The sequence below is a fragment of the Streptomyces sp. LUP30 genome, from assembly GCF_001746365.1.
Taxonomy (GTDB): domain Bacteria; phylum Actinomycetota; class Actinomycetes; order Streptomycetales; family Streptomycetaceae; genus Streptomyces.
In genome coordinates this window covers 1-57,671 of sequence record NZ_MJAJ01000081.1, presented here as the reverse complement: position 1 = coordinate 57,671, position 57,671 = coordinate 1, and the positions used below count along the sequence as shown (strand labels likewise).

At 70.8% G+C, this 57,671-nt stretch carries 31 protein-coding genes and 11 pseudogenes (1 of these 42 running past the window's edge); 24 read left to right on the top strand and 18 right to left on the bottom strand.

Features of this window, described 5'->3' with window-relative positions; translation table 11 throughout:
* From BG482_RS38125 to BG482_RS45685, 3 genes are all read left to right on the top strand, one after another.
* Positions 1–625: part of a type I polyketide synthase coding region (locus BG482_RS38125; RefSeq protein WP_069773798.1), annotated on the top strand (this coding region is incomplete at its 5' end). Its footprint begins 4,350 nt before the window's first position; the window shows 625 of its 4,975 annotated nt.
* Complete coding sequence (locus BG482_RS38120; protein ID WP_069773797.1) at positions 615–1,649, top strand: ketoacyl-ACP synthase III family protein; 1,035 nt, start codon at positions 615–617, stop codon at positions 1,647–1,649. The genes BG482_RS38125 and BG482_RS38120, both read left to right, overlap by 11 nt.
* 275 nt (positions 1,650–1,924) lie before the next feature.
* Positions 1,925–2,056 (top strand): hypothetical protein, encoded by a 132-nt coding sequence (locus BG482_RS45685; protein WP_256096606.1) that lies wholly within the window; start codon positions 1,925–1,927, stop codon positions 2,054–2,056.
* 428 nt (positions 2,057–2,484) lie between these two features.
* Here the strand turns inward: BG482_RS45685 and BG482_RS38115 are convergent, their stop codons facing one another.
* The 8 genes from BG482_RS38115 to mqnE form a co-directional block, all read right to left on the bottom strand.
* Positions 2,485–5,064 (bottom strand): AMP-binding protein, encoded by a 2,580-nt coding sequence (locus BG482_RS38115; protein ID WP_069773796.1) that lies wholly within the window; start codon positions 5,062–5,064, stop codon positions 2,485–2,487.
* Between the two features lie 10 nt (positions 5,065–5,074).
* Entirely contained in the window at positions 5,075–5,926 is an 852-nt protein-coding gene (locus tag BG482_RS38110) for an ABC transporter permease (protein WP_069773795.1), read from the bottom strand.
* Positions 5,926–6,915, bottom strand: coding sequence for an ATP-binding cassette domain-containing protein (locus BG482_RS38105; protein WP_069773794.1), 990 nt, complete (start codon positions 6,913–6,915; stop codon positions 5,926–5,928). The genes BG482_RS38110 and BG482_RS38105 overlap by 1 nt, the downstream gene beginning before the upstream one ends.
* Before the next feature lie 99 nt (positions 6,916–7,014).
* Complete coding sequence (gene mqnC, locus BG482_RS38100) at positions 7,015–8,220, bottom strand: cyclic dehypoxanthinyl futalosine synthase (RefSeq protein WP_069773793.1); 1,206 nt, start codon at positions 8,218–8,220, stop codon at positions 7,015–7,017.
* Between the two features lie 35 nt (positions 8,221–8,255).
* Positions 8,256–9,155, bottom strand: coding sequence for a menaquinone biosynthetic enzyme MqnA/MqnD family protein (locus tag BG482_RS38095; protein ID WP_069773792.1), 900 nt, complete (start codon positions 9,153–9,155; stop codon positions 8,256–8,258).
* Positions 9,156–9,205: 50 nt separating this feature from the next.
* Positions 9,206–9,967 (bottom strand): thioesterase II family protein, encoded by a 762-nt coding sequence (locus BG482_RS38090; protein ID WP_069773791.1) that lies wholly within the window; start codon positions 9,965–9,967, stop codon positions 9,206–9,208.
* Between the two features lie 125 nt (positions 9,968–10,092).
* Complete coding sequence (locus BG482_RS38085; RefSeq protein WP_069773790.1) at positions 10,093–10,410, bottom strand: ferredoxin; 318 nt, start codon at positions 10,408–10,410, stop codon at positions 10,093–10,095.
* Between the two features lie 124 nt (positions 10,411–10,534).
* On the bottom strand, positions 10,535–11,698 hold the full coding sequence (gene mqnE / locus BG482_RS38080; protein WP_069773789.1) for an aminofutalosine synthase MqnE: 1,164 nt from the start codon (positions 11,696–11,698) through the stop codon (positions 10,535–10,537).
* Between the two features lie 388 nt (positions 11,699–12,086).
* Between mqnE and BG482_RS38075 the strand changes: the two genes are divergently transcribed.
* The 14 genes and pseudogenes from BG482_RS38075 to BG482_RS43575 all read left to right on the top strand — a co-directional run.
* Positions 12,087–12,947, top strand: coding sequence for a 1,4-dihydroxy-6-naphthoate synthase (locus tag BG482_RS38075; protein WP_069773788.1), 861 nt, complete (start codon positions 12,087–12,089; stop codon positions 12,945–12,947).
* Positions 12,948–13,177: 230 nt separating this feature from the next.
* A pseudogene (locus BG482_RS44415) lies at positions 13,178–15,613 on the top strand (type I polyketide synthase); the annotation flags it as partial.
* Between the two features lie 198 nt (positions 15,614–15,811).
* Positions 15,812–16,096, top strand: a pseudogene (locus BG482_RS46365) (hypothetical protein); the annotation flags it as partial.
* Positions 16,085–18,640 (top strand): annotated as a pseudogene (locus BG482_RS46360) (type I polyketide synthase); the annotation flags it as partial. The pseudogenes BG482_RS46365 and BG482_RS46360, both read left to right, overlap by 12 nt.
* Positions 18,641–18,772: 132 nt before the next feature.
* Positions 18,773–19,863 (top strand): annotated as a pseudogene (locus tag BG482_RS46355) (beta-ketoacyl synthase N-terminal-like domain-containing protein); the annotation flags it as partial.
* 1 nt (position 19,864) lies between these two features.
* Positions 19,865–21,686: pseudogene (locus BG482_RS46350) on the top strand (type I polyketide synthase); the annotation flags it as partial.
* A 522-nt stretch (positions 21,687–22,208) separates the two neighbouring features.
* Positions 22,209–23,089 (top strand): annotated as a pseudogene (locus BG482_RS46345) (beta-ketoacyl reductase); the annotation flags it as partial.
* 1 nt (position 23,090) lies between these two features.
* A partial coding sequence (locus BG482_RS44615; RefSeq protein WP_218108811.1) for a beta-ketoacyl reductase occupies positions 23,091–24,083 on the top strand: 993 nt, incomplete at its 5' end.
* A gap of 67 nt (positions 24,084–24,150) precedes the next feature.
* A pseudogene (locus tag BG482_RS45670) lies at positions 24,151–26,182 on the top strand (type I polyketide synthase); the annotation flags it as partial.
* Position 26,183: 1 nt separating this feature from the next.
* A pseudogene (locus BG482_RS46340) lies at positions 26,184–27,013 on the top strand (acyltransferase domain-containing protein); the annotation flags it as partial.
* A 93-nt stretch (positions 27,014–27,106) separates the two neighbouring features.
* A pseudogene (locus BG482_RS45665) lies at positions 27,107–29,251 on the top strand (type I polyketide synthase); the annotation flags it as partial.
* A 53-nt stretch (positions 29,252–29,304) separates the two neighbouring features.
* Positions 29,305–31,877, top strand: a pseudogene (locus BG482_RS46335) (type I polyketide synthase); the annotation flags it as partial.
* Positions 31,878–33,250, top strand: a pseudogene (locus tag BG482_RS46330) (beta-ketoacyl reductase); the annotation flags it as partial.
* Between the two features lies 1 nt (position 33,251).
* On the top strand, positions 33,252–34,196 hold a 945-nt coding region (locus BG482_RS43575; RefSeq protein ID WP_218108810.1), incomplete at its 5' end, for a beta-ketoacyl reductase.
* Positions 34,197–34,418: 222 nt separating this feature from the next.
* Here BG482_RS43575 and BG482_RS38035 read toward each other — a convergent pair.
* From BG482_RS38035 to BG482_RS38005, 7 genes are all read right to left on the bottom strand, one after another.
* On the bottom strand, positions 34,419–34,985 hold the full coding sequence (locus BG482_RS38035) for a LuxR C-terminal-related transcriptional regulator (protein WP_069773780.1): 567 nt from the start codon (positions 34,983–34,985) through the stop codon (positions 34,419–34,421).
* Positions 34,986–35,536: 551 nt separating this feature from the next.
* Complete coding sequence (locus tag BG482_RS38030; protein ID WP_069773779.1) at positions 35,537–38,437, bottom strand: LuxR family transcriptional regulator; 2,901 nt, start codon at positions 38,435–38,437, stop codon at positions 35,537–35,539.
* 1,248 nt (positions 38,438–39,685) lie between these two features.
* Positions 39,686–40,060, bottom strand: a complete 375-nt coding sequence (locus BG482_RS38025; protein WP_069773778.1) for a nuclear transport factor 2 family protein — start codon at positions 40,058–40,060, stop codon at positions 39,686–39,688.
* A gap of 341 nt (positions 40,061–40,401) precedes the next feature.
* A complete protein-coding gene (locus BG482_RS38020; protein ID WP_079142638.1) occupies positions 40,402–43,293 on the bottom strand; it encodes a LuxR family transcriptional regulator in 2,892 nt (963 codons plus the stop codon).
* 251 nt (positions 43,294–43,544) lie between these two features.
* Positions 43,545–44,954 carry an acyltransferase gene (locus BG482_RS38015; protein WP_176741568.1) on the bottom strand — a complete coding sequence of 470 codons (1,410 nt, stop codon included), beginning with the start codon at positions 44,952–44,954 and terminating at the stop codon, positions 43,545–43,547.
* A gap of 5 nt (positions 44,955–44,959) precedes the next feature.
* Positions 44,960–46,180 carry a cytochrome P450 gene (locus BG482_RS38010; RefSeq protein WP_069773775.1) on the bottom strand — a complete coding sequence of 407 codons (1,221 nt, stop codon included), beginning with the start codon at positions 46,178–46,180 and terminating at the stop codon, positions 44,960–44,962.
* 63 nt (positions 46,181–46,243) lie between these two features.
* Positions 46,244–47,467, bottom strand: coding sequence for a cytochrome P450 (locus BG482_RS38005; RefSeq protein ID WP_256096605.1), 1,224 nt, complete (start codon positions 47,465–47,467; stop codon positions 46,244–46,246).
* Between the two features lie 313 nt (positions 47,468–47,780).
* On the opposite strand from BG482_RS38005, the gene BG482_RS38000 reads away from it, so the two are divergent.
* The 4 genes from BG482_RS38000 (at position 47,781) to BG482_RS37985 (ending at position 51,155) form a co-directional block, all read left to right on the top strand.
* Positions 47,781–47,990: a ferredoxin gene (locus BG482_RS38000; protein ID WP_069773774.1), complete on the top strand. Its 210-nt coding sequence runs from the start codon at positions 47,781–47,783 to the stop codon at positions 47,988–47,990.
* Positions 47,991–48,036: 46 nt separating this feature from the next.
* Positions 48,037–49,284 carry an activator-dependent family glycosyltransferase gene (locus BG482_RS37995; protein WP_069773773.1) on the top strand — a complete coding sequence of 416 codons (1,248 nt, stop codon included), beginning with the start codon at positions 48,037–48,039 and terminating at the stop codon, positions 49,282–49,284.
* Between the two features lie 81 nt (positions 49,285–49,365).
* A complete protein-coding gene (rfbB, locus tag BG482_RS37990; protein WP_069773800.1) occupies positions 49,366–50,370 on the top strand; it encodes a dTDP-glucose 4,6-dehydratase in 1,005 nt (334 codons plus the stop codon).
* Positions 50,364–51,155 (top strand): AfsR/SARP family transcriptional regulator, encoded by a 792-nt coding sequence (locus tag BG482_RS37985; protein ID WP_069773799.1) that lies wholly within the window; start codon positions 50,364–50,366, stop codon positions 51,153–51,155. The genes rfbB and BG482_RS37985 overlap by 7 nt, the downstream gene beginning before the upstream one ends.
* 30 nt (positions 51,156–51,185) lie before the next feature.
* Here BG482_RS37985 and BG482_RS37980 read toward each other — a convergent pair whose 3' ends face one another.
* Entirely contained in the window at positions 51,186–52,190 is a 1,005-nt protein-coding gene (locus BG482_RS37980) for an NAD(P)-dependent oxidoreductase (RefSeq protein ID WP_069773772.1), read from the bottom strand.
* A gap of 202 nt (positions 52,191–52,392) precedes the next feature.
* On the opposite strand from BG482_RS37980, the gene BG482_RS37975 reads away from it, so the two are divergent.
* Positions 52,393–52,986 (top strand): dTDP-4-dehydrorhamnose 3,5-epimerase family protein, encoded by a 594-nt coding sequence (locus BG482_RS37975; protein WP_107450890.1) that lies wholly within the window; start codon positions 52,393–52,395, stop codon positions 52,984–52,986.
* Between the two features lie 51 nt (positions 52,987–53,037).
* Positions 53,038–54,261 carry a macrolide family glycosyltransferase gene (locus tag BG482_RS37970; protein ID WP_069773770.1) on the top strand — a complete coding sequence of 408 codons (1,224 nt, stop codon included), beginning with the start codon at positions 53,038–53,040 and terminating at the stop codon, positions 54,259–54,261.
* Positions 54,262–54,339: 78 nt separating this feature from the next.
* On the opposite strand, the gene rfbH is transcribed toward BG482_RS37970, so the two are convergent.
* Entirely contained in the window at positions 54,340–55,641 is a 1,302-nt protein-coding gene (gene rfbH, locus BG482_RS37965; RefSeq protein ID WP_069773769.1) for a lipopolysaccharide biosynthesis protein RfbH, read from the bottom strand.
* A gap of 255 nt (positions 55,642–55,896) precedes the next feature.
* On the opposite strand from rfbH, the gene BG482_RS37960 reads away from it, so the two are divergent.
* A complete protein-coding gene (locus BG482_RS37960) occupies positions 55,897–57,261 on the top strand; it encodes an acyltransferase (RefSeq protein WP_069773768.1) in 1,365 nt (454 codons plus the stop codon).
* Positions 57,262–57,376: 115 nt separating this feature from the next.
* On the opposite strand, the gene BG482_RS37955 is transcribed toward BG482_RS37960, so the two are convergent.
* On the bottom strand, positions 57,377–57,671 hold a 295-nt coding region (locus tag BG482_RS37955; protein WP_176741567.1), incomplete at its 5' end, for a methionine adenosyltransferase domain-containing protein.

Genomic DNA, 57,671 nt, shown 5'->3' with positions numbered 1-57,671 from the left:
GCGGTCCCGGGGTGTCGTCGCCACCTCGATCGCATGGGGCCTGTGGTCCGGGGAGAGCAACCTGTCGGGCCGGTCCGGGACGGAGCGACACCCGGTGGCGCTGCGCGGAACGCATCCGCTCAGCAGGGAGCAGGGTCTCGGGCTCTTCGACGCGGCATGGGCGACCGGGCGCGGTCTCGTGATCGCGTCCCGGCTGGACTTCGCCCGGCTGACCGGCGAAGCGGCCTCCGTCCTGCGGGCTCTCGCGCCCGCCGGGATCCGCCGCACGGCCCGGGACACCCCGGCGGAGAAGACGGACCTCCGGCACCGGTTGGCGGCGATGAGCAAGGGGGAGCGGGAGACGCTGGTGACCGGCCTCGTGCGGGACCGCGCGGGTGCCGTCCTCGGCCACACCTCACCGGGCAGCGTGGCCGCGGACGCCCCGCTGAAGAGTCTCGGATTCGACTCGCTCACCGCCCTGCAACTCCGCACGGCACTCGTCGAGGCGACTGGACTCCGGCTGCCGGCGAGTGTGGCGTTCGAGTTCGACACCCCGGCGGACCTCGCCGAACACCTGATCGAGCGGATCCTTGCCCCTGCATCTTCACATTTCGGCGGAAACGAGAGGCCTTCGGATGAGAATTGACAACGTGTTCCTCGACTCGCTCGGTGTCGTGCTGCACGAGTTCGAGCCCGTAGAGCGGGCTGTGGCACAGGGGCTGATCAGCCAGGAGACCGTGGATGCGAACGGGCTGACCGGGACCCATCTGGCGCACGACATTCCGGCCGTGGAGCTCGCGATCTCCGCCGCACGCGTTGCCATGGACCGGTCGAAGCTGCAACGGGAGGACATCACGGATCATGTGCACAGCGGCGTGTACTACCAGGGCCCGCAAGGTTCCTATCCGCCGGGCTACATCCTGCGCGAACTGGAGATGGAGCCGGCCTCGTCTCTGTACCTGCGCCAGGGGTGCAACGGCATGCTGGGCGCCCTGGAGGTGGCGGTCGGCCAGATGACGGGTGCCGCTCAGGCGGAGACCGTACTGCTGACGTCGGGTGAGAACTTCACCGCCACCGGCCTGAACCGTTACACGGGACTCGGCCAGGCGTACTTCCTCGCCGACGGCGGCGCCGCGGCCCTGCTCAGCGTGGAAGAGGGTTTCGCACAGATCAGGTCGCTGAGTTCGGGCATCCTGCCGGAGCTCGAGCGGTGGCATCGTGGTGACGGCTCACTGCTGCCGGACGAGGGCCGGCAGAACGACGGAGACATGGCTGAGCGGGCCACTCGCTTCAGCGAGACCGAGACCCCGCTCTCCGAGACCCTCGAGAAGCTCACCCTCTTCAACCTCGGTGTCATTCGCCGGGCACTCGTCGACGCCGACCTCAATGCCGACGACATCGCCAAGGTCGTACCGATCAACATGGACGGCCGGATGATCGAGTACTCGGTCATGCTGCCTCTCGGCCTGACCATGGACCGCTCCACGTGGCACTTCGGCCGGGGCATCGGGCATGTGGGCGGCGCCGACGTGATCATCACCCTGGAGCATCTGGTCCGGACGCGCGAGGTGGCTCCCGGCGATCACGTGCTGCTGATCTCCCAGGGGCCGGGCTGGATGTGCACGGCCGCTGTCGTCACCCTCGTCGATCTTCCCACCTGGGCGCTGTGAGGTTGCCTCTGCCACCGGGCGTCCTCGATGCGTCGGGGGCGGCCGGTGGCAGCGGTATGACCACACGGAACGCGGTCGGCGCACGCACCACCCCGAAGCCGCCGTAAGAACCGCCGGCCGCCAGGCGGAGCAGGGTCCCCTCCTGCTCGGCAGCGGTCGGCGCCGACGGCCGGTGGCGCAGCCCTCCGAGACCGGCGGCTGTGTCCCGTGCCGTTCGGCGTACGACGTCGCCCCCCCCCGAGTCCGCGGCAGCGTCGCCGTCGCCGCGTACGGCCGTGGTGAACACCGACTTCGCGAACGGTCCCGCGAGCAGCGGCCCGGCCGTCGTCGGCCGGGTGTCGTCCCAGGTCCTGGCCGGCAGCGTCTCGGCCGTCCTCGCCGTCTCGACGCCCGCGAACGGGGCCTGACGGCCGGCAGGGAGTTATGGCGCGGGACCGTCGGGCACCCGTGCCGTACGCGGCGCGAGAGCCGCACCGGGACGACGAACGGATGCCGGACGGGGGCGGGGCGGCCGCCCGGGCTTCATCGGTGCGGCGCAGGACCGGGCCCCGGGGCGCTTCGTCCTCGTTCGCATGACGACCGCACCCCGGGTCACGACGACCGGCCGGGTCTGCGCCGGCCGGGGGTCGGCGAGGTGGCATACCCGCAGGAGGGCTTCACCGCTCGCGGCACGCGCCGCGTCTGCCGGGTCCGCGTGGACCTGCGGCGAGGGGGATACCACCACGATGTGCGGGACGGGCGTTCGCTCGTCGACGGCTCGCGGCACGGACGACAGGCCGGGGCGGCTCTCGCTCTTGCGGCCCGCCGACGTCAGGGCGCACGGAACCGCGGCGCGTCAGGGCCGACCGCCGCCCACAGGTGCGGGCCCCCCGACCGCTGCAGTTCGTACGGGGTCCCAGCAGTGGTCGAGCAGGGCGTCCTGGTGTGCCGCCGACGCGGCTCGTACGGCGTCGCCCCGCAGCGGCGCACAGGTCACCGAGCGCGCGGTCAGGACGGGGTCCCCGGCGCCGTCGGCCGCGTCCAGGTCCCAGGAGCCGTCCGTCGTCCGCAGAAGCCGCACACGGAGCGCGGACGCGCCGGAGGCGTACAGGGACACGTCTCGCCAGCGCACCGCAGCCGTCGGCCTCGCGCCCTGCGGCGCCGCCTCCCGGACCGGACGTACGGCGGCGGCCAGCGCAGCGTCCAACAGCACCGGATGGAGCGCGTGGCGGTCCTGGCCCGTCACCCAGTCGGGCAGCGCCACCTCGACGAAGACCTCGTCACCGCGCCGCCACACGGCGCTGGGCGTCCGCGCGGCGTCCGGCCGGTCGGCGCCGTGGTCCCCGATGACCCTGCGGGCGCCCCGCGGAGGCCACTCGGACAAACCCGTGTCGGCTCCCGCGGGGGAGCCGGGCGCCACCGTCGCCGTCGCGTACCGGGTCCACGGTCTTCGTGACGCACCGCGTGGGTCCGGCCGCCCGTGCACCGTCACCCGCCTTGTCCCGTCGGCCTCCGGCGCACCGACCGTCACCCGAAGTTGCACGCCGCCGTCGCGCGGCAGCACCAGCGGCTCGTCCGCCGTCACGTCCAGCGCCCGGGCGCAGCCGACGCGGCCCGCCGCGTGCAGCACCAGGTCCAGCAGGGCCGCTCCGGCGAACACCGCTCTGCCGTCAACGCGTTGCGGCAGCGTCGGGTCGCCGGCGGCCGCGGTGATCCGGCCCGTGCACACCAGTTCGTCGCGCCCGGGCAGTTCGACCACGGCCGAGAGCAGGGGATGGCCCGCGTCGTCCAGTCCCAGCTCGACGGCGTCAGAAGAACAGAGCGGTTCCTGCGACCGCTTCCGGGACCGTCGCCACAGCGGCCGTGTCGGCAGCCCCGCCAACAGTCCGCGGGCGATCTCGCCCGCCGGATCGCGAGGAACCTCGGTGACCTCGTGGATCACCTCCGGGAGTTGGTACGCGGACAGCCTCTGCCGGCAGGCGGTCAGCACCGCCGCCACGTCGAGGTCCCCGGCCGTCGGGACCACGTAGGCGACCGGCACCTCGCCGAGTGTTCCGTGGGCGACGCCCGCGACGGCGGCGTCCGCGACCCCGGGCGCCTGCACGAGGGCATGTTCCACCTCTCGCGGGTGGATGTGCTCCCCGCCCCGGACGATCAGCTCCTCGAGCCGGCCGGTGATCGTCAGATATCCGGTCGCGTCCTGGCGGGCCAGGTCACCGGTGCGGTACCAGCCTTCGGAAAGCACCCTTGCGGTTTCCTCCGGCCGCCGGTGATAGCCGGGCATCAGCGCCGGACCGGACACCCACACCTCACCTTCGGCGCCGCGCTCCACCTCGGCGCCGGTGCGCGGGTCCGTGAGCCGCAGCGTCAGTCCCGGCAGCGGCACACCGCGCGAACCGGGCACGTACGGGCCCTGCGGCAGGTGTGTGGTCATCGCGCCGCCGGTCTCCGTCGTGCCGTAGCCGTCCAGCAGCGCGATGCCGAACGCGGAACGGAACGCCTCGTGCAGGGACGGCGGACACGGTGAATCCGCCACCGTGCACACCCTCAGCGGCGGAACGCCGACCGTGCCCGACCGGGCGAGCTCCACCATCTCGTGGTACATCGTCGGCACACCCACCAGGAAGGTGGCGTCCTCTTCGACGGCCCGGCGCAGCACCTCGTCGGCGGCCGGACCGTCCGTGATGCAGACCGTGGCGCCGACCGCCACGAGACCGAGCACGCACACGGTGTGCGCCACCGCGTGGAAGAGCGGCACCGGCCACACGACCCGGTCCTGAGGGGACAGCCCCAGCAGCGGTGCGCTGCAGGCGGCCGTCGTCCACAGCGACGTCCGCTGCGTGGACACGACCCCGAGGGGCCGGCCGGCCGTCCCGGAGGTGTAGAGCACCCAGGCCGGCTCGTCCAGGCCCAGGTCGTCGCGGGGCGGATCGCGCAGCGACCACGTCGACGCCAGTTCCTCCCAGCGCGGCAGTTCGTCGTCGGCCGCCTCCGCGAACCCCGGCTCGGAGTCCCGTCCCACGAGGACGACGACGACGTCCGGCCGGTCCGCCAGCACGCGGCGCAGCCGGGGCAGCTGCGCCGCGCCGGTGATGACCAGCCTCGCCGCGCAGTCGTCCAGCAGGTACGCCAGTTCCGTGTCGCTCGACTCCGGGTCGAGCGGCACGCCGACGGCGCTCGCCCGGGTGACGGCGAGGCAACTCTCCACCGCTTCCACCCGGTTGGGCAGGCAGATCACCGCCGAAGCGCCTCGCGTCAGGCCCAGCCCCACCAGATGACCGGCCGCCCGGGCGGTACGCCGGTCCAGTTCGGCCCAGGTCACCGCACGACCGGCGTCCTTGAACGCGATCCGGTCGGGCTGCCGGGCCGCGTGGCCGGCGAGCAGTTCGTGCACCGGGCGGATGAGTTCCGCCTGGAACGTGGCGTCCGCGGTCACGACTTCCTCCTCACGTACCGGCCGAACGGTAGCGGCGCACCGCCAGCGTCCGGCCCGCCACCGCGATCAGCACCGACCAGGAAAACGACACCAGCACGGGATGCTGAGCGGGCCAGGCGCCCGTGGCCGCGAGCCCCGGGTTGCCGAACAGCTGCCGGGTCGCCTGAACCGTCGCGCTCAGCGGGTTCCACTCGGCGGCCCAGCGCAGCACCGTCGGGAGCGTGGAGGGCGCCACGAACGCGTTGGAGAGGAACGTCAGGGGGAACAGCCACAGGAAGTTGCTGGTGGCCGCCGCCTCCGGGGCGCGCACGGACAGGCCGATGACGACACCCACCCACGACAGCGCGTACCCCATCATCAGCAGCAGAGCGAAGGCGGCGGCGGCTCGCAGCGCCCCGTGGTGGATGCGCCAGCCGACCAGCAGCGCGCACAGCACCATCACCGTCATCACCAGGGCGTTCTGCACGAGATCCGCCAGGGTGCGTCCGGTGAGCAACGCCCCCCGCGCCATCGGCAGGGAGCGGAACCGGTCGACCATGCCGCTCTGCATGTCGTTGGCCATGCTGACACTGCTGTTGCCGGCGGTGGCGAAGGCGATGGTCTGCGCGAAGAACCCGGGCATCATGTACTCGCGGTAGGCGGCGGCGTTCGCGGCGCCGGGCAGGCTGAACGACCCGGCGAAGATGTAGGCGAAGAGCAGCACGAAGACGATCGGCTGCACCAGACTGAGGATGACCACCTCGGGGATGCGGATCGTCCGGATCACGTTGCGCCGCGTCACGACGAGTACGTCGCGCAGCGCTTTGGCGGCCGATCCGGGCCTCAGCCCGGGTACGGACGATGCCGTGGCCGACACGTTCATCACTCCTTCTTGCTCGCCGCGCCGGCACCGACCGCCGTGCGCGATGTGTCCCGCGGGACGACCTCGGTGAGGGCCAGGAAGACCTCGTCGAGAGTGGGGCGGCGCATTCCGATGTCGGTGATCTCGATGCCCGCGTCGTCCAGTGCGGCGATCACCTGGGTCATCAGCCGCACCCCGCCGTCGACGGGGACCGAGACCATGCTGCGGGGACCGTCGACGTCCGGTGCGCGAATGCCGTACCGGGCCAGCAGGGTTGCCGCGGAGTCGAGTTGCTCGCGCCGGGCGACGACCGCCTCGACGCGCTGGCCGCCCGCCTGCGCCTTCAGTTCGCGGGGTGTGCCACGGGCGATGATCCGTCCGTGGTCGACGACCGCGATGTCCCGCGCCAGGCGGTCGGCCTCCTCGAGGTACTGGGTGGTGAGCAGGATCGTGGTGCCCTGCGATACGAGGTCCTCGATGATGTCCCACAGCATCAGCCGGCTGGTCGGATCCAGGCCGGTCGACGGCTCGTCGAGGAACATCACCGAAGGGCGCACGACGAGCGCGCAGGCCAGGTCCAGGCGTCGCCGCATGCCGCCCGAGTACGTGCTGGACATCCGGTCGGCGGCCCCGGTCAGGTCGAACCGGTCCAGCAGTTCGTCCGCGCGCCCGCGGGCGGCCCGGGAGCGAAGCCCGTACAGCTCACCGATCATCCGTAGGTTCTCCCGGCCCGTGAGCCGGTCGTCGACGGCGGCGAACTGGCCCGAGAGGCCGATGCACAGCCGGACCCGGTCAGGGTGGCGGACCACGTCGTGACCCGCCACGACGGCGGTGCCCGCGTCGGGCCGCAGCAGGGTGGCGAGCAGGCGCACCGTCGTGGTCTTGCCCGCTCCGTTGGGGCCGAGCAGTCCCAGCACGCTGCCTTCCGGCACGTCAAGGTCCACTCCGTCCAGGGCCCGGGTGTCGCCGAAGGTCTTGACCAGACCCGTGGCGTGAATGGCACCCGCCATGGGGTTCTCCGTCCTCGTGTGCAGGGATGGGGCGGGGTGAGGCACGAGGGCGGGCGCCCCGGGCCGGATGCCCGCGCCCCGAACACCCGGCCCGGCGGCTCAGGTGGCGGCGATGAGTTTCAGCTCGGGGTGGGCCGTGCCGCCCTCGATGGCCGTGGACGAGACGTGGGAGACGACGCGCTCGTCGACAGGGTCGTTCGCCGGGTCGTCGTGCACCACGACGTGCTCGTACGTCGTCACGCGCTGGGCCGGGACGCGGTCGGCCGACCGGATGAGTTGGATCAGTTCGAGCAGGTTGGAGCGGTGCTTGGCGCCCGCCGAGGAGACGACGTTCTCCTCCAGCATGATCGAGCCGAGGTCGTCGGCGCCGTAGTGCAGGGAGAGCTGGCCGATCTCCTTGCCCGTGGTCAGCCAGGAGCCCTGGATGTGACGGACGTTGTCGAGGAAGAGCCGGGCGATCGCGATCATCCGCAGGTACTCGAACTGCGTGGCCTGCGTCTGGCCTTTGAGGTGGTTGTTCTCGGGCTGGTACGTGTACGGGATGAAGGCGCGGAAGCCGCCCGTGCGGTCCTGCACGTCACGGATCATCCGCAGGTGCTCGATGCGCTCGGCGTTGGTCTCGCCGGTGCCCATCAGCATCGTGGACGTCGACTCGACGCCCAGCCCGTGTGCGATCTCCATGATCTCCAGCCAGCGCTCGCCGGACTCCTTGAGCGGGGCGATGGCCTTGCGCGGACGTGCGGGGAGCAGCTCGGCGCCGGCGCCCGCGAAGGAGTCCAGGCCGGCGGCGTGGATACGGGTGATGGCCTCCTCGACCGTCACCTTCGAGATCCGCGCCATGTGCTCGACCTCGGACGCGCCCAGCGAGTGGATCACCAGCTGCGGGAACGCCTCCTTGATGGCCGCGAAGTGCTTCTCGTAGTACTCGACGCCGTAGTCCGGGTGGTGTCCGCCCTGGAACATGATCTGGGTGCCGCCCAGTTCGACGGTCTCGGCGCAGCGGCGCAGGATGTCGTCGAGGTCGCGCGTCCAGCCCTTGGCCGTGTCCTTGGGGGCCGCGTAGAAGGCGCAGAACTTGCACGCCGTGACGCACACGTTCGTGTAGTTGATGTTCCGCTCGATGATGTACGTCGCGATGTGCTCGGTCCCCGCGTAGAGACGACGGCGTACGGCGTCGGCGGCGGCGCCGAGCGCGTGCAGGGGCGCGTCACGGTAGAGGTCGAGAGCCTCTTCGGGGGTGATCCGCCCGCCGGCGGCGGCACGGTCGAGGACGGGCTGAAGACGGTGTTGCGGAGGTCGGGGCATGGTGGTGGCCGGGCCTTTCCGGTGGCGTGGGGCGTTCAGGGGGCGATGGGATCGAGCAGCCGGACGGCGACGTCGGGCGGGAAGCCCTCGTCGCCGCCGCCGACCTGGCGCGCGAATTCGGCGATGCCCGCGAGCTGTTCCGCGCCGAGACTGAAGTCGAGGGCCGTGGTGTAGTAGCGCTCGAGCGTCGCGGCGTCGAACTCCTCCCACTGCGCGGCCTGTTCGCAGACCTTCGCCACCTCCGCCAGGGACAGGTCCCGCGAGGCCAGCAGGTCGGCGTGGACCTGGCGCACCAGTTCCGGTTCGCGGGCCAGGAAGTCGCGGCGCGCGGCGAACACGGCGAACACGAAGGGCAGTCCCGTCCAGTCCTTCCACATCCGGCCCAGATCGTGCACCTCCAGGCCCATCCGGGGCGCCTCGTACAGGGCCGCGCGCAGGGCGGCGTCGCCGATGACCACCGCGGCCTTCGCCTCGGACATCATGGTGCGCAGGTCCGGCGGGCACACGAAGTACTCGGGATTCACCCCGACGCGCTCCGCCAGCAGCAGCTGCGCCAGACGGACCGACGTGCGGCTCGTCGAGCCCAGTGCCACCGGCTGCCCGTCCAGTTCCTCCAGCGGTACCTGGCTGACGATCAGGCAGGACATGACGTCTCCGTCGCTGCCGACCGCGATGTCCGGCAGGGCGACCAGGTCGTCCGCGTGCCGCAGGAACTCCAGGAGGCTGATCGGGCCCATGTCCAGATCGCCCGCGGCGAGCGCGTCGTTGAGGCCGTCCGGCGTGTCGGTGTGCAGATCCATGTCGAGGAGGGTCCCGGTGCGGGCGAGTCCCCAGAACAGCGGCAGGCAGTTGAGGAACTGTATGTGGCCCACACGGGGCCGGCGCCGGCGCACAGGCGTCGACCGCACTGTGTCGGGCGCGAGTTGCTGGGTCATGGTGCACAACTCCCGGAAACGGGTCGAGGGGGAGGAACAGAGAAACGCCGTCAGGCTCGGGGGACCGCGGCGGTGAAGTGCTCGTTCAGCACGGCCAGGACCTCGGCCGGCCGTTCCGAGAGGAAGAAGTGCCCGCCGGAGAAGATCCGCACGTCCGACGCGGCCTCGGTGTGCTCACCCCACGCGCGCGCTTCCTCCAACGACGTACGCGGGTCGGCGTCGCCGGTGAGGACGGTCACGGGACAGCGCACAGCGGCGCCGGGCTCACAGCGGTACGTCTCGACGGCCCGGTAGTCGCTGCGGATCGCGGGCAGCACCATGCGCAGCAGCTCCTCGTCCTGGAGGACCTGGGCGTCGGTGCCGGCCAGAGCGCGCAGTTCGGCGATCACACCGTCGTCGTCACGCATGTGCACACTCTCGTTCCGCACCCGCGAAGGGGCGCGGCGCCCGGAGGCGAAGAGCCGGACGGGGCCCGCGCCGGTGCGCTCCATGCGGCGCGCGACCTCGAAGGCCACCAGGGCGCCCATGCTGTGACCGAAGAAGGTCATGGGTCGGTCGTCGTCCCACTCCGCGAGGGCCGCGCAGACCTCGTCGGCGAGTGCGGCGATCGAGGCGGGGCCCGGTTCGTGCCGGCGGTCCTGACGACCGGGGTACTGGATGGCGGCGACATCGACACCGGGGCTGAGCGCGGCGGCGACCGGCAGGTAGAAGCTGGCCGAACCGCCCGCGTGCGGGAAGCAGACCAGCCGCTCGGTCGCGTCGGAGGAGGGCCGGAACCTGCGGACCCACAGGTTGTCGGTGGTGGAACTCATCGGACGTGTGTCCTTCCCGTGCGTCGATGTAGCGGCCCGGCGGTGCGGTGGCCGGGGCGGTCCGGCGGCCCGGCCCGCCGGGCGGTGGATCCGGCCGCTCCGGGGCCGGGTGCGAGAACGAGGGCCTAGTCGGCGGCCTCGGGGCCGTACACCTCGACCCCGTCGGAGACTCGGCGCACGTGAATGCATTCGCCGGGGCACTCCTTGACCGAGTCGACCACGTCGGTGAGCAGATCCAGGGCGAAGCGCGTCGTCGCTCCCGGAGCCTGGAGCAGTTCGTCCTGCTCGCTCTTGACGTAGGCGAGCCCGTCGATGTCCAGTTCGAACACCTCGGGGACGTACTGGGCACAGATCCCGTCGCCGGTGCACAGGTCCTGGTCGATCCAGACTTCCAGGTCCTCGTCATTCGTCGTCCGTGGGGACATAAACACCTGCCTGGCCATGTCGTCGTGGTGTGAACACGGTGCGCGGACATCTGCTCGAGACCGAGCGGCGTACGCACCGCACACATGGGAAGTCGTGCTCGCGGTACACGAAACGCCCGGCCGCTGCGGCCGGGCCGGCGGGTCACACCCGCATGGGCTGCGGCGACTCCCGGCGGGCCGGGTCCGGCCCGTCGTACTCGCGGATGATCTCGTACCGCGTGTTGCGCTCCACCGGGCGGAAGCCGGCGTCCCGGATCAGGTCCAGCAGGTCCTCGCGGGTGAGCTTGTTCGGCGTGCCGTAGTTGTCGGCGTCGTGCGTGATCTTGTACTCGACGACCGAGCCGTCCATGTCGTCCGCGCCGTGCTGCAGGGCCAGCTGCGCGGTCTGCACGCCGTGCATCACCCAGAAGACCTTCACATGCGGGACGTTGTCGAAGAGCAGCCGCGAGACCGCGAACGTCTTCAGCGCCTCCGCGCCGGTCGCCATCGTCGTGCGCGCCTGGAGCCGGTTACGGACCTTGCCGTCCTTCATGTCCACGAAGTCGTGCTGGTAGCGCAGCGGGATGAAGACCTGGAAGCCGTTCGTCTCGTCCTGCAGCTCACGCAGCCGCAGGACGTGGTCGACGCGGTGGCGGGGCTCCTCGATGTGGCCGTACAGCATGGTCGACGGGGTCTTGAGCCCCTTCTCGTGCGCCAGGCGGTGGATCCGCGACCAGTCCTCCCAGTGGGTGCGGTGGTCCACGATGTGCTGGCGGACCTCCCAGTCGAAGATCTCCGCGCCGCCGCCGGTCAGCGACTCCAGACCCGCGTCGATCAGCTCGTCCAGGATCTCCGAGGCCGTGAGCCCGCTGATCGTCTCGAAGTGGTGGATCTCCGTCGCCGTGAACGCCTTCAGACCGACGTTGGGCAGCGCCTTCTTCAGCTCGCGCAGCGAGCGCGGGTAGTAGCGCCACGGCAGGTTCGGATGCAGCCCGTTGACGATGTGCAGCTCCGACAGGTGCTCGTTCTCCATCGCCTTGGCCAGACGCACGGCCTCCTCGATGCGCATCGTGTACGCGTCCTGCTCGCCCGGCTTGCGCTGGAAGGAGCAGTAGGCGCAGGACGCGGTGCACACGTTCGTCATGTTGAGGTGACGGTTGACGTTGAAGTGGACCACGTCACCGTTCTTGCGGGTCCGTACCTCGTGCGCCAGTCCGCCCAGCCACGCCAGGTCGTCCGACTCGTACAGGGCGATGCCGTCCTCGCGGGACAGCCGCTCACCGGAGAGGACCTTCTCCTCCAGCTCGCGCTTGAGCCCAGCGTCCATGGCCGGGAACCTCCTCGTTCAGTGCCAGGCGGCCCGCATGGTGACGGTGCGCACGTGGCGTGGGCGTGGTCTGCCGCGTCGACGGTCCCGAGGGCGCGCGACCGCGACGCCCCGCGGAACCGACCGTTCCGTCCGGTGGTGGCCGGGCGGCACAGTACGGATCCGCACCACACGGCGACTTGTCGATCCGACCGGCCTCGGCGACCCGCGCAACCGGCCGACGATCGGGCAGCCGCGGGTCCCCGGCCGGACGGCGGGCATCGACGCCGCGTCGGGTGGGGCCCGCTCATCCTCGCGGAGGGCAGTCTGGGGAAAACCCCACATACGCAACGGCTTTGCTGAGGGCATCACCGCGATACCCGCCACGGACAAGAAGGAAGGACCGGCCATGACGGCGCCCCTGACGCTCGCGCACTCGCCCTGCCCCAACGACACGTTCGTCTTCCACGCCTGGACCGAGGGGCTGCTCCCCGACGCGCCGGACACCCGGCTCACCCTCGCCGACATCGACATCACCAACGGGCTCGCCGAACGCGGCGAACTGGACGTCCTGAAGGTCTCCTACGGCGTGCTGCCGCACATCCTCCCCGACTACGTGCTGCTGCCCTGCGGCGGCGCCCTGGGCCACGGCTGCGGTCCCCTCGTCCTGGCGGCAGAGCCCGGTGAGCCCGCCGCCCTGGCTGGCGCCCGCGTCGCGGTGCCCAGCACCACGTCGACGGCCTACCTGCTGTTCCAGCTCTGGGCGGCCGACGCGATACCGGGCGGTGTCGGCGAGATCGTCGTCCTGCCGTTCCACGAGATCATGCCCGCCGTCCGGGACGGCGCCGTCGACGCCGGACTCGTCATCCACGAAGCCCGTTTCACCTACGGGCGCTACGGTCTGCACTGCACGGCCGACATGGGCGAGGAGTGGGAGAAGCGCACCGGACTGCCCATCCCGCTGGGCGCGATCGTCGCCCGCCGCTCCCTGGGGGAACCCGTGCTGCGCCGGATCACCGACACGATCCGTGCTTCCCTCAGCGCGGCACGGGAAAATCCCGACGCGTCCCGCGCCCACGTCCTCCGGCACGCCCAGGAGATGGAACCGGACGTCGTCGACCAGCACATCGGCCTGTACGTCAACGAGTTCACCGCCGCGCTCGGCCAGGACGGACTGTACGCCGTGCGCACCCTCCTGGACCGCTCGGCCGAGCTCGGCCTCCTGCCGCGCGTCGCCGAGAACGCACTGGACACGACCCTCCGTCTGTGAGCGCAGGGTCATGGTCCCGAAGCCCGGCCGGTCTCGGGCCTGCGCGGCAACGCTAGAAGTTCTCTTAGAGCCGCCCGGACCACAGCCCGAAACGGGCGCAACCCTCCCCATAATCGGCCCGAAGGACAGGCCCGGCACCGGGAGCGCCTCGGGCCCGTCCCGCGAGGGCATCGGACGGCACGCCGGCCCTCACCAGGCCCCGGCGCCCGCGAGGCGCCGGGGCCGACCCGATGCCCGTGCCCCACCGCGAGCCTGCGTGCCCGCCGCCGAAGGGAGACCGATCCGTGAGCGAGGACAGGCTGCGCGAGTTCCTGACCCGAGTCTCCAGCGACCTCCAGCGCACCCGCGCCCGGCTGCGCCAGGTCGAGGGCAGGGCAACGGAACCGATCGCCGTCGTCTCCATGAGCTGCCGCTACCCCGGTGGGGTGCGCACGCCGGAAGACCTCTGGCGCCTCGTCGACACGGGCACTGACGGCATCTCCGCCTTCCCGGACAACCGCGGCTGGGACCTCGGCGCACTGTACGACCCCGATCCCGCCAACCCCGGCACCTGCTACACCCGGGAAGGCGGCTTCCTCCACGACGCCGCCGACTTCGATCCCGCCTTCTTCGGCATGTCCCCGCGCGAGGCCCTCGCCACCGACCCGCAGCAGCGGATGCTGCTCGAGATCGTCTGGGAATCCCTCGAACGGGCCGGCCTGCGCCCGGCCGACCTGCGCGGAAGCGCCACCGGAGTGTTCGCCGGAGTCATGTACAACGACTACGCCACCCGGTTCCCCGAGCCGCCCCCCGGCGTCGAGGGCCACCTCGGCAACGGCAGTGCCGCGAGCATCGCCTCGGGGCGCGTCTCCTACACCTTCGGTTTCGAGGGGCCCGCCGTCACGGTGGACACCGCGTGCTCCTCCTCCCTCGTCGCCCTCCACCTCGCGGTGCAGTCACTGCGACAGGGCGAGTGCGACCTCGCCCTCGCGGGCGGTGTCGCGTTCATGTCGACTCCGGTCACCTTCCTGGAGTTCAGCCGACAGCGCGGACTCGCACCGGACGGCCGCTGCAAGTCCTTCGCCGACGCCACCGACGGCACCGGCTGGAGCGAGGGCGCGGGCGTCCTCCTGCTCGAGCGTCTCTCCGACGCGCGTCGCAACGGCCACGAGGTGCTCGCCGTCGTCCGCGGTTCCGCCGTCAACCAGGACGGCGCGAGCAGCGGACTCACCGCTCCCAACGGACCGTCCCAACAACGCGTCATCCGCCAGGCGTTGACCTCCGCCGGGCTTTCGCCGCTGGACGTCGACGCCGTCGAGGCGCACGGCACCGGAACCACCCTCGGCGACCCCATCGAGGCGCAGGCACTCCTGGCAGCCTACGGACAGGACCGCGCCGAGGACCGTCCGCTCTGGCTCGGCTCCCTGAAGTCCAACATCGGTCACACCCAGGCCGCCGCCGGCGTCGGCGGTGTCATCAAGATGGTCATGGCGCTGCGCCATGCCCGCCTGCCCCGCACTCTGCACGTCGACGCGCCCACGACCAAGGTCGACTGGACCGAGGGCCACGTGCGTCTCCTCACCGAGCCCGTCGTGTGGCCGCCCGGCGACCGGCCGCGGCGGGCCGGAGTGTCCGCATTCGGGGTCTCCGGCACCAACGCCCACGTCATCCTGGAGGAGACCCCGCCGAACGAGACCGAGGCCACGGAACCGGAAGACGGCGACACGACACCCGAACCCACGGCTCCGCCGGTCATCCCCTGGGTTCTCTCCGCCCGGACCGCCGACGCCCTGAGAGCTCAGGCCGCCGCCCTGCTCGACCACCTCGACACGCACCCGGGGACCGACGACCTGGCCGTCGCCCACACGCTGACGCTTCGACGCTCCCTCTTCGAACAACGCGCCGTCGTCCTCGGCACCGATCGCGAGACCCTCACCGCGGGCCTCGACGTCCTCGCCGCCGGCGGCACCTCACCCGACGTCATCACCGCGACCGCCCGCCGCGGTGGTCGGACGGCGTTCTTGTTCGCTGGTCAGGGTGCGCAGCGGGTGGGGATGGGTCGTGGGTTGTATGAGGCGTTCCCGGTGTTCGCGGAGGCTTTCGATGCGGTGTGTGCGCAGGTGGGGGGTGGGTTGCGGGATGTGATCTTCGGTGAGGACGCAGCTCTGCTGGAGCGTACGGAGTGGGCGCAGCCTGCGTTGTTCGCGGTCGAGGTGGCGTTGTTCCGTCTGGTGGAGTCGTTCGGGGTGCGCCCGGATTTCCTGATGGGTCATTCGGTCGGTGAGATCGCGGCTGCGCATGTGGCGGGTGTGTTCTCGCTGGAGGATGCGTGTGCGTTGGTGGTGGCGCGGGGTCGGCTGATGCAGGCGTTGCCGTCGGGTGGGGTGATGRTCGCKSTSSAGGCGGCCGAGGRCGAGGTGCTGCCGCTGYTGGAGGGYCGTGGGGCGGAGGTGTCGGTCGCTGCGGTGAACGGTCCGCGTGCGGTGGTGATCGCGGGCGTCGAGGCGGCCGTCACGGAGATCGCCGGTCAGCTCAAGGCGCGGGGACGTCGGACGTCTCGTCTGCGGGTCTCGCACGCCTTCCACTCACCCTTGATGGAGCCGATGCTGGAGGCTTTCCGTGAGGTCGCGGAGGGCATCTCCTATGGCTCTGCGTCGGTTGCGTTGGTGTCGAATGTGTCGGGGCGGNCTGCGGTGAACGGTCCGCGTGCGGTGGTGATCGCGGGCGTCGAGGCGGCCGTCACGGAGATCGCCGGTCAGCTCAAGGCGCGGGGACGTCGGACGTCTCGTCTGCGGGTCTCGCACGCCTTCCACTCACCCTTGATGGAGCCGATGCTGGAGGCTTTCCGTGAGGTCGCGGAGGGCATCTCCTATGGCTCTGCGTCGGTTGCGTTGGTGTCGAATGTGTCGGGGCGGCTCGCTGGGGAGGGCGAGTTGGCGTCGGCGGAGTATTGGGTGCGGCATGTGCGGGAGGCGGTGCGGTTCGCCGACGGGATCGCTGTGCTGGCCGGCGAGGGTGTGACGCGGTTCCTGGAGATCGGCCCCGACGGCACCCTCACCGCACTCGCCCGTGCCGTTGCCGAAGAAGGCGGCGACGAAGCCCTTTTCGTCGCGACACTCCGTAAGGCCCGGGACGAGTCCCGGGCCACGGTGGCGGCGATGGCGGCCCTGCACGCCTCCGGCAGGCCCGTGGACTGGACGGCGCTCCTGAACGACACGTACGAGTCGGTTCAGTTGCCCACCTACCCCTTCCAGCGGACACGCTACTGGCTCGATCCCGTCGCGAACCACGCCGGACGTCGGGGTGAACACCCGTTGCTCTCGGACGGAATCGGCCTCGCCGACTCCACCACCGTGGTGGCCACGGGACGTCTCTCCCCGCGCACGCAGCCCTGGCTCGGCGAGCTCGCCACCGGCGGCGGCTCACTCGTGGCCGCCTCCGTCCTGACCGACCTGGCTCTTCACGCCGGACGCGGCGTCGGCGCCCATCACCTTGCCGAACTGCACGTCGACGCCTCCCTGCCGCTCTCCGCGACCGGCGAGACCGAGGTGCAGACGGTTACGGAGGCAGTCCAGGGCGAGCGGCGTTGGACCTTCGCTCTGTACGCACGACCGTACGACCCCGACGCCGGCCCGTCGGACGAGGACCGGCCCTGGACCCGCCACGCCCACGGAACCCTGCTCGGCGGCCCCGAAGATCCGAAGGGCCCGAGCCCCGACACCTTTGAAGCCACTGCGGCCTGGCCCCCGCCGGGCGCGGTGCCCGTCCACCTGGACGAGGTGTATACGGACCTCGACCTGCCTCGCTCGCAGGCCCTGACAGCAGTCTGGCGTCTGGGAGACGAGGTCTTCGCGGAGGCCTCTCTGCCGGAGACGGCGGAAGCCGAGGCGGCCAGGTTCGCCGTCCACCCCGCCCTCCTGGACTCCGCCCTGCTCGTCCTGACGGCAGCCGGACAACCGGTGCCGCACCTCGTGGCCTGGTCCGGCGTCACCCTCCACGCGCGTGCGGCGGCGAGCATACGGGTGCACGTCGTTCCGCGCTCGACGACGGAAAGCGAGCTCCGGCTGCTGGACGTCACGGGGGCCCCCGTCCTGACCGCCGCGACCGCAACTGTCCTGCCCTTCGACCCCGACGAACGTCCCGACGCCGTCCGGCACCGCGGCAGCGACCTCTACACCGTCACGTGGACCGCGGCCGAGGCCGCCACGGAACGGGACGACGTCGGGGCCGTGGCCCGGAAAAGCCCGGACGAGCTCCTGACCGCCCTGTCGGACGCCTCGGACGACACCCCCTTCGCCGACCTCGTCGCCCTCCCGTGGCACACCGCGGACGCCGGCAGCGACGCCGGGCTCGTACCCGACGTGCACACAGCCGCGGAACAAGCGTTGCGCTTGCTCCAGCACTGGCTCACTGAGGCGCGCGCCGACCGCTCACGTCTGCTGCTGCTCACTCGCGGTGCGGTCGCCGCGCGTCCCGGCGAGACCGTGACCGACCTGCCCGCAGCCGCGGTGCGAGGACTGTTCAGGTCGGCCGCGTCGGAGAACCCCGGGCGGATCCTGCTCCTCGACACCGACGCAACTCCCACCGACGCCCAGCTCAAGGACGCGGCCAGGCGAGAAGAAGGCGAACTCGCGCTGCGCGAAGCGCAGTTGCTCGCTCCTGTGCTCACACGGATCGCGGCCCCCGCCCAGGGACCGGCGGCACCGGCCTTCCCCGCGGACCGGACGGTGCTCGTCACCGGTGGCACCGGCACGGTGGGATCCGCCACCGTCCGCCACCTCGTGCACCGCCACGGTGTGCGTCACCTGCTCCTCGTCACCCGGCGGGGCCCCCAGACCCCGGGCGCTTCCGGACTGATCGCCGAACTCGCCGCCGTCGACGCCCGAGTCACCGTCGTGAGCTGCGACGCGGCCGACCGCGACGCTCTCGCCGACGTCATCCGGGACATCTCGCCCGCACACCCGCTCGGCGCCGTGGTGCACATCGCCGGAACGCTCGACGACCGCGTCGTCACCTCCCTCACCCCGGAGCGGCTCACCTCGGTGCTGCGGCCCAAGGTCGACGCGGCGGTCCATCTCCACGAGCTGACAAGACACCTCGACCTGTCGGCGTTCGTGCTGTTCTCTTCGGCCGCCGCCACGTTCGCCGGTCCTGGTCAGGGCAACTACGTCGCCGCGAACTCCTTCCTCGACGCCCTCGCCGTCAGTCTGCGCGCCGACGGACGTCCCGCGATGTCCGTCGCCTGGGGCCTGTGGGAAGCCGACAGCGCCATGACCAGCGGTCTCACCGATGCCGCGCAGAGCCGTGCAGCCCGCAACGGCATCGGCGCGCTGCCCACCGAAGACGCCCTCGCCCTCTTCGACCGCGCCCTGACCCGCACCGACGTCACCCCGATCCCGCTCCGCCTGGACCGTGCCGCACTACGCCGGACCGCCGACAAGCTGCCCCCGTTGCTGCGGGCCCTGGCGGGCCGCCCCGCCCTGCGTGAGGCTGCGTCAGCGGTGCGATCCGCCGCCCCGCAGCTCGACCTCCTCGACCTGTCCGAGTCCCGCCGCCGCGACGCGTTGGCCGCACTCGTGCGGAGCACGCTGGCCGACGTGCTCGGGCACGCCCCCGAAACGCACATCGGCCCGGACACGCCGTTCACGCAGCTGGGACTCGATTCCCTCACTGCGCTGGAGCTGCGGAACTCCCTCAGCCGAGCGACCGGAATACGGCTGCCGGCGACTCTCGTCTTCGACCACCCCACGCCCGAAGCGGTCACCGAACTCCTCCAGACCGAACTGGCGCCGCCCTCCCACACGAACGCCTCCGCGGTCGGCCTCTCCGAGCCCGCCGCGCTCGCCGACGATCCGGTCGCGATCATCGGCATGGGCTGTCGATTCCCGGGAGGCGTCGAGACACCCGAACAGTTCTGGGATCTGCTCCTGCAAGGGGAGGACTCCATAGGCGGCTTCCCCACGGACCGTGGCTGGGACAACCTCACCGCATTCGACGACCTGGGCGGCGCCGGTGGCGACACGCCGGCGTACCCCCGTCGCGGTGGTTTTCTGTCCGATGTCGGTCAGTTCGATGCGGAGTTCTTCGGGGTGTCGCCGCGTGAGGCGTTGGCGATGGATCCGCAGCAGCGGTTGTTGTTGGAGGCGTCGTGGGAGGCGGTGGAGCGGGCGGGGTTGGATCCTCGGTCGTTGCGGGGGAGTCGTACGGGTGTGTTCGTGGGGACGAACGGTCAGGACTATCCGGCGTTGTTGAGTGTGTCGGAGGGTGACTTCGGCGGGTACGTGGGGACGGGTAACGCGGCGAGTGTGGCGTCGGGTCGTTGGCGATGGATCCGCAGCAGCGGTTGTTGTTGGAGGCGTCGTGGGAGGCGGTGGAGCGGGCGGGGTTGGATCCTCGGTCGTTGCGGGGGAGTCGTACGGGTGTGTTCGTGGGGACGAACGGTCAGGACTATCCGGCGTTGTTGAGTGTGTCGGAGGGTGACTTCGGCGGGTACGTGGGGACGGGTAACGCGGCGAGTGTGGCGTCGGGTCGGGTGTCGTATGTGCTGGGTCTGGAGGGTCCGGCGGTCACGGTCGACACGGCGTGCTCCTCCTCTCTCGTCGCCCTGCATCTGGCCGCTCAGTCGCTCCGCTCCGGCGAGTGCTCGAAGGCCCTCGTCGCAGGCGTCACCGTGATGTCCACCCCCGCTGCGTTCGTGGAGTTCGGTCGTCAGGGTGGTTTGGCGGGGGATGGTCGGTGCAGGGCGTTCGGTGAGGGTGCGGATGGTACGGGGTGGGGTGAGGGTGTGGGTGTGTTGTTGGTGGAGCGGTTGTCGGATGCGGTGCGGTTGGGGCATCGGGTGTTGGCGGTGGTGCGGGGTTCGGCGGTGAATCAGGATGGTGCGTCGAACGGGTTGACGGCTCCGAACGGTCCGTCGCAGCAGCGGGTGATTCGGGCGNGGTGGAGCGGTTGTCGGATGCGGTGCGGTTGGGGCATCGGGTGTTGGCGGTGGTGCGGGGTTCGGCGGTGAATCAGGATGGTGCGTCGAACGGGTTGACGGCTCCGAACGGTCCGTCGCAGCAGCGGGTGATTCGGGCGGCGTTGGGGTCGGCGGGTTTGTCTGCGGTGGATGTGGATGTGGTGGAGGCGCACGGTACGGGGACGCGGTTGGGTGATCCGATCGAGGCGCAGGCGTTGTTGGCGACGTATGGGCAGGGTCGCGACGGGGGGCGGCCGTTGTGGTTGGGGTCGGTGAAGTCGAATGTGGGTCATACGCAGGCGGCTGCGGGTGTGGCTGGTGTGATCAAGATGGTGCAGGCGTTGCGTCATGGGGTGTTGCCGGCGACGTTGCATGTGGGTGAGCCGTCGTCGCATGTGGACTGGTCGTCGGGTGCGGTGGAGTTGTTGACGGAGGCGCAGCCGTGGCCCGAGGTCGGTGGGCGGGTGCGGCGTGCGGGGGTGTCCTCGTTCGGTCTGTCGGGCACCAACGCGCACGTGATTCTCGAACAGGCCCCGGCCGAGCCGGTGGACGAGGTTGAGGGCGCGGGCGCGGGTGCGGGTGTGCCGGTGGTTCCTTGGGTGCTGTCCGGGCGCAGCTCCGTCGCCCTGCGCTCACAAGCCACCAGGCTGCATGCCTACGCGCAGACGAGGGCAGACCTCAACCCCGTTGCTGTGGCTGGTGCTCTGATCGCCACGCGCACTCCTTTCGAGAACCGCGCCGTCATCTACGGCCGCGATTACGCGGAACTGCTGACCGGCCTCCACTGCCTCGCCGTCGGAGACCCCGCGGCCAACCTTGTTCAGGGCACAGTGGCGGATCCTGGTCGGACGGCGTTCTTGTTCGCTGGTCAGGGTGCGCAGCGGGTGGGGATGGGTCGTGGGTTGTATGAGGCGTTCCCGGTGTTCGCGGAGGCTTTCGATGCGGTGTGCGCGCAGGTGGGGGGTGGGTTGCGGGATGTGATCTTCGGTGAGGACGCAGCTCTGCTGGAGCGTACGGAGTGGGCGCAGCCTGCGTTGTTCGCGGTCGAGGTGGCGTTGTTCCGTCTGGTGGAGTCGTTCGGGGTGCGTCCGGATTTCCTGATGGGTCATTCGGTCGGTGAGATCGCTGCTGCGCATGTGGCGGGTGTGTTCTCTTTGGAGGATGCGTGTGCGTTGGTGGTGGCGCGGGGTCGGTTGATGCAGGCGTTGCCGTCGGGTGGGGTGATGGTCGCGGTGGAGGCGGCCGAGGACGAGGTGCTGCCGCTGTTGGAGGGTCGTGGGGCGGAGGTGTCGGTCGCTGCGGTGAACGGTCCGCGTGCGGTGGTGATCGCGGGCGTCGAGGCGGCCGTCACGGAGATCGCCGGTCAGCTCAAGGCGCGAGGCCGGCGGACATCGCGTCTGCGGGTGTCGCACGCGTTCCACTCACCGTTGATGGAGCCGATGCTGGAGGCTTTCCGTGAGGTCGCGGAGGGCGTCTCCTATGGCTCTGCGTCGGTTGCGTTGGTGTCGAATGTGTCGGGGCGGCTCGCTGTGGAGGGCGAGTTGGGGTCGGCGGAGTATTGGGTGCGGCATGTGCGTGAGGCGGTGCGGTTCGCCGACGGGATCGGTGTGCTGGCCGGCGAGGGTGTGACGCGGTTCCTGGAGATCGGCCCGGACGGCACCCTCACCGCACTCGCGCAGAACAGCCTCCCCGAAGACACCGGCGACGCACTGTTCGTGTCGATGCTCCGAAAGGACCGGAGCGAGGTGGATACCGTTGTCGCGTGCGTTGCCGCTGGATACACGGCGGGGCTCTTCGTCGACTGGACCGCCGTGATCGGTGAGGTCTCCACGGCCGGCGTCGACCTGCCGACGTACTCCTTCCAGCGCGAGCGGTTCTGGCCGCAGACCAAGCGCAGTGAAGTCGTGCACGACGCGGAACTCTCGCAACCCACCGAACCGGAGGAAGCGCGCCAGCTGGCGCACACGTTGAACATCGGCGAGGACGTCGTCCAGGAGGTCCTCGCGGGACTGTCGGCCCGGCATCGGGATCGCAGGGTTCGGGCCGAGGTGGACGGCTGGCAGTACCGCGTCGACTGGCAGGAGGTCGCGCTCCCGCCCGGTGACGGCCCTTCCGGGCAGTGGCTGGTGCTCCACTCGGCGCGGCACTCGGCTCACCTGGAGACGGTGACCGCTGCTCTGCCCGAGCACCTGCTCCTGCCGCTCGCCGACGAGCCCGACCGTGCGGAGCTGGCCCGCGCCGTCGCCGCCCTTCCGGACCGGCGGATCGCCGGAGCCGTCGTCCTGTGCGACACGCTCGTGCAGGCACTCATCGCCACACAGGCAATGGGGGACGCGAAGGTGGCAGGGCCCACCTGGCTGGTGACCCGAGGAGCGGTCTCCGTGGGCGACCTCGACGACGGTCCACCGCAGGCCGAGCAGGCCGCCGTCTGGGGACTGGGGCGTGTCGCGGCACTGGAGCACCCTGACCGCTGGGGCGGACTCGTCGACCTGCCGGAGGCGCCTGACGCGGACACCGCCGTGCTCCTCGCATCGGTCCTCTCATCCTCCTCGGAGGATCAACTCGCGCTGCGCATGGGCCGGATCCATGCCCGCAGGCTTCGGCCGGCGTCCGCTCGGCGGCCCACCGGAGCGGGGTGGAAACCGGAAGGAAGGATGCTGGTCACCGGCGGAACCGGTGCTCTCGGCGCGCACGTCGCGCGCTGGCTCGTCCGGCGGGGAGCCACCGACCTGCTTCTCACCGGTCGTCAGGGTCCCGAAGCCGACGGAGCCGACCGGCTCGTCGCCGAGCTCCGCGACTCGGGCGCGCAGCGGGTGAGCGTCGAAGCGTGCGACGTGTCCGACCGGGCAGCGGTCGCCGACCTGCTCTCCCGGCACCGGGTCAGCGCCGTCTTCCACGTCGCCGGCGTCCCGGACCACATGCCCTTCGACGACATCGACTCCGCTCATGTGCGTCGGGTGGTGGGGGCGAAGGCGTGGGGTGCGGTGTATTTGGATGAGTTGACGCGTGGTTGGGATCTGTCGGCGTTCGTGGTGTTCTCGTCGATTGCGGGTGTGTGGGGGAGTGGTGGGCAGGGGGCGTATGCGGCGGCGAATGCGTGGGCTGATGCGGTGGTGGAGTCGCGTCGTGGTCGTGGTCTGGTGGGTGTGTCGGTGGGGTGGGGTCCGTGGGCGGGTGGGGGGATGGTGTCGGGTGAGGGTGCGGTNGCGTTCGTGGTGTTCTCGTCGATTGCGGGTGTGTGGGGGAGTGGTGGGCAGGGGGCGTATGCGGCGGCGAATGCGTGGGCTGATGCGGTGGTGGAGTCGCGTCGTGGTCGTGGTCTGGTGGGTGTGTCGGTGGGGTGGGGTCCGTGGGCGGGTGGGGGGATGGTGTCGGGTGAGGGTGCGGTGGAGTTGGGTCGTCGTGGGTTGCGGGTGATGGATCCTGGGCGTGCTCTGGTGGGGTTGGGGTCGGTGGTGGTGGCTGATGTGGAGTGGGACCGTTTCGTTCCGGCGTTCACCAGCCGCCGTCCCAGCCCCCTGCTCACCACCCTCCCGCTCCTCACCGGCCCCGACGTCGTCGAAGAGCACACGACCGAAGACGCACGAGCCGTGCTGACAGCCCGATTGGCGCACCGCCCTGTGAAGGAACGTCTGCGTGCGTTGCGGGAACTGGTCCGCAAGCGGGCCGCGGTGGTGCTCGGTCGATCCGAAGGCTCCGCCCTGGACCTCGACCGGCCCTTCAAAGACGTGGGATTCGACTCCCTCACCGCCGTCGAACTCCGCAATCAGCTCCACACCGAGACCGGGCTGCGGCTGCCGTCGACGCTGGTCTTCGACCATCCGAGCCCCCGCCACCTCGCCGATCACCTGCATGACGAGTTGTTCGGCCGACCGGACCACAGGGATGCGGAGTCGGGAGCGCCGCTGCGGTCAGGACGAGGTGACGAGTCGTCGTTCCGTGCCGCACTCGCCACGATCCCCTTCTCGCGTTGGGAGGAGAGCGGCCTGCTGGCAGCCGTGCTGTCGTTGGCGGACAGCGGTCCGAACGGACGGGCCACCGACGAGGCCGTCCCGTCCGGGCCCACGGCGCACGGCACAGCCCGCCTCACGGGCACATTCGAGCAGTCGCAGAACGACGACGAGTCCGTGCCCGGCGCGATCGACGACATGGACGTCGACGCACTCGTTCAACTGGCCCTGGGCGACTCCACCTCCTGAAGCACCACCCCACCGCCACGTCTTCCCGTCCGCCCGCGAACGGGCCACGAACCAGTGGAGTTTGAGCATGCCCACCTCCGAAGAGCGCGTCGTCGCCGCGCTGCGCGCCTCCCTGACCGAGAACGAGCGACTGCGTCAGCGCAACGACGAACTCAGCCGGGCAGCCGGCGAACCCATCGCCATCGTCGGCATGGCGTGCCGCTATCCCGGTGACGTCACCACCCCGGAACAGCTGTGGGAGCTGGTCGCGGCGGGCGTCGACGCCGTGACTCCGTTTCCCGCGGACCGTGGCTGGGAGCTGACCGCCGGCGCCTCCTCGGCGGCCCAGGGGCAGGGCGGATTCGTCGCCACGGCCACGGAATTCGATGCGGGCTTCTTCGGGGTGTCCCCCCGCGAGGCCCTTGCGATGGACCCCCAGCAGCGTCTCGTTCTGGAGGCGTCCTGGGAGGCGCTGGAGCGCGCAGGCCTCAAGCCCGCCTCCGTGCGCGGCAGTCGTACCGGCGTCTTCGTCGGATGCAGCAACCAGAACTACGGGGCCGTATCGGGAGACGACCTGCCGGAGGGCGTCGAGGGCCACTTGCTCACCGGCAACGCCGCGAGCGTCGTTTCGGGTCGGGTGTCGTATGTGCTGGGTCTGGAGGGTCCGGCGGTGACGGTCGACACGGCGTGCTCCTCGTCGTTGGTCGCTCTGCACTTGGCGGCGCAGTCACTGCGGTCGGGGGAGTGCGACCTGGCCCTGGCAGGCGGCGTCACCGTGATGTCCACCCCCGATGTCTTCGTGGAGTTCGGTCGGCAGGGTGGTTTGGCGGGGGATGGTCGGTGCAGGGCGTTCGGTGAGGGTGCGGATGGTACGGGGTGGGGTGAGGGTGTGGGTGTGTTGTTGGTGGAGCGGTTGTCGGATGCGGTGCGGTTGGGGCATCGGGTGTTGGCGGTGGTGCGGGGTTCGGCGGTGAATCAGGATGGTGCGTCGAACGGGTTGACGGCTCCGAACGGTCCGTCGCAGCAGCGGGTGATTCGGGCTGCGTTGGGGTCGGCGGGTCTGTCGGCGGTGGATGTGGATGTGGTGGAGGCGCACGGTACGGGGACGCGGTTGGGTGATCCGATCGAGGCGCAGGCGTTGTTGGCGACGTACGGGCAGGGTCGCGACGGGGGGCGGCCGTTGTGGTTGGGGTCGGTGAAGTCGAATGTGGGTCATACGCAGGCGGCTGCGGGTGTGGCTGGTGTGATCAAGATGGTGCAGGCGTTGCGGCATGGGGTGTTGCCGGCGACGTTGCATGTGGATGAGCCGTCGTCGCATGTGGACTGGTCGGCGGGAGAGGTGCGGCTGCTGACGGAGGCGCAGCCGTGGCCCCGCACCGGTCGCCCCAGGGCGGCCGGCGTCTCCGCCTTCGGGGTCAGCGGCACCAACGCCCATGTCATCCTCGAACAGGCCCCGACGGTGGACCCCGAGGTCGACTCCGCCCTTGCCACCTCGCAACCCGCACCGGCTGTCTGGCCGCTATCAGGCCGGACCGAGGAGGCCCTGCGTTCCCAAGCGCGCTCTCTCGCGACGTTCGCCGACAGGCGATCCGACATCGCACCCGGCCGTGCCGGCCTGAGCCTGGCGACGACGCGGACGCACTTCGAGCATCGGGCCGTGGTCGTCACCGAGGACGGCACCGGGCTCGTCGAGGCTCTCAACGCCCTGGCACGCGGCACTGTTTCGGCGGACGCCATCGTCGGCCAGGACCACGGTGACGCACGACAGGCGTTCTTGTTCTCGGGTCAGGGTGCGCAGCGGGTGGGGATGGGTCGTGGGTTGTATGAGGCGTTCCCGGTGTTCGCGGAGGCTTTCGATGCGGTGTGTGCGCAGGTGGGGGGTGGGTTGCGGGATGTGATCTTCGGTGAGGACGCGGCTCTGCTGGAGCGTACGGAGTGGGCGCAGCCTGCGTTGTTCGCGGTCGAGGTGGCGTTGTTCCGTCTGGTGGAGTCGTTCGGGGTGCGTCCGGATTTCCTGATGGGTCATTCGGTCGGTGAGATCGCGGCTGCGCATGTGGCGGGTGTGTTCTCGCTGGAGGATGCGTGTGCGTTGGTGGTGGCGCGGGGTCGGTTGATGCAGGNCTGCGGTGAACGGTCCGCGTGCGGTGGTGATCGCGGGCGTCGAGGCGGCCGTCACGGAGATCGCCGGTCAGCTCAAGGCGCGGGGACGTCGGACGTCTCGTCTGCGGGTCTCGCACGCCTTCCACTCACCCTTGATGGAGCCGATGCTGGAGGCTTTCCGTGAGGTCGCGGAGGGCATCTCCTATGGCTCTGCGTCGGTTGCGTTGGTGTCGAATGTGTCGGGGCGGCTCGCTGGGGAGGGCGAGTTGGGGTCGGCGGAGTATTGGGTGCGGCATGTGCGTGAGGCGGTGCGGTTCGCCGACGGGATCGGTGTGCTGGCCGGCGAGGGTGTGACGCGGTTCCTGGAGATCGGCCCGGACGGCACCCTCACCGCACTCGCGCAGACCAGCCTCCCCGAAGACACCGGCGACGCACTGTTCGTGTCGATGCTGCGCAAGGACGGTTCCGAGCACGTGGCGGCCCTGCGGGCGATGGCGAAGTTCCACGTCGACGGCGCGGACATCGACTGGCCGGCCGTGTTGGGTGGCGGCACGGGAGGCGAACCCGTCGACCTGCCGACGTACCCGTTCCAGCGGCAGCGCTATTGGCTCACCCCGAGCCAACCGCCGCCCGGCGGCCCGTCGGGTCCGACGCGAGCTTCCGTTGTGGTCGACGCGGAGTTCTGGGCTTCCGTGGCGAGCGAGGACGTGCCGACCCTCGCGGCAGGCCTCGACCTCGCGCCCGACGCGCTCGCTCCGGTCGTCCCCGCCCTCGCGAAGTGGTACCACCGACGGCAGGAGCAGGCCGCGATCGACGCCCTGCGGTACGAGGTGTCCTGGCGGCCGCTGACCCGCGACGACGAGACCCGGCCGGGGGCGCTAGCGTCCGGCACCGGGAACTGGACGGTCCTGGTCCCGTCCGACGCCGACGGCGACTCTCGGGAGATGATGAACAGCCTCGTCTCCGGACTCCGGAGGGAGGGGCTCACCCCGCACGTCGTCGAAGTGGACGCGGCCGACCCCAGAGCCTGCGCCGAGGCCCTCAGCCTTCCCGCAGACCGGACCGGCACGTCCGACGCCCCCCGAAGCCCCGACGGCGTCCTCTCGCTCCTCGCCTTCGCCACGTCCGTAGGACCGGCCGTGGGGGCGCTGAACGCGCTGCGCGCGCTGGCCGACTCGCGCAGTCCGGGCGTACGGCTCTGGGCCCTCACCCAGGGCGCCGTCGCAGTCGGCGGGACCGAACGCGTTACTCGTGTCCCGCACAACGCCGTATGGGGGCTGGGACGCGTCGCGGCGCTCGAGCACCCGGATGTCTGGGGCGGATCGATCGACCTGCCCGAGCGCGTCGACGACCGGGCGTGCAGCCGTCTCACGCGCGCGCTGACGCGTTTGAAGGGCGGCGAGGACCAGATCGCCGTCCGCTCGCACGGTGTCTTCGGCCGTCGGCTCGAGCAGTCCGCGCCGTTGCCACAGCCCGCCGTCCCCTGGAAGCCGAACGGAACGGTGCTGATCACGGGGGGCACCGGAGCCCTGGGGGCACACGTGGCCCGCTGGGCCGTGGCGCGCGGGGCCCGCGATCTCGTCCTGGTGAGCCGTAGCGGCGAAACCGCGCCCGGCGCCGCCGAGTTGCGCGCCGAGCTGGAGCAGGCGGGTGCGCGGGTGACCCTGCGCGGCCTGGACGTCTCCGTGCGCGCGGACCTCGCCGCTCTTCTCGCCGAGCACTCCTTCGATGCCGTCTTCCACACGGCCGGGGTGCTGGACGACGCCACGCTGCTGTCGACCGACGCCGAACGCGTCGATCGGATCATGCGTCCCAAGACGTCGGCCGCGCACCTGCTCGACCAGCTGACCCGCGACCGGGTTCTCTCCGCGTTCGTCCTCTTCTCCTCACTGGCAGGAACACTGGGAAGCCCGGGCCAGGGCGCCTACGCAGCAGCCAACGCGGTCCTTGACGCTCTCGCCGAGCGTCGGCGTGCCGACGGCCTGCCGGCCACATCCATCGCCTGGGGGCCGTGGGCGGGAGACGGGATGGCCGTCGCGTCCGGCGACCGGCGTCGCGGTCAAGGCGCCGTGACCGCACTCGCACCTCAGCTCGCGCTGTCCGCCCTCGGGGCGGTACTGGACGCGGGCATCGCCACGCAGCTCGTCGTGGACGCAGACTGGAAGCGCTTCGTCCCCGCGTTCACCACCACCCGCCCCAGCGCCTTCCTCTCCCGCCTCGCAGTTCCCGTCGCCACTTCCGGACCGGGCGGCGCCGCGAGATCCGGCGAGGCCGACGGCAGCCTGCGGTCGCGGGCGGCCGGGCTGTCGCGTGAGACTGGGCTGCGCCTCGTACTCGAGGAGGTGCGGAAGCTGGCGGCCGCCATGCTCGGATACGAGGGCGCCGAACAGGTCGGTGCGGAGCGGGCCTTCCGCGATCTGGGCGTGGACTCGTTGATCGCGGTGGAGCTGCGCAACGTCCTGGCCTCCGTGTCGGGGGTGGCTCTCCCGGCGACGGCGGTCTTCGACCATCCGACCCCGCAGGCGCTGGCCGCGTTCGTCCACGCCGAGCTGTTCGGGGACGGGGACGGGACGGTAGCGGCCGCCACGCCGTACGGGAGCGCTTCGATCGCGGTGGACGAGCCGATGGCGATCGTGGGCATGGCCTGTCGTTTCCCCGGTGGCGTCGAGACCCCGGAGCAGTTCTGGGAGCTGCTCGCGGACGGCCGCGAGGGCATCGGGGACTTCCCCACCGACCGCGGTTGGGCTGCGCTGGAACCCGTGTACGACCGGTACGCCAACGGCGACGGCAAGGCCGGCGAGTACCCGCGTCGCGGTGGTTTTCTGTCGGGTGTGGGTGGTTTCGATGCGGAGTTCTTCGGGGTGTCGCCGCGTGAGGCGTTGGCGATGGATCCGCAGCAGCGGTTGTTGTTGGAGGCGTCGTGGGAGGCGGTGGAGCGGGCGGGGTTGGATCCTCGGTCGTTGCGGGGGAGTCGTACGGGTGTGTTCGTGGGGACGAACGGTCAGGACTATCCGGCGTTGTTGAGTGTGTCGGAGGGTGACTTCGGCGGGTACGTGGGGACGGGTAACGCGGCGAGTGTGGCGTCGGGTNGTTGGCGATGGATCCGCAGCAGCGGTTGTTGTTGGAGGCGTCGTGGGAGGCGGTGGAGCGGGCGGGGTTGGATCCTCGGTCGTTGCGGGGGAGTCGTACGGGTGTGTTCGTGGGGACGAACGGTCAGGACTATCCGGCGTTGTTGAGTGTGTCGGAGGGTGACTTCGGCGGGTACGTGGGGACGGGTAACGCGGCGAGTGTGGCGTCGGGTCGGGTGTCGTATGTGCTGGGTCTGGAGGGTCCGGCGGTGACGGTCGACACGGCGTGTTCGTCGTCGTTGGTGGCTCTGCACTTGGCGGGGCAGGCGTTGCGGTCGGGGGAGTGTGATCTGGCGCTGGCGGGTGGTGTGACGGTGATGTCGACGCCGGGCGCGTTTGTGGAGTTCGGTCGTCAGGGTGGTTTGGCGGGGGATGGTCGGTGCAGGGCGTTCGGTGAGGGTGCGGATGGTACGGGGTGGGGTGAGGGTGTGGGTGTGTTGTTGGTGGAGCGGTTGTCGGATGCGGTGCGGTTGGGGCATCGGGTGTTGGCGGTGGTGCGGGGTTCGGCGGTGAATCAGGATGGTGCGTCGAACGGGTTGACGGCTCCGAACGGTCCGTCGCAGCAGCGGGTGATCCGGGCTGCGTTGGGGTCGGCGGGTCTGTCTGCGGTGGATGTGGATGTGGTGGAGGCGCACGGGACCGGGACGCGGTTGGGTGATCCGATCGAGGCGCAGGCGTTGTTGGCGACGTACGGTCAGGGTCGCGACGGGGGGCGGCCGTTGTGGTTGGGGTCGGTGAAGTCGAATGTGGGTCATACGCAGGCGGCTGCGGGTGTGGCTGGTGTGATCAAGATGGTGCAGGCGTTGCGTCACGGTGTGCTGCCGGCGACGTTGCATGTGGGTGAGCCGTCCTCGCATGTGGACTGGTCGGCGGGAGAGGTGCGGCTGCTGACGGAGGCGCAGCCGTGGCCCGAGGTCGGTGGGCGGGTGCGGCGTGCGGGGGTGTCCTCGTTCGGTCTGTCCGGTACCAACGCGCACGTGATTCTCGAACAGGCCCCGGCCGAGCCGGTAACGCCGAAAGACCGGGCGGCGGACGACGGAGCGGTACTGCCCTGGCTCGTCAGTGGTCACAGCGAAGAGGCTCTGCACGCCCAGGCCGCCCGGTTGCTCACCATGCTCGAAGAGCGGGACGACTCGTCGTCCGCCGACCTGACCCGCGCGCTGGCCACGAGCCGTACCTCCTTCGAGCACCGAGCCGTCGTGCTCGCAGCCACCCGTCAGGAGCTGTCCGAAGAACTGCGTGGCCTCCAGCTGGGCGCGCCCGGACTGCGCACCGTCGTAGGCGAAGGACTCCGGGGTGGTCGGACGGCGTTCTTGTTCTCGGGTCAGGGTGCGCAGCGGGTGGGGATGGGGCGTGGGTTGTATGAGGCGTTCCCGGTGTTCGCGGAGGCGTTCGATGCGGTGTGCGTTGAGGTGGGGGGTGGGTTGCGGGATGTGATCTTCGGTGAGGACGCGGCTCTGCTGGAGCGTACGGAGTGGGCGCAGCCTGCGTTGTTCGCGGTCGAGGTGGCGTTGTTCCGTCTGGTGGAGTCGTTCGGGGTGCGTCCGGATTTCCTGATGGGTCATTCGGTCGGTGAGATCGCGGCTGCGCATGTGGCGGGTGTGTTCTCGCTGGAGGATGCGTGTGCGTTGGTGGTGGCGCGGGGTCGGTTGATGCAGGCGTGATCTTCGGTGAGGACGCGGCTCTGCTGGAGCGTACGGAGTGGGCGCAGCCTGCGTTGTTCGCGGTCGAGGTGGCGTTGTTCCGTCTGGTGGAGTCGTTCGGGGTGCGTCCGGATTTCCTGATGGGTCATTCGGTCGGTGAGATCGCGGCTGCGCATGTGGCGGGTGTGTTCTCGCTGGAGGATGCGTGTGCGTTGGTGGTGGCGCGGGGTCGGTTGATGCAGGCGTTGCCGTCGGGTGGGGTGATGGTCGCGGTGGAGGCGGCCGAGGACGAGGTGCTGCCGCTGCTGGAGGGTCGTGGGGCGGAGGTGTCGGTCGCTGCGGTGAACGGTCCGCGTGCGGTGGTGATCGCGGGCGTCGAGGCGGCCGTCACCGAGGTCGTTGAGGAGTTGAAGGCGCGAGGCCGGCGGACGTCTCGTCTGCGGGTGTCGCACGCGTTCCATTCACCGTTGATGGAGCCGATGCTGGAGGCTTTCCGTGAGGTCGCGGAGGGCGTCTCCTATGGCTCTGCGTCGGTTCCGTTGGTGTCGAATGTGTCGGGGCGGCTCGCTGTGGAGGGCGAGTTGGGGTCGGCGGAGTATTGGGTGCGGCATGTGCGTGAGGCGGTGCGGTTCGCCGACGGGATCGGTGTGCTGGCCGGCGAGGGTGTGACGCGGTTCCTGGAGATCGGCCCCGACGGCACCCTCACGGCACTCGCGCAGACCAGCCTCCCCGAAGACACCGGAGACGCACTGTTCGTGTCGATGCTGGGCAAGGACGGTTCCGAGCACGTGGCGGCCCTGCGGGCGATGGCGAAGTTCCACGTCGACGGCGCGGACATCGACTGGCCGGCCGTGTTGGGTGGCGGCACGGGCGACGGACCCGTCGACCTGCCCACCTATGCCTTCCGGCACACCAATTTCTGGCCCACGGTCACCGCAGGCACGGTGGCGTCGGCGAATCCCTCGGTCTCCGACGGCGACGCGTCCTTCTGGTCGATGGTGGAGGAGGGTAATCACGGGCTGGCGGCGACCCTCGGGGTGTCCGAGGACGCGCTGGAGGCCGTGCTGCCCGCTCTGACGGAACTGCGTCGAGAGCAGGTGACGCGCGCCGAGGTGGACGGCTGGCGGTACAGCGTCGGATGGGAACCGGTGCCGCTGCCGGCCTCGACGCCCTTGGACGGGCGCTGGCTGCTGCTACAGGGACCTGACGCCCTTCCCTTCGAGGGGCTCGATCGGTTCATCCCCGGTCTGGAGCGGCTCACCTGCGAGGCGCGGGACAGGAAATCGCTCACGGATCTTCTGCAGTCGGCCGTCGACGGGACCACGCCGGCCGGGGTGCTCTCCTGCCTCTCCCTTCCGGGTCTCGGCGACGACGGTGTCGTCTCCGGTCCGGACGCTGGCGTGGTGCGCACCATGACCCTCGTTCAGGCTCTCGGTGACGCAGGCGTCGCAGCGCCCTTGTGGGTCGTCACCCGGGCGGGGTTCGGTCCCGGCAGCGCCCCCGACGATCCGGCGCAGGCCGCGATATGGGGGTTCGGCCGAGTGGCCGCTCTGGAACACCCCGACCGTTGGGGCGGACTCGTCGATCTGACGACGACGCCCGACGACGGGGACCTCGCCGGTCTCGCCTCGGTGCTGGCGCATCGCAGCGAAGACCAAGCAGTGGTGAGCGGGGGGCAGGTCTTCGGCCGTCGGCTGCGTCCGGCACCGCTGTGCGGAACGGACCCGGTCTCTTCGCAGAGCCACGACCGTCCGGCTCCGCGGCGCCTGCTCGTCACCGGGGGGACGGGTGTGCTCGGGGTGCGCGTCGCCGAGTGGTTCGTCGCACGCGGGACGGAGGAACTCGTACTGACCAGCCGGAGCGGTCCGGACGCTCCCGGCCTGGCGGACACCGACCTTCGGCTGCGGGCGGCCGGAGCGAAACGCGTCGACGTCGTCGCGTGCGACGTCGCCGACCGCTCCCAGGTCGCTGCCCTTCTCGAAGCCCACCGGATCGACGGCATCGCCCATGTGGCCGGTGTCCTGGACATGGAGGAGATCGACGCGATGACGCCCGCTCATGTGCGTCCGGTGGTGGGGGCGAAGGCGTGGGGTGCGGTGTATTTGGATGAGTTGACGCGTGGTTGGGATCTGTCGGCGTTCGTGGTGTTCTCGTCGATTGCGGGTGTGTGGGGGAGTGGTGGGCAGGGGGCGTATGCGGCGGCGAATGCGTGGGCTGATGCGGTGGTGGAGTCGCGTCGTGGTCGTGGTCTGGTGGGTGTGTCGGTGGGGTGGGGTCCGTGGGCGGGTGGGGGGATGGTGTCGGGTGAGGGTGCGGTNGCGTTCGTGGTGTTCTCGTCGATTGCGGGTGTGTGGGGGAGTGGTGGGCAGGGGGCGTATGCGGCGGCGAATGCGTGGGCTGATGCGGTGGTGGAGTCGCGTCGTGGTCGTGGTCTGGTGGGTGTGTCGGTGGGGTGGGGTCCGTGGGCGGGTGGGGGGATGGTGTCGGGTGAGGGTGCGGTGGAGTTGGGTCGTCGTGGGTTGCGGGTGATGGATCCTGGGCGTGCTCTGGTGGGGTTGGGGTCGGTGCTGGAGGGGGGTGGGGGTTCGGTGGTGGTGGCTGATGTGGAGTGGGACCGTTTCGTTCCGGCGTTCACCAGCCGCCGTCCCAGCCCCCTGCTCACCACCCTCCCCCAGGCAGCCGAGATCCTGACGGCGCTCGGGGCGCCGTCCGAACCCTTCCCTGCCGGCGCCACGCTGACGGCCTTGGCCGAGCGCGTCGCCGCCCTGCCGCCCCAGGGACGCGCCGATGTCCTCCTCGATCACGTACGGCGGGCTGCGGGCAAGGCCCTTGGTCACGACGACACGACGGTGATGTCCGCGGATCGGGCTTTCCGTGACATGGGGTTCGACTCGCTGACCGCCGTGGAACTGCGGAACGCCCTGATCAAGGACACCGGCCTGGCGCTGCCCACGACCCTGGTGTTCGACCATCCCACCCCGGCTGCACTCGCACGGCACCTCGACGCCGAACTGTCCGGGGAGAACGGGACGATGGCGACCATGCTCGCGGACCTGGAAGCCGATATCGCCCGCATCATGAAGGCGGATCCCGATCAGGACGCCCGCTCGTTGCTCGGCGCACGGCTCCGGACCCTGTTGGGCGAGATCGAACTCGTCGGAGACGGCGGCCCTGACGTGCACGGCCCGTCGCTCGGCGACAGGCTGGACGGGGCCAGCGACGAGGAACTGTTCGACCTCATCAGCCGCGAGCTGGAGCAGTAGCCGCCGGTATCGGTCGCCGGAGGGCGGTCCGCCTCGTCCTCCGGCGACAGCCCGGCTCCGTCGACGTGTTGACGCCGGACATGGGTAGGCGGCCGTACCGGTCGGACGGTACGGCCGCTGAGGAGAAGGCCGTGCCCACCAGGCCCCCGCACGAGGCGGGGCGGCCGGTGCAGCAGGCGGAGGAGACGAGCGGTCGGGGACGGAACCTCGTCGAGGGCGGCGCTACTTGATGAATTCCGGCAGGACCCGTGGGGGCCACTGGCCGACGGTCAGCATGCCCATGGAGTGGGCGCGCGCCACGAGAGCAGCCCTGTTCGGCGCCTTGAGCTTCCGCAGCATGAGGCCGACGTGATACTCGACGCCCTGCCGGCTGAGGTAGAGCCGAGCGGCGAGTTGCACGGTCGAGGAGCCGCTGGCGACACCCTCGAGGACCTGTGCGTCGAGCTTGCTGAGGAGCCGTTCGCGGGGGTTGAGCACTCCTTCCTCAGCGCCTGAGGAAGGCGCCTCCTTGTCCGGTCTCACCTGTACGACGATGCCGGCCATGAGCCCCGTGGTGTTCTGAACGGCGATGCCTGTCAGCTCGCCGGAGAACGCCCGCCCCTCGTCGCCCAGACCGACCACGCGCTCGGCGAAGCGGTTGCAGCGCCCTTGGGAGAGCCGGTTGAAGTGCCGGTCGAGCACGGAGGGGGAACTGGGGTGCAGCAGTTCATACAGACTTCGTCCGCAGATGGCGGCGGAGGTACTGCCGAACTGGCGGGAGAAATCCGGCTCCGCTGCCACGATGTGCATGCCGGTGTCGATGTGCGCCGTGTAGAGGCGGCGGCTGGTCTCCGTGCGTGGGCGGTGATCGGGTTGGGCCCTGTGCGTGGTCGAAGAAGTGTGCGGGGCTGCCGCCCAGTCTCTGTCGGCCCAGGGGCCTGCTGTTCGCGTGGTCACTGCGACGCACCGTCTTTCTGCACTGATGTGGGGGACCTACTGCCCGGAGGCAGAGTTTGATCGGACGCGGTGCTGCTTGTGCAGGTAGGAGATCAAGCGGTGACCCTTCCTGCATGCCTCTGATCAACTGTGGTCGAGCCTAGGAATATGACAGGGAGCGGGTCAAGCAAACCTTTGCGTGGCCCTAAAACACTGTGGTTCGGTGGTTCGGTCGCTCGGACGCCCCAAGTCGGCTTCTGCCGACTGTTGAAAGGCAACTCACTTTGTACCGGCGGGGGTTGACTGCTCGCGGCAGCCGAACGTGACGCCGGGCCCGTGATGTGCCGAGCGCTGCGTCGGTTGCTCGTGGGGCGGGTCGATGCGGTGTGCAAAGTTTGCTGTGGGGCGCTCGTTCGGTGCCCGAGTCAGGGCGCCTGCTCGGCGTCCCCCGTCTTGAGTGCATTGGCCAGCTCCGGTCGCCCGGATATACCGAGTTTCCGATAGGCGTTCGTCAGGTGTTTCTCCACCATGCGTGACGACGTGCCCAACTGATTTGCGATCTCTGAATTGCTGAGGCCTGTCGACGCGAGACGCGCAACTCTGACTTCGGAGGGGGTCAGCCGGCTGCCGTGGTTTATGGATTTCCTGGTCCCCTCCGCCAGCTTGGTGCGGATCTTCTTCGCCAGCCAGGGGACGTCGTGCTCGTGGGACAGATCGTGCGCCCGTGCGAGGGCGGTCGATCTTCGGTTCCGCCGCGTGTCAGGATGAGTCGCCAGAGCGTACAAGCCCCGTAACAGCTCGTACTCGTTGTTGCCCTTCTCCAGGACGGTGACGGCCTCCTCGAGCAGCTCGGAGCCCTTTCGCCCGGATGTGACCCGGCCGAGGACGACCAGGGAACGCCCCAGCGGGGTGGCCGACCCCCAGGCACGGGCCCTGCTCACCTCCGACTCTGCGGCGTTCACGGCTTCTTCGTGTTCGCCCAGGCGGTGGTGCATGAGGGCGGCGCACGACAACCACGGCAGTACGGCCGGGTTCTTCCAGCCGATCTGCTCGGTGTGCCGGCCCGCGGTCCGGTAGTGGCCCAGTGCGGTGCGGGGTTCGTCACGGCGTGCCGCGAGTGTGCCTCGTGCCATGTGCAGGAGTGCTGTCAGATGCTGGTTCTCGGCGTGCAGCCGATGCTGGGTGAGCAACTGCTCCGCCAGCTCCGGCTCGTCGGTGTGCATCGCGACGATGGAGAGGACGGCGGCGCAGGCGGTCGGCAGCCCGCCGGTCTCGGGTCCCGCGAGGGCGTCGGCCTGGATGATCTTGTCCCGGGCGTAGGCCCGGTGGCCGTCGGCGAGGGCGACCAGTGCCTGTTCGCAGCGGATGACGGCCTGTTCCACATCACCGCCGCGACGGTGGGCGAGGCGGTTCGCCTCACGCAGCCAGTTGGCCGCACCTGCCGTCTGCTCCGCACCGGCGAGGATGTTCACGGCCAACGGCGCGGTGGTGTGTACGTGCTCCGGCGTGGGCGGCTCCTGCTCCAGCACCTGGGTGCACGACCTGGCCAGCTGCTCCGCGGGAACGGCGTTGGCGACGAACGCGATGTGCATCAGCGACGTGAGCAGTTCCCTTTCGCCCTTGGTGGCCACCCGGGGGGAGGGGCCGAGGTCGCGCAGGCGTCGCAGCGCCCGTCGGATGTGTGTGGGATCCTGCGCCGACAGGATGTGCTCGCGTGCCTCCAGGCGCAGTGCCAGCTCGCGCTCCACCCAGTCCTCGGTGACCGACTGACGCAGTTCGTCGGTGATGGCGGCTCTGATGACATTGATGCGCAGGGACGGCGGATCCATCTGGAGGGGACCCAGCCGCAGCATCGCGTCGGCCCGCTCCTGTACGCATTCGAGGAGCGGCGCGGCCTCCACGACGTGCCGCAGCGCCGCGGCCGTGGCGAAGCTGCGCTCGGCGGTGGCGAGGTCGACGAGAAGTCTCGCCCTGTGCTGTCCGGAGAGCGAGGAGTCGAGGAGTGCGCGTCGCAGATAGCGTGCCGAGTCCCGGGGCGAACCACGGCGCAGCGCGCTGTCCGCGGCGGTGCGCAGGATCTGCACTGCTTGCGGGCCGCGCAGGGATATCACCGCCATCAGCTGCTCCGCGGCGAGCTCGGCCGGATGCCCGGTACGGTGCAGCAGTTCCGCCGTCACTCCGCGCATGGCGGTGCGCTCCTCCGCGGGCATGTTCTCTTCCACCAGGTCCCGCAGGATCGTCCCGGAGGTGAGCCGGCACGCGCGCTGGTCCACGAGACCGGCGAGGCGCAGCATGTCGACGGCCTGCGCCCCTCCCCCTTCGTCGAGTTCGGCGAGGCGGGCCACGAAGTGCTCGTCCGCGGCCGCGCCGAGCAGGGTGAGCGCGTAGGCGGACCGCCGCACGTGGTCCGGCTGCGACCGCAGGTAGACGTCGAGCCGTCGGCGCAGGCGCTCGGGCCGCAGGGTCGCGGCGACGGCGGCGTCCTTCGCTGTCGGACGCAGTCTCAGATACTGGGCCTCGTCCAGTACCGCCTGCAACAGCAGGGGGTTACCGCCGGAGCGCACCGCCACGGTTTCCACGAACACCGCGTCCGGCGCGTCGCCGAGGGTCTTCTCCACGAGCAGGCGCACGCTGTTGAGGCCGAGTGCCGACAGTTCCAGGATCTGGTCCGCTGTGTCGTGCCGGGACCGGGGCAGGTCCCCGACGCCATTCGGCTCCGCCGCCCACTCCCCGGGCGCGAGCAGGTCGCGTACGTGCGGCCGTCTGAAGCGTACGTCGCCGGGAAGAACGGAGAACACGAAGAGGACCCGTCGTCGCGCGCGTTGGGCCACCGAAAGGGAGAGGGCCTGTAAGGAGCCGGTGTCCGCCCAGTGCAGGTCGTCCACCATGAGCACCGCGGGCCGGGCTTCCGAAATGGAGTCCAGCAGCGCCGCCAGCCAGCACGGCGCCTGCTGAGGGCTGAGCTCGGACCACCGAGGGGCCGCCGAGAGCGCGCCGGCCGCGGGGGACTCGCCGGATGCGCTCGCGTTGGGGAAGGCGTGCGCCCCTCGGAGCCGGCGGGCCAGATCGTCGGGAACGTCGATCCCGCGCAATGAGTCCACCAACTGCCCCACCACGCCGAGCCGGAACCGCTCCTCGGCGGCGGACGCCTGCGCTCTGAGCAGCACGAAGCCGTGGTCTCGACTGAGGGCGGCAAAGGACTCCAGGAACGTCGACCGGCCCACCCCCAGCGGGCCCCGTACGACGAGCAGCGAGCCCTGTCCGCCCTCCGTGGCGCGCAGGGCCGCGGTGGCCCGTGCAAGGGCGGACTCACGTTCTAACAACACCGTGCTGGTTACTCCCTCGTGCGCGCGGATGCTGCCTTGGGCGGCGGAATCCGGGCGGTCGCTGTGCCGTCCGGGACCGGCGGAGCGGGTGGCGACCGCCGGGCGGACGTGTCTCGGTCGGCGCGCGGACGCGCTGTGCCGGGCCGTGGAGTGCTATCGGTGGCCCGGACCGGGAGAACCCGTCGGCTCAGGACGGCGATGCGCGGCAAAGGCAGCGGGGCGAGCCGGAGGGGCAGTGTGCGGAGAATCCATGGAGTCACCCATACAGAAGATGTGCCGAAAGTTCACTCATGGCCCTTGCGACTTTGAGCATCAGCAGATCACAGCGAGGGGGATGCCAGCAAGGGGGCGCGGAAAGCAAACGGGAGCGTCGTCCGGTGGAAGGATCCATAAATCCCGGCCGGGCAAGGACGGGTGGCATCGCGAGTCGGTCGTTTACGGCCGTCACGGCACGGCGTGCCAGGTGAGGGGTGCGCCGGGGCGGCGCGGGATTGCATCCGCGAACATAGGAGGGCCGGCTGTGCGGGCGCGCATGCAATTGCAGGAAATGCCTGCGTCGCCCGACTCCCTCGCCCTGCGGGAGGGGAGCGTCGGAAGCGGGCTTTCAGCACCCCATTGCGAGATGGTCCCCTGAATGAACGTCAAATTGCCGTTGCGTCATACGGAACAGAAAATCCGATGACGTCCGGCAGGGGTTCAGTTCCCGCCCGGAGGGGTTCGGTGAGCGGGCCGTTAACCTCGACCTTGCATGAGCCCGTCAGCTTGCTGGCAGACCCTTTGTGGCGAGTGTTGGCGCGGAATTCCGGAGCCTTGGCAGGTTGAGTGCCCGGCTGTCGCCTCGGGTGGCGGGCTCTGGTGCGGGCCGAACCGGTGGGCAGGCGCTGGACGAGACCGCCCGGCCCGTGCCGCAGTCTGTCGGTCAGGGTCCGCAGGACCGCCCGATATCCCGGCGGCCCGGCGCTGTCGGAGCTGCTGAACAGGCGCAGAGCCAGGACGAAGTAGAGCGCGCGCGGCCGCCAGGAGCCTGCGGCGGCGCTCGGTCCCTCCCGGTCAACTCCAGTACCTCGTCGATCACTTCGGGGGTGATCTCCTCGGTGAGCACACCGAGCCGAATCAGGTCGCCGAACTGCGGCTCCAACCGCATTCGGGGGCTTCGCGGTGGCACCGGCCGGATCGCCGTGGTGACGGTCGAGGCAGCAGCGATGGCAGACTGAGCGCCCAAGGGGGCTCTCTCTCCCTTGCGCGAGGTCAGGAAACGCCCTTGCGCAACGACGCGAGGAGGCGGTCGAGGTGCCCGCGTGCCGTGTACGTACGGATCGGGTCGATGTAGTCGCGAGACTCGATGATCTGACCGTCCCGCACACGCATGACGAAGACGCAGGGCACCTTGGACCTGGAGTCGTCCGACAACGTGAACTCGTAGGCGAACTCGGCGACGATCACTTCAGGATCGGCGGTCTCGTGGACGACGACATCGACGACACTCCTCTTCGGCAAGGACTCCCGCATTTCCGGCGGCACCGTGAAGTGCTCCCGGAGCGCACGGCGACTCGTCAACGGCTCGGACTCCGGCGTCGCCATCGGATGCCGGACATCCGTAACCTCGCCGTACAGGTCAGGCAACTCGCTTGAGTTCCCGTCGGCGACCCCATGAACAAGGCGGAGGACACCTCACGCGGACTCAGACTCACAAGACCCCCCGACTGATACGCACCGGCAGCTGATCATTATCGCCTGATGCGAGCCGATGTTGCGGACTGTCTCGAGCAGCGGCACCTCACCCGTCTGATCCCACGGCCGACACGCTGGACGCGACCTGCAGATACAGGTCGGCACTCTTCATCTGAGATGTGCGCTTCCGCAGCAACGTCCAGGACCCTCCACAAGTCCCGTCTGTGCAGCTCAGGAGCGCTCCTCGCATCTCTGATCAAGCGGTAGACGGCGCTGCTCGTGAAAGCCCGGGGTCAATGCCCGTGCTCGGCGTCATGAAAGCCGTGCGACTCCAGGGAGTCCCGCAGCTCTCGCCGTCCCGTCAGGCCCAGCTTGCGATAGACCGAGGTCAGGTGGACTTCCACCGTTCGACGCGTGACGAACAGCGTCTCGGCGATGTATGCGTTCGACCTTCCGTCGGCCGCGAGGCGGGCAACCTGCGACTCGCTCTGTGTGAGCGCGCCCGGTCCTCGGGACACGGGACGACGCGGTCGCGCGCCGGTGGCGAGCAACGCCCGGTGCGCGACCGTGTGGAGGGGCAGGGAACCGACGCCGTACGCCTCTTCCCAGCCCTGCCGCAGAACCTCGCGGGCGGCCTTCTTGTACCCGAGCCGCTGGAGCGCCTGGCCCCGGGCGACCCTGACCCGGGCGAGCCACAGGGCGGCCCGGGTGCCCATGAGGACCTGCTCCGCCTCCTCGAGGAGGGCCGGCCGCTGGTCGTCGCTCATCGTCGCCGCCCACAGTTCGAGTCCGGAACCCAACGCGCATTGCAGACCCGCGGACCGGGCGTCGGCGACGGCCCGCTCCGCCAGCGCGACAGCCGAAGCGCGGTCGCCCAGGGCGAGATGGGTGCGTCCCGCCCAGTACCACCAGGAAGAGACAGCCGGGCTGGTGCGCTGCCAACTCGCCTGCCGGCGTGCGCACTCCTCGAAATGGACCAGGGCCCGCGTGGGGTCCTCCTTGGCCAGATACAGCCGGCCGCGGGCGCTCACCACCTCGTTCCACTGCCAGGAGTCGTCCTGGACGGGGTCGGGTATCTCCGCCTCCAGCAGGGCGGCCTCAGTCAGATCCCCCTGGTCGAGCAGCGTGTGAAGGCGCACCGCGAGCGCCAGGGCCTCGAACGGGGTGGCCTGTGCGGCGCTCACGCCCGCGAGGGCGGCGGCGCTGACGCGTGACGCCTGATCGAGGGCTCCGAGTCGCTGGTGCGCCGCCGCACTGAGGGCGAGCAGGTTCCGATAGGTCGGGCCGAGCAGGACGTCGGCCCCGATGACCAGCCTCTGGTAGACCACGTCGGCCTCGTGCGGCAGGTCCGCGTACAGCAGTCCCGACGCGGCGGCGCCGAGGAAGACCGGGGCGTCGGTGCTCGCCGTGCTGCGGCGGACGACGGTGCGGGCGGCCGCGACGGCTTCGGCGACGCGGTCCATGCGGGACGCCGAGATGACGGCCCGGGTGGCGAGCAGAGCGCGTTGCTCGGGAGTGTCGCCGGGCAGGGAGAGGTCGAACGAGACGGTCTGGAGCAGTTCGGTGTAGGCGGCCCGGTTGGAGGAGGCCGCGACGAGCAGTTGCGCCTCCATCAGTTGCGGATCGGCCGGACCCGAAGCGGTCAAGGCCGCTTCGGAACGGCATCGGGAAAGGAGGTCCGCCGCGCGCGCCACCTGGCCTTGGAGGGTGAGCGCCTGGGCGAGCGCGACGAGGGCCTCGAGCCGCAGTTTCGGCTCGGTCGCCCCGTCCAGCGCAGACGTCAGATGACGGACGCTGGCCTCGACGTCGACCCTCATCTCCGCCATGCCGAGTTCGAAGAGCAGACTCGGGTCGCCCCCTTCCCCGGCGCCCTCGGGCACGCACGCGCGCAGCAGCTCCACCGCTCGGACCGGTGCGGCGCGCAGGACGGCCTCACGGGCGGCGTCGCGCAGGACGGCGGCGGCCCAGGGCTGATGTGCCGTGGACGGGGCGTGGCACAGGTGCTCGGCCACGTCCGAAGGGCTCGCCCCCTCGTCGTGCAGCAACCGCGCCGCGCGACCGTGCACGGCGTCGCGCTCGGCGTGCGACATGTCGTCCAGGACGACGTCGCGCAGCAGGGCGTGGGAGAAGGACCAGCTTCCGTCGCTGTTCGACGTGACGAGCCCGCCGGAGACGAGGGCGAGCAGGGAGCGGGTGAAGACCGGACTGTCCAGCAGGGCGAGGCGGGCGCCGTTCTCCGGTGTGACCCTGCCCCCGAGCACGGCCAGGGCCCGGGCGGCCTGGACGGTGGCCGCGGGGTGCCGGTGCAGCAGACCCGCCGCGCGCAGCCGGAACGCGTGGATGTCCTGCCCGGGCACGGAGGCGACATGGTCGGCGGTGAGCGGCAGCCGCCCCTCGCGCAGCGCTTTCAGGAGCCGTGTCGCCACCAGGGGGTTGCCGTTGGTGGCCGCGAGACACGCCTCCTGGAAGGCCGCGTCGGTCTCCGAGCCGAGCAGCCGCAGGGTCAGCAGGCCGATTCCCTCACTCGTCAGGGGGCGTGGTCGCACCAGCCGGCACAGCGGGAGGGCTGCCACGTCGTTGAGGGCCGGCTCGTCGGCGCCACCGCGGCGGGCGAGCGCCAGCAGCACCGGCAGACCCGCCAGGCGGCGCGCCGTGTGCGCGAGGAAGCGCAGCGACGCGCTGTCGGCCTCCTCCGCGTCGTCCACGACGATCACCAGGGGCCCCTCCGCCGCGGCGGACCGGACCACCTCGTGCAGTGCGGCGAGTGCGCCGAAGGACGGGTTCGCGCCGTCGACGTCGTAGTAGGGCAGACCCGACGACCGCGCGTTCGTGCCGAAGGCGTCAGGGGGATTCGTCCACGCGGACAGGGGCATCCGGCCCACATCCGGGTCGAGGGAGGCCAGCAGGGTGTGCGCAGTGCTCAGGGGCAGCCGCTCACCCTCCTGCCCGGCCGTGGTGCGGACCACGCGCAGATCCTCGGCCCGGGCCTCGGCGACCAGCGCGCGGAGCAGGGTCGTCTTGCCGATGCCGTCCGGCCCTTCGAGCATGACCAGAGCGGGCTCGCCGGCCGCGGTGCGCCGCGTGAGCTCGACGAGGAGGGCGAGTTCGCGCTCACGCTCCACCGGCTCCGGGCCCGGCCCCCTCTGCTGCCGTTCGCGGGTAACGCTCCCGTGCACAGCGGTCATCCACCCTGTACCTCTCTCCCGGAGCGCCGGTGGCGACCGGGACCTGTGCCCACGCCCCCGCAGGACCGGCCGTGAAGACCGGTACTGACACGTGGAACCCCTCCCGATGAGTCATCTTCGCGTAAACCGCGCCGGTAGAAGGCCCGGATCACGCTTTTCCCCTAGCTGTGCTTTCATCCCGTCTTACCCGTCTGGGCCCGTTTGGGGCTTCGGCCGGACCGGGGGCCATGACGGCGCGCGGCCGGCCGACGTCATGATCCGACGGATGTCCCGCTGCGGCTGTGCAGCCGCTCCCGCCACGGCGCGGTGTCCGCCGCAGCGGCTTCGGCCTCGGGCAGGCACAGGTACACGTCCCGTCCGGCGTCCTCCTCGGGCGTGGGCGCGATGTGCACCGTCGGCACCGGCAGGTCGGGGAACTCGTACCAGAAGGGGCGTCCCGCGCCGAGGTCGATCCGGTACAGCGGGAACTGCGACCAGTTGTTGACCGACAGGGACGTCGTCGACACGTCGGGGGCTCGTACCGACATCACGTGCCGGGACACGCCCTTGCGCCGGTAGGAGCCGAGGAAGGCTATCTCGTCGCGGATCTTGTCCTCGGTGTTGCTCTCGAGGCAGCGCCGCACGTCCCTCGCCACGGCTCCCAGCGGTGACTCGCGCAGCCGGGCGGCGCCGAGCGAGGTCCAGCTGTTGCTGACGCAGTTGCCCCAGTACGACGACGGCAGGGCGTCGCCCAGCCGGCTCTGTGCGCCGACGATCAGCCCGAGCCACTCCACGGCGTCGGCCGGACGGCCCCGCAGTTCGCTCAGCACCTGCCAAAGGTGCGCGGTGAGCGCGTCGTTCGTCGACACCCACGCGTCCGACCCGGGCAGGGTCCGCTGGGCCTCGGCCTTCAGCGCGGCCAGTTCCGCCGCACCGAACCGGGTCGTGACGGTCGCGAGCTTGTTGACACCCACCCGCAGCGTGGTCGTCAGGTGCCGGACCCGGCCCACACCCACGAACGCCCGCGCCCGAAGGGCGGCGGGGTCCGTGGCCGGCCGGCCGAGCGCGTCCAGCGCCGCGCGGTCGTGACTGGGTTCCTCCCACGGCATCCCGAGGTGCTCGCGCGACCAGCTTTCCAGGAAGGCGAGGGTGCTGCCGCCGTCCGCGAGGCTGTGGTTGACGAGCACGCCGAGAACGGACCCCCCGCCCTCCATCCGGGTCAGTCGTATCTTCAGCAGCGGAGTGTCCCGGCCCACCACGCCGAAGGCGCTCACTTCGCGCAGCAACTTCCCGATGACCGGCTCGGCGCGCAGACCGTGGCCGTACTCGCGCATCGGGTCGGGGCAGAACGCCTCGGTGAACCGCACTCCCGCGTCGTTGCAGAGCACGCTCAGTCCGCCGTCCGCGTCCCTCTCCAGACGCCCCGCCAGCAGGGGGTAGCGACGCAGCGTGCGCGCCAGCGAGTCGCGCAGCGCCGCGCCGTCGAGGGTGTCGCGGTAGAAGAACGTCAGCGGCGTGTACCACGGACCGGTCAGCAGGTCGTAGCCGGTCAGCCGGATCCGTGCGCCGTCGGCTGCACCGGCCCGCACGGTGTGCACCCGCTCCACGCGGCTGTCGACGGTGGTGCGGAACGCCGGCAGGTCCTTCCTCGTCGCGCGGTGCGCGGCATTCTTCCGTGCCACGGCCATCAGCTCCAGGACACCAGCAGTCGGTCGACGCCGTAGTGCACGGCCCGGTCGCGCAGCGGTACGTCCCCGGCCGGCGCCGCAAGCCGCAGCGAGGGGAAACGCGCGAACAGCGCGCGCAGTCCGATGCGCAGGCTGGCCCGTGCCAGGTGCTGACCCAGGCACTGGTGTGCGCCGAAGCCCAGCGCGAGGTGTTTGCGGGGGACACGGGTGACGTCGAGCCGGTCGGGGTCGGTGAAGACCTCGGGGTCGCGGTTGGCGGCGGGCAGCGCCAGGACCACCGTCTGCCCCGCCTTGATCACGGTGTCGCCGATCTCCACGTCCTCCAGCGCACACCGGCTGGAACCCATCTGGGAGATCGTCAGATACCGCAGCAGCTCGTCCACCGCGCCGGCCTCGTACAGCTCCGGCCGTTCCCGCAGCAGGGCCAGCTGGTCCGGGTTCTCCAGCAGGGCGAAGACACTGAGGGACAGCATGTTCGGCGTGGTGTCGAGCGAGCCGCCCAGGGTGAGGACGGCGAGGTTGACCAGTTCGTCCTCGGTCAGCTCGCCGGTCGCCGCCAGCCGGCCGAAGAAGTCCTCGCCCCGCTCCGCCGTCCGCTCCCGCACCATCGGCCGGATGAGCCCGTCCATCGACTCCACGTGGTGGATGAACTCCTCCAGCGTGTACGTCAGGGTCATCAGTGCCGAGAAGTGCTCCTGGATGCCGTCCATCAGCTCCGGCGAGACGTCCATCAACGAGCACACCGAGCGCAGGCTGACCTTCTCCGCGAAGCCGGTGACCAGGTCGACGGGGGAGCCTTCGGCGGCCATCTCCGCCAGCGCCCCGTCCACGATGCGCGTCAGCTGCGGCTCGTACTGCTGAATGCGCCGCAGCGTGAAGTGACCCGCCAGGAGCCGCCGGTACTTGGTGTGGTCGGGGGCGTCCATCTTCGCGAACGAGCCGGGCGGAGAGGGCTGCGGTGCGTACTCGGTCATCGGGAACGGCGGCGCGACCACATGCGCCAGCAACTCGTTGCGGTGGCTGAAGCGATCGTCGGCGAGGATCTGCCGGACCAGGTCGTGCCGGGTCACGAGCCAGCCCGAGGTGTCCTTCGGCGCCACCTCGAAGGTGACCGGGCTGACCGGCTGCTCGGCGCGCAGCCGCGCGTACTCGGCGGGCGGGTCGAACGGGCACCTGCCCCGTTCCGAGGGGATCACGGGCGGGTCGGGCCTGGTCTTCATGGGTCGCTCCGTCGTGAGAGGGGGCCGGGACTGGGGGCTTGGGGAGGGAGGTGGGCCGCCGCCTCAGGCGTGGAGCACACGCAGGGGCAGATGCCGGGCGCCGAAGACGTTGGTTCCGTGCCAGCTGAGCCGCACCGCGGGGTCGACGCCGATGCGGGCGTACCTGTCCAGCAGGGCGTCGAGGGCGATCCGGCCCTCCAGCCGGGCCAGCGGCGCCCCGATGCAGTAGTGGATGCCGTGTCCGAACGCGGCCTGCCGGGCGTTGGAACGGTCCGGGCGGAACGCGTCCGCGTCCTCGAAGACCCGTTCGTCGCGGTTGGCGGACAGCAGCCACAGATGGACGAGGGTGCCGGGTCCGACATCCGTCCCGGCGACGGTGGCCGCGGTCGTGGTGACCCGCTCGATCCGGGTGAACGGCGGGCGCAGCCGCAGCGTTTCCTCGATCACCGCCGGTACCAGCGAACGGTCCGCGCGCACCCGTTCCAGCAGCTCCGGATCGCGGTCCAGGCACAGCAGCGCGTTGCCGACGAGGACCGACGTGGTGATGTGCCCGGCAAGCAGCAGCAGCGTCGCGAAACTCGCGATGTCCTCGTCCTCCAGCCGCTCGCCGTCGAGTTCGGCCCCGACCAGGGTGCTCAGCAGATCGCCGCTCGGCTCCTTGCGCCGGGCCTCGATGAAGCCCTGGAGATAGGCGGAGATGGTGACCGCCGTCTCCTCCATCCGGCGCACGCTCTCGGGATCGTCCGGATCGGTGGACAGCAGTTGGTCCGCCCAGCCCTGGAACCTGTCGCGCTCCTCGGTCGGGACGCCCAGCATGCGCGCGATGACCGTCACCGGCAGCGGGTTGGCCAGGACGTCGACGAGATCGAAGGCGTCCACGGGGGCGGCGTCCAGCAGTTGCCCGGTCAGTTCGGTGATCCACGGCTCGAGACCGGTGATCAGGGCCGGGGTGAACGCCCGGCTGACCAGACGGCGCATCTTGCCGTGCAGCGGCGGGTCCAGGAGCAGCAGCGTGCCCCGCGGAGCCTGCTTCTCCCCGCCCGACAGCCGGCCCACCGTGTCCGAGGAGAACGTCGCCGTGTCGGCGAGGATCCGCTGCACGTCCGCGTGGCGGAACACGTGCACATTGCCGCTGCCGTCCCGCCAGACCGGCTGCTCCTCGCGCATCCGCGCCGCCCAGGCCAGCAACGAGACGCCGCCGTCGGGTTCGACGGTCGGCGGGCGTTCGAGCCGGGACCCGCCCCCGGGTGTCGAATCGAGCACGTCCGAGGTGCCTTGCTGCGCCACCCGGATTCCCCTTTCGCAGATGTCGTACGACGGTCGCGCGGGCCTCGTACGCTCGTCGGCGCCGCTGTCCGATCGCCCGGCCACTCCAGCACGGCGGCGCAGTGCCGGGCCAGAGCGGGCCGCGCAGTCTAGGGATTCACCGCGTACCGGCCGCCACCGACGCGTGCCTCCCGGCTCCCGCGTCCTTGGCCGGGGCCGAATCTCTGGAGGAAATCCCAGACAGCGGTCCGCGTCCGGCCGATCCCCCGCACCACGCCGCAAGATGGGCTCGCCCAGGCAACCCATCGGATCGGCGAGCGCGCAGGAGGCCCGCATGGACATCGCGATCGATCACGGCAGGTGCATCGGCGCCGGCCAGTGCGCTTTCGTCGCCCCCGAGGTCTTCGACCAGGGCGACGACGGTTTGGCCCTGCTGCTGGTCGACCGACCTGCGGCCGCACACGCCCCCGCCGTGCGTGAGGCCGCCGAGTCCTGCCCGATGGGCGCCATCTCCGTGGCGGAGGACCCGGACCGGACGGCCTGAGCGCCGCCCAGGGTCACCCGCACGGAACCGATGAGGAGAGGAACCCATGCGCGTCCTGTTCGCCGGCCTGCCGGAGAAGTCGCACGTCTTCACGATGGTGCCGCTGGCCTGGGCCCTGACGGCCGCTGGGCACGAGGTGCTGATGGCCAACGCGCCGTCGCTGAACGAGACGGTCACCGGCACCGGACTGGTGGCCGCACCGATCGGCACGAACCACCACCTCCACCACGACATGGCCATGGCCCGTGGGTCGCAGGACGCGGACGTGGCGAACTGGAGCCGCCTCGGATACGGCGACGTCGACCACGCGAGCCTGGTCGAGCGGTACGCCGTCAGCGTCCCGTACGGGTTCGCCCGCTACAACGACCCGATCCTCGACGACCTCGTCGCCCTCGCGCGGGACTGGCGGCCCGATCTCGTCGTGCACGACCCGATCGCCTACGCGGGCGGTATCGCCGCGCGAGCCTGCGGCGCAGCGCACGCGCGCCTGCTGTGGTCCGCGGACGTATACGGCCAGGCCCGCGCCACGTTCGTCGAGCTGGCCCGGGACGTGTCCGAGGACCGGCGCGCCGACCCGCTGGCCGACTGGATCGACGAACGCGGACGCGCCTACGGCGTGCGGTGCGACGAAGAGCTCCTCAACGGGCAGTTCACTGTCGACACCCTGCCGCCGAGCCTGCGCCCGCCGAGCGAACTGCACCAGGTCTCGATGCGGTACGTGCCCTACAACGGCCCCGCGGTGCAGTGGGAATGGCTGCGCGAGAAGCCCAAACGGCCCCGCGTCTGCGTCACTCTGGGCCGTACCAACACCGAGGCCTACGGCGGAGACTACGTCGACGTCGAGAACCTGCTGCGCGCCCTGTCGCGGCTGGACGCCGACATCGTCGCGGCACTGATGCCCGAACAGGCCGAGGAGCTGGACGACCTGCCCGCCAACGTGCTGGCCGTCAGCGAAGTGGCGCTCAGCACGCTGCTGCCGACGTGTTCCGCCGTGGTCCACCACGGCGGCTGGGGCTCGTTCTCCACCGCGCTCGTCAACGGGGTGCCGCAGCTCGCGATGTCCACCCTCGTCGCCGACCAGGAACTGCGCGGACGGTCCCTGGAGGACGCCGGCGCCGGATTCTTCCTGCACCACACCGACGCCGACCCCGACCGGGTCACGGACCTCACCGGCCGACTCCTGGAGGACCCCTCCCACGCCGCCGCCGCCGGCCGGCTGCGCGACGAGTCCGCGGCCATGCCCACCCCGCACGCCATCGTCCCGGAACTCGAACGGCTCGTCGCGGACCGCTGAAAGGTCCGCGCGACCGCACGCACACCCATGAGGAAGGAGGACGGCGCCCGCCCGGCACTCCCGGTGACGCGCCGCACCCAGATGAGTCAGACACGCATCCTGGTGACCGGCGGTGCCGGCTTCATCGGTTCCCACTACGTCCGGACCCTGCTCGGCCCCCTCGGCCCCGACGACGTCACCGTCACCGTCCTCGACGCCTTCACCTACGCGGCCAACCTGGCCAACCTCGATCCGGTGGCGGACTCCGACCGCTACCGGCTCGTCGTCGGCGACATCTGCGACGACGGCCTGGCGGACCGGCTGATGGCCGAGCACGACCAGGTGGTGCACTTCGCCGCCGAGTCCCACGTCGACCGCTCCCTGGCCAGCGCCACCGAGTTCGTGCGCTCCAACGTCCTGGGTACCCAGACCCTGCTGGACGCCGCCCTGCGGCACGGCGTCGGCCGGTTCGTGCACGTCTCCACCGACGAGGTCTACGGATCCATCGCCGCGGGCTCCTGCTCCGAGGAGCAGCCGCTGCACCCCAACTCGCCGTACGCCGCCTCCAAGGCGTCCAGCGACCTGATCGCCCTCGCCTACCACCGTTCCCACGGCCTGGACGTGCGGGTGACCCGGTGCTCGAACAACTACGGACACCACCAGTTCCCCGAGAAGATCATCCCCCTGTTCGTCACCCGCCTGCTCGCGGGGAAGACGGTCCCGCTCTACGGCGACGGCCTGAACGTGCGCGACTGGCTGCACGTCGACGACCACATCCGTGCCGTCGAGCTGGTCCGCACCCAGGGCCGGGCCGGTGAGGTCTACAACATCGGCGGCGGCACCGAACTCGACAACCGCGGTCTGACCGGACTCCTCCTCGAAGCCTGCGGTGCGGGCTGGGACAGCGTGGAGTACGTCACCGACCGCAAGGGCCACGACCGCCGCTACTCCGTGGACTGGCGCAAGGCCCATGTCGAGCTCGGCTACAAGCCGCAGACGGATTTCGCCGAGGGCCTCGCGGAAACCGTCGCCTGGTACCGGGACAACCCCGGGGTATGGGGCCGGGCCGTCCGCCCCGGCCCGGCGTCGGGGGCCGCGCCGTGCTGACCTGGCGCACCCTCGGTCCGCTACGGGTCTCGGCCGGCGGCCGGGACGTCACGCCGACGGCGCCGAAGGTCCGTCAGGTGCTGGCCCTGCTGCTCGCCCGGCACGACACGGTCGTCCCGCTGACCGCGCTGACGTCCGAGCTGTGGGCGGGGCGCCCGCCGCGCAGCGCCACCGCCACCGTGCAGACGTACGCCTATCAGTTGCGCAAGGCGCTGCACGGCGGCGAGGACCCCGGGCCGGTCGAGAGCGGCCTGCTCGTCACCCACGCCCACGGATACCTGCTGCGGGTCCGACCGGGCGCCTGTGACGCGGAGATGTTCGCGCAGCTCACCGGCCGGGCCCGGACGGCACTCGCCGACGGTGACCCGGCCGGCGCCGTCGTGCTGCTCGACCAGGCCCTGCTGCTGTGGGACGGGCCGCCGTTCGCGGACGTCGCGCCAGGACCGGCGCTGCAGGGGCACGCCCTGCGCCTGAACGAACTCCACCTCCAGGCCGAGGAACTGCGCATCACCGCCGGCCTGCACCTGGGCCGACACCGTGACCTCGTCGGCGAGTTGAAGGAACTCGCCTGCGCGCACCCGCTGCACGAGTGGTTCCAGGGCTCACTCATCATCGCCCTGCAACGGTGCGGCAGGCGGAGCGAGGCGCTCGACGTCTACCGGCGGCTGAGCACGCAACTGCGGGACGAGCTCGGACTGGATCCCTCACCGGGCCTGCAGCGTCTGCGTCAGCACGTGCTGACCGATCGGGTCAGCACGGCCGATCTGGACCTGCTGCCCGGCTGACGTCGGAACTGACTGCGACGCCCGGTCGGTTCATCGGCGGTCGACCGACCCGTCCTGCTGCTCCGCCGCAGCACGCCACAGGTCCTGCACCATGTCGCGGGGCGTGCGGTGCGGCTGCCATCCGAGGACAGTGCGCGCGGTCGACACCTCCACGGCCATCCAGTCGGCGTCCTTCAGCGATCGCGACTGCGCGTCGGGGCGCTCCACGAGGCGGGCCGGGCGGCCGCTGATGGAGATCAGCAGGTCCACCATGTCCCGGACGGGCTGCGAGGCGCCGCTCGCGACATTCACCACGCGCCCAGCGGCGCCGGGGGAGCGCAGCGCCGCGACGACGGCCCGGGACACGTCCTGCGCGTCGACGAAGTCACGGTTGCTGCGCAGCGGCGACACCCGTACCTCGGCCGTACGTCCCTCGGCTGTTCCTTCGAGCAGTTGCGTGGCCACCTGCCCGAGCAGACTCCCCCGCGGAGTGCCGGCGCCGATGACGTTCGACAGCCGCAGCACCACCGCGTCCGCCGCGCCTGCCCCGACGGCCCGCAGCACCGCACGCGTGCCGTACAGCTTCGACTGCCCGTAGCCGGTGGCCGGTACCTCCGGGGAGGACTCCGTGAGCCACACCCCGCGGGGCTGCGGGCTGTACTCGTGCACCGAGCCCAGCTGCACCAGCCGCGGCCGGGGGCCGGCGGCGGCCAGCGCCGCGAGGAGCCGCTCCACGAGCAGCTGGTTGCTGTGGCGCATCCGGTCGGCGCTGCGAGACCACACCTCTCCGGCGGCGTTCACCACGGCCTCGGGGTGCGCCTCGTCGATCAGCTCGACCAGTGCCCGGGGCTCGGCGTCGGCCAGATCCATGGGATGGAAGCGCCAGGACGCCGGAGTCTTGCGGGGGTGACGGGCGACGGCGAGAACCTCGTAGCCGGCCCGCTCCAGAGCGGTTCCCACATGACGGCCGACGAATCCGGTCGCCCCGAGAAGCAGCACGCGGCCCGACTTCCCGTCCGCACCGCCTGGCCGCCCCAGCGCACCGACCTCCGGCATTGCCGTCTCTCCTCCCGGGCCCGCGCGCTGCACGCCCGGTCACCGTCGCTGCCCCGCTCGGTCGCGGGTCTGACGACACCACTCAAGCAGCCGTTGATCGAGGATCACTCCAGGCCGCGTCGACCTGAGCCGTTCGTGACCGGCCCTCGATCGGTCCTCGATGCCGACGTCCTACGGTGTAGCCACCATGAAGGTTCGAGAGATGGCTGTGCCGGACGCCTACCACATCACGCCACATCAGTTCCGTGACGAACGCGGCAGCTTCTACGAGTCGTTCCGGTGTGACCGGCTGGCCGACGAGATCGGCCGTCCGGTGCCCGTGGCTCAGGTGAACTACTCCGTGTCGCGCCGCAGCACCCTGCGCGGACTGCACGGCACGCTGCTGTCGCCGGGGCAGGCCAAGGTGGTGTGCGTGGTGCGCGGCACCGTCCTCGACATCGTCGTGGATCTGCGCGTCGGCTCCCCCACGTGGGGGGTGTACGAGGCGAACTGGCTGTCCGCGGAGTCGGGCGAGACGCTCTTCGTCGCCGAGGGGCTGATGCACGGGTTCCTCGCCCTCACCGACGACACCTGTGTGTCCTATCTGTGTTCCACCCAGTTCGTGCCCGGAACGCAGGTGGACGTCGACCCCTTCGACCCCGATCTCGCCCTGCCCTGGAGCCTGTCGGAGACACCCCTGATGTCCGTGAAGGACTCGGCGGCGATCTCTGTGGCCGAGGCCCGGGACACCGGGCTCCTGGCCCGTTACGAGGACTGCCTGGCGTACTACGAGGCGCTCCGGGCGGACGCCCGCTGAACCACCCCTCGGCCCTTTCCACAGGCCGTCAGACACCCATTCGGAGAGCCGATGACATCCGGCGCCCCCACGCCCGCCCGCCACTACGCCCTGCTGCTGTTCGCCGACTTCGGCCACATCGCCCCGACGCTGGGAGTGGCCCGTGAACTCCTCGCACGCGGCCACCGCGTCACCTATGTCGTCGACGAGCGGTTCGGACCCCTCGTGGAGGACTGCGGCGCCCGCGCCGTCACCTACGTCTCCGCGCGGGGAGACTTCTACCGTGCCGCCGACCCGAGCCCGGACCGGCTCGCCCGTGACGGCTACGACCTGCTCGTCGACACCGTGCGCACCGTCTTCCCCGCCGCGATGGAGGCCCTGACAGCCGATCCGCCCGACGTGGTGCTCTACGACTTCGAGACGGTCGCCGCCGGCCGGGTGGCCGCGCGTGTCCTCGGGGCCGTGCCGGTCCAGGTCTGCCCCAGTCACGCCGCCAATGAGGCCTTCTCCCTGCGCGCCCAGATGTGGGACCCCGGGCATCCGCTGATGGCCGAGGGAGCAAGGGTGCTGATCGGCTTCATGGGCGAACACGGCATCGGACTGGACGAGATGGGCCGGTACGGCACCGAGTGGGACACCCGCAACCTGGTCTTCCTGCCGCGCGCCTTCCAGATCGAGGGGGACACCTTCGACGACCGGTTCGCCTTCGTGGGCCCCGTCTTCGCCGCACCCGAACCCGGCTGCTGGTCGCCGCCTGACGACGGGCGCCGCGTCGCTCTGGTGTCGCTGGGCACGGAGTCGGGGGACCGGGGAGACTTCTTCCGTCTGTGCGCCGAGGCGTTCTCGCCGGCCGAGTGGCATGTCGTCATGACGCTCGGCCGCGACAGCGACCCCGCGCTCCTCGGGTCGCTGCCGGCCCATGTCGAGGCGCACCCCTGGCTGCCGCACCCCGCCGTGCTGCCGCACGCTGACGTGTTCGTGTGCCACGCGGGCATGGGCAGCCTCATGGAGTCCCTGTCCTACGGCACGCCCGTGGTGGCCCTTCCCCGCGCCCATGAACTGGCGGCGAGCGCGCAGCGACTGGAAGAGCTGGGGGTCGGGCGAGCCCTGGTACGGGCTGGTCTGACCGCGGGGCGTCTCGCCGCCACGGTGGAGGAACTGCTCGCCGACCCCGGCGGACCCGCGGCCCTGGCCTCGATCCGGGACGCCGTCCGCACGGCGGGCGGCGCCGCCCGCGCCGCCGACCTGCTGCAGACGTGGGCGGCGCGGGAACCCGCGACGCCCGCGCTCGGCTGAGCGTCCGCCGGCACGCGAAACGGGGTGGGTCCCGGCGCCGGAAGTCGCCGGGACCCACCCCGTTTCGGTTGCCGCGGGTCAGTGGGGCAGGGTCACGTATTCGATCACCGAGTTGATGCTGTGGTCGATCATCTCGTCGGTCAGGCCCGGGTACACGCCGATCCAGAACGTCCGCTCGGTGGTGATGTCGCTGTTGGTGAGCGGTCCGCTGACCCGGAACTCCTGTCCCTCGTAGGCCGGGTGACGGGTCAGGTTGCCCGCGAAGAAGCGGCGGGTGGCGACCATGCTGGACTCCAGGTGGTCGATCAGGGCGCCGGGCTGGAACGGCGTGCCCGGCTCCACGGTGATGGCGAAGCCGAACCAGCTCGGGTCGCTGCCCGGCGTGGCCTCGGGAAGCAGCAGGTGCGGCAGCCCGTCCAGGCCCTCCCGCAGCCGGGCCCAGTTGTGGCGTCTGGCCTTGCCGAACTCGTCGATACGGCTGAGCTGCTGGAGCCCGAGAGCCGCGGAGACGTCCGTCGACTTCAGGTTGTAGCCCACGTGGGAGAAGATGTACTTGTGGTCGTAGCCCTCCGGCAGCGAACCCATCTGGTGCTCGAAACGCTTGAAGCAGCGGTTGTCCTCACCCGGCTCGCACCAGCAGTCGCGGCCCCAGTCGCGCATCGATTCCACGATCCGCGCCAGGGCCAGGTTGTCCGTCAGCACGCATCCGCCCTCGCCCATCGTGATGTGGTGGGCGGGATAGAAGCTCTCGGTCGCCAGGTCACCGAAGGTTCCGGTCAGCTGTCCCTCGTAGGTGCTGCCCAGCGCGTCGCAGTTGTCCTCGATGAGGAACAGGCCACGGTCCTCGGCCAGTTGGGCGATCTCGCGCACCTGGAAGGGATTGCCCAGCGCATGGGCCATCATGATCGCGCGGGTGCGCGGACCGATGGCCGCCTCCACCCGCTCCAGTGAGGCGTTGTAGGTGCCCAGCTCGACGTCGACGAAGACCGGCACCATACCGTTCTGCAGGATCGGATTGACCGTCGTCGGGAACCCGGCGGCCACCGTGATCACCTCGTCGCCGCGCTTCAGCCGGTCCACGCCCAACTGCGGCGAGGTGAGGCTGCTCAGGGCCAGCAGATTGGCCGAGGAGCCGGAGTTGGTCAGATGCGCCTTGCGCAGCCCGAAATACTTCGCCAGCGCACGTTCCAGCCTGCGCGAGCTGACACCGGCCGCGATGCGCATGTCGAGTGCCGCTTCCACCAGCGCCACCCGGTCGTCCTCGCTGAGCACCGCACCGGACGCCAGCACCGGCGTGATGCCCGGCACGAACCCCGATGAGAGAGATGAGCGGTGGTATTCCCGTACCAGGTCGAGGATCTCGGTCTTGTCGTTCCCCACGGCTGATGGCCTCCTGTATGTGCCGGTGGGGACGAGACGTGCTCGCCGGCTCGCAGTCGAAGCGAGTCCCCACGCCCGTATCGTTCGATCGGGGGAGCCCCAGACCAGCACGCGCGCCCACTCGCGGGCCAGGCACGCCGCACGATTCTAGGGATCCACCAAAAGCATGAGGTCTAGGGAATTCATCGTCACCGGCCCGGCACTCTGAAGTGCCAAGCCCGCGTGGGCCTTTCGCCCTTCCCTGGAGACGCACCCATGAAGCACGGCCGCCCCACGGGCAAGCCCGGGCAGATCGTCGTCCTGCGCGCGGGAGGGACGTCCGGCGAGCGGGTCCGGCTCGGCGTTCACGACCTGCTGAACGGGACTTTCGCCACACCGCGCACGTTCTTCTACCGGCAGACCCTGGACTCCGACGCCCTGGCCGACTCGCTGCGCCGCACACTGGCCCACCATCCGCTGCTCACGGGACGCCTCGAACGCGACGCGGACGGCGGCCTCAGCGTGGTGTGCAACGATGCCGGCGCGATGTTCGCCGTCGCCCACTCCGACCAGGCCATGCCGGACTACGGCCCGGACCGCTCCGCCAAGCAGGACCTGCGCCGTTACCTCCACTCCGTCAACGCCTTCCGCGTCGTCGGGCACGACACGCCGCTGCTCACGGTCAAGGTCACGCACATGCGAGGAGGCGGCTCCGTACTCGGCGTCGCCGTCAACCACAGCGTCGTCGACGGCAGCGGCTACCTCGACTTCCTGCGCCACTGGTCGCGCACGCATGCCGGACAGGACGGTTCCGCGGCGCCGTACGACCGTGCCCTGCTGGACGGCTTGGCCGGCGAGGCGCGTCCCGCACCGGACGACCCGCAGTACCAGGTCGTCACCGGACGGCAGAAGTTCGGGTTCATCTGGAGGGTCAACTCCCGTGCGTGGAAGCTGCGCACCGTCACCGTCCGACTGACCGCCACGGAGGTCCTCGCCCTGCGCGCGGCCGCGCGCGCCGGACAGGACCGTGATCTGCCTCCCGCCTCCAGCGCGGTCGCGCTGGGGGCGCACCTGTGGCGGGTCCTCGGCGCGCTCCGCGACCGGGAACCCGGGGCCGAGGAGCGCCTGGGGATCGTGGTCGGACTGCGGGCCGCGCTGAAGGACCGCCTTCCGCACGGCTATGGGGGCAATGCGGTGTCCAACACCACGGCCGTGCTACCGGCCCGTGAGTTGCGCGAAGAGCCCCTCGCCCACACCGTCGCCGCGGTACGCGCCGCCGTGGAGCGTGTCACCCCCGTCCGGGCGCGTCAGGAGGCCGCCTTCCTGGAGGCTCAGCGGCAGGCCGGGCGCTCGTCCCGTGTCCTCAGCCGCATGGCACTGGACGCCTTCGACGGCACGGTCGCCCTGAACGACTCCGGCAGGTTGCCGGTGTACACGCTGGAGTTCGGCGCCGGACGGCCCTTCTGGTTCGAGTTCCCGGCAAGCCCCATCCCCTGGACGGCACTCGTCACGCCCACCCCCGACGACGACCACAGCCGCGACGTCCACCTGAGTGTTCCCCGTGAAGCCGCCGAGGCCCTGCGCAGTCCTCGGTGGGCCGAACGTCTGCGCGGCGCTCCCGACGGTCCTGGCGGCCGCTGATCGCGGATCCCGTCCTGCATCGCCCCACGGGGGAGAGGGGAGCCTGGCCCGCATGGCGAAGGGCCTGTGGACACCGGCTCCGACGGTGTCCACAGGCCCTTCGCCCGTCAAGGCCTTACAGGCCTGCGGCCTTGCGCAGCGCGTCCACGCGGTCCGTGCGCTCCCAGGTGAAGTCGGGCAGCTCACGGCCGAAGTGGCCGTAAGCGGCGGTCTGGGCGTAGATCGGGCGCAGCAGGTCGAGGTCGCGGATGATCGCGGCCGGGCGGAGGTCGAAGACCTCGTCGATGGCCTTCTCGATCTTCTCGGCGTCGATCTTGGCGGTGCCGAAGGTCTCGATGAACAGACCGACCGGCTCGGCCTTGCCGATCGCGTAGGCGACCTGGACCTCGCAGCGGGCCGCGAGACCCGCC

Coding starts and splice junctions, on each gene's coding strand:
- BG482_RS38120 (WP_069773797.1), top strand. CDS start 615: ATGAGAATTGACAACGTGTTCCTCGACTCGCTCGGTGTCGTGCTGCAC.
- BG482_RS38110 (WP_069773795.1), bottom strand. CDS start 5,926: ATGAACGTGTCGGCCACGGCATCGTCCGTACCCGGGCTGAGGCCCGGA.
- BG482_RS38105 (WP_069773794.1), bottom strand. CDS start 6,915: ATGGCGGGTGCCATTCACGCCACGGGTCTGGTCAAGACCTTCGGCGAC.
- mqnC (WP_069773793.1), bottom strand. CDS start 8,220: ATGCCCCGACCTCCGCAACACCGTCTTCAGCCCGTCCTCGACCGTGCC.
- BG482_RS38095 (WP_069773792.1), bottom strand. CDS start 9,155: ATGACCCAGCAACTCGCGCCCGACACAGTGCGGTCGACGCCTGTGCGC.
- BG482_RS38090 (WP_069773791.1), bottom strand. CDS start 9,967: ATGAGTTCCACCACCGACAACCTGTGGGTCCGCAGGTTCCGGCCCTCC.
- BG482_RS38085 (WP_069773790.1), bottom strand. CDS start 10,410: ATGGCCAGGCAGGTGTTTATGTCCCCACGGACGACGAATGACGAGGAC.
- mqnE (WP_069773789.1), bottom strand. CDS start 11,698: ATGGACGCTGGGCTCAAGCGCGAGCTGGAGGAGAAGGTCCTCTCCGGT.
- BG482_RS38075 (WP_069773788.1), top strand. CDS start 12,087: ATGACGGCGCCCCTGACGCTCGCGCACTCGCCCTGCCCCAACGACACG.
- BG482_RS38035 (WP_069773780.1), bottom strand. CDS start 34,985: ATGCACATCGTGGCAGCGGAGCCGGATTTCTCCCGCCAGTTCGGCAGT.
- BG482_RS38020 (WP_079142638.1), bottom strand. CDS start 43,293: ATGACCGCTGTGCACGGGAGCGTTACCCGCGAACGGCAGCAGAGGGGG.
- BG482_RS38010 (WP_069773775.1), bottom strand. CDS start 46,180: ATGAAGACCAGGCCCGACCCGCCCGTGATCCCCTCGGAACGGGGCAGG.
- BG482_RS38000 (WP_069773774.1), top strand. CDS start 47,781: ATGGACATCGCGATCGATCACGGCAGGTGCATCGGCGCCGGCCAGTGC.
- BG482_RS37995 (WP_069773773.1), top strand. CDS start 48,037: ATGCGCGTCCTGTTCGCCGGCCTGCCGGAGAAGTCGCACGTCTTCACG.
- rfbB (WP_069773800.1), top strand. CDS start 49,366: ATGAGTCAGACACGCATCCTGGTGACCGGCGGTGCCGGCTTCATCGGT.
- BG482_RS37980 (WP_069773772.1), bottom strand. CDS start 52,190: ATGCCGGAGGTCGGTGCGCTGGGGCGGCCAGGCGGTGCGGACGGGAAG.
- BG482_RS37975 (WP_107450890.1), top strand. CDS start 52,393: ATGGCTGTGCCGGACGCCTACCACATCACGCCACATCAGTTCCGTGAC.
- BG482_RS37970 (WP_069773770.1), top strand. CDS start 53,038: ATGACATCCGGCGCCCCCACGCCCGCCCGCCACTACGCCCTGCTGCTG.
- BG482_RS37960 (WP_069773768.1), top strand. CDS start 55,897: ATGAAGCACGGCCGCCCCACGGGCAAGCCCGGGCAGATCGTCGTCCTG.